Genomic DNA, 57,671 nt, shown 5'->3' on the forward strand with positions numbered 1-57,671 from the left:
TGGAACTATAAAAGATGGTAGCCAAATGAATGGGAAAAGTAAAACGCCTCTATTGGGATTATTAAAAGACATCGTTTGAAAAGGCCCTTCAACAGATAAAATAGCCATGACTACTACATTAAGTAATAAAAACAAGCACAGAACATTCCATAGGAGGAGTCTGTTCCTATCAATTATAGGTTTTCTTATACCGTAAAATATGATTAATGGAGCAGTTAATCCTGCAATGATATCATAATTACGCCCTTCAAAGGTCATAGCCTCCGGAATTTGCGAAGCAACAAAGAGCATCCATAAAACTATTTCTACCGGAATTCTAACTGTATGAATCCAGTAAAGTGACTCTGGATCTAGTTCATCTAAAAAGTTCTTACCCTTGGCAGAAAGGAATATGAAGGCCATTAAAATAAGTGCGGGAATAAGTGCTAAACCAAACCTTGGAGGTAAGGAGGTGGTATCTTGATAGAAACCGGAACTTGCCAAATAGCCTTGTAAGCCCAGCCATGCATATAAAATGACTAACATAGTTTGACTTGGTTTAAACGCACGTTTAAAAAGCCAAATGGTAACAAGTGTAGTCAAAATAAAGAGGATACTAACGTATTCAGGTACTTCTGGATTCATATTTCTCTGTTTTGCCTAAAGATAGTGCTCAATTTTTATCATTCTTAATGTTCAACTCTATATCGTCATAAAATCCAATTTGTTGGTCTTTTTCTCGTAATAATTGATATGTACCTAGAGATAAGTCAGACGTTTTACTACTAACTATATTATGTAAATGCCAGTAAGTATTTAACTTTATATGATAGATGCTTTTAGCTAGTTCAAGTTACTTTCCACTAGAATGATGGCTTTTGCCTTGTCTATCATTTTCGGGATATTGTTAGATTTTGGATGCTACCCATAGGTCTCGAGACTTTCTTGTTCTTAGAAAATTTTGGTCTATTCGTAAGGAAACCGTTTGTGTAAAGATTCTGATTAAAACAGGGGGTCTATTTCTTGACACCAATATGTTAGGTACCTGGTGTAAATTATTTAGATTTTTTCCAAACTAATTGATATCTATGCTTGTTGCAAGATTGAATAATAGAATAGAAGTCTTGAATACATTAGATATAGATAAAATAAGGGCAGAATTTCCAATTTTAGACCAAGATATAAATGGTAAAAAATTGGTATATTTTGACAATGCGGCTACTACACAAAAGCCAAAAGTGGTAATTGACGCAGTAAGTAATTATTATGCAGGGTATAATGCTAATATTCATAGAGGAATACATCATTTGGCCGAAAAAGCTACTTCAGCCTTTGAATTGTCCAGAAAGTCTATCAAAGATTTTATCAATGCCGAAAGTACGGAAGAAGTAATTTTTACTTACGGTACCACTGATGGAATAAACTTGGTTGCTCAAACTTATGGCCGTGCTTTTTTGAAGCAAGGTGATGAAATAATCATCAGTACTATGGAGCATCATTCTAATATAGTGCCTTGGCAGATGCTTTGTGAAGAAAAAGGATGCGTTCTGAAGGTTATTCCTATCAACGATGACGGCGACATCTTGTTTGATGAATACAAGAATTTACTGTCTGAAAAGACAAAGATAGTGTCGGTAGTATATGCTTCCAATGCTTTGGGAACGGTAAACCCGATTGCTGAGATTATAGAAGAAGCACATAAAGTGGGAGCGGTTACGTTGGTAGATGCGGCTCAGGCCATGTCTCATATAGATATTGATGTGCAAGCCTTAGATATTGACTTCCTGTGTTTTTCTGCCCATAAACTTTATGGCCCTACAGGAATGGGTGCCTTATACGGTAAGAAAGACCTGCTAAATAAAATGCCGCCTTGGAGAGGTGGGGGAGAAATGATAAAAGAGGTAACGTTTGAGAAAACTACCTATAATGAGCTGCCGTATAAATTTGAAGCAGGTACACCAAATATTGCCGACGTCATTGGAATTACTGCCGCTATTGATTTTGTCAATAAACTAGGTAAAAAGAACATTGCTGATTACGAAAATGAGCTTTTGCAATACGCTACAGAGAAGCTGGAGGCTATTTCCGGTCTAAAAGTAGTAGGTAAGGCCAAAGAAAAAGTAAGTGTTCTTTCATTTGTAATGGATGGAATTCATCCTCAAGATATTGGAGTTTTATTAGACCAACAGGGCATTGCCATTAGAACTGGCCATCACTGTACGCAGCCTCTTATGCAGCGATTCGGGATTGTAGGAACTTCAAGAGCGTCTTTTGCCGTTTATAATACCAAAGAGGAGATTGACAGGTTAGCAGAAGGATTAGAGAAAGCAAAGAGGTTTTTGTTGTAACTTGCGAAAAGAAAGAGATTAAACGTATGACGATAAACGAATTACAAGAAGAGATAATAGAGGATTTTGAACTTTTCGATGATTGGGAGGGTAAATATGAGTATATCATAGACTTAGGTAAAAGTCTCCCGAAAATGGCGGATGAGTTTAAGACAGACGACAATATAATAAAGGGTTGCCAATCTATAGTCTGGTTACATCCATTTATGGATGGTGATAAAATTCATTTTCTTGCGGATAGCGAGGCCATCATTGTAAAAGGTTTGGTGAGTATGTTATTGAAGGTTTTATCAGGTCACAAGGCTGAGGAAATCTTAAATGCCGACCTTTATTTTATTGAAAAAGTAGGGCTTGCGGGGCATTTGGCTCAAACAAGGTCAAATGGGCTTGCTTCTATGGTTAAACAAATGAAAATGTATGCTTTGGCATATACAAGTCAAGAATTAAAGATATGACAGCAGTAGAAACAGAATTAGTGGAGAAGGTAAAAGCGGCTATAAAAGAAGTTTATGACCCAGAGATACCAGTAGATGTTTTTGAACTAGGATTGATTTATGAAATAAAGGTTTTTCCTGTCAATAATGTTTATATTTTAATGACACTTACTTCACCTTCTTGTCCTTCGGCGGAAGCTATTCCAGCGGAAATTGAACAAAAAGCAAGGGAAGTAGAGGGTGTAAGTGATGTAACGGTGGAGCTTACTTTTGACCCACCCTATAGCCAAGATATGATGTCTGAAGAGGCAAAATTGGAACTTGGTTTTATGTAATTTAGAGAAAGAATTAAAGAATAATTTAAACAAATATAGATATGTATCCTCCTCATTTAGTGGCACCTATGAAAGCTCAGTTAACCGATGCAGGTTTTACAGAACTTCTTTCGGCTGCAGACGTAGATAATTTCATGGAAAACCAAAAAGGTACAGCCGTGATAGTAATAAATTCAGTATGTGGTTGTGCTGCTGGAACTTGTCGTCCTGGTGTTTTAGCTTCTTTAGCTAACGCTCAAAATAAGCCAGACCAGCTAGTAACAGTTTTTGCCGGTGTAGATACGGAAGCTACGCAGCGTATGCGTGATCATATTCCAATGCCTCCATCTTCTCCATCAATTGCTCTTTACAAAGATGGTGAATTAGCACACTTTGTAGAAAGACATCATATTGAAGGTCGTTCGGCTGAAATGATTGCTCAGCATCTAGGAATGGTTTATGACGAACTTTGTGCTACTGAGGCATAAATAATAGGCGTATACCGAATCACGGTATTTTGGAGGCTATCTCGATTTGAGGTAGCCTCTTTTTTTGTGTACCTACCTGAATAAAGTCAATTTCGGTTTGTTCGTATATAGAATAGTGCAACTTGGCATAAAACTGCCTTAAAACTTATTCTAATCTTGTTCATGGCATAGAGTTTGAATTTGAATAGAAGAGTGTGGATGGTCAAATGCTTTCTTTTACATGACCTGCAATTCCCAATATCGAGCTCCTTCTTTTAATTTAAAAGAACCAATGTATGTCAGAAAGAAAAAATAAGTTTCAGCAGAGTATTGATAAAATACTTGAAGAGATATCGCACGAATTAGCGTGCGAAGCTGCATTAATACGCTCAAATCTTACTGGCTATAAAAAATGTCAAATTTTTAGTAAAGAATCTAAGAAGAAAGACTTTTTAAGTATTGATTTATTAGAATTACAGCAATTTCTATCTTCTTCGAAAAAAGGAATAAGTTTTTCAGAAATAAAAAAACAATTTCCGCCTTTCTCATTTCTTTCAAAATATGATTTTATTAAAGATGCTGAACTAATTGAAATTCTTAACGAAGAAGGAAATCAAGTAGGTCAGTTATTACTATTTTCAACAAACATTAAGTTAGAATTAAGTAGAATTAAGAGTTACCTATCGCTCTTGGCTTTGGAGTTAGAGGGATGCCATAAGACTTCAAACCTTTCGTCGTACGAAAATATTTTTAAGATATCATCTGATATGGTGGTGGTGGCTGGAATTGATGGTTTAATCAAACGAATAAATCCTGCTTTCAGAAGAACATTACTTTGGTCTGAGGAAGATTTGCTTAAACTTAGAGTTAGCGAGATAATTCACCCTACAGATTTGGCCTTAATCATCAAGAAGATTGAAGGCTTAGAAAAGAAAACACTGAATTTCGGGATTAATGCCCGGTTAAAACAAAAGAATGGCGGTTATAGAAAAATTGAATGGGTTATTTCGTTAGACCATTCTAATCAACTTGTTTACGGAATTGGTCGAGATGTCACCAAGGTAGAAGAAACTAGTTTTGAGCTTTTAAGGGCAAAGGAAATGCTTGAGAGTACTAATAAAGTGGCTCGAATTGGAGGTTGGGAGTACAAAGTAGCCAATGAGTCTCTTTACTGGACCTCTATTACTAAAGAAATACATGAAGTAACTCAAGATTATGAAGTAGATATTAGTCAGGGGCTTTCTTTTTATAAAGAAGGAGAAAGTCTAGATAAAATTTCAAAAGCCTTTAGCACAGCTTTAGAAAAAGGTTTTCCTTTTGATGTAGAAGCTGAAATTACAACAATTAAAGGAAATGATAAATGGGTTAGGGCTATTGGCAAGCCAATATTTGTTAATGGTGAGTGTGTTAAAGTAAGTGGTACATTCCAAGATATTTCAAAAGAGAAAGGCAATCGTGTGGCTCTGGAGGCTATTAATGATAGGATGACAGCAGTTCTAAATGCAAGTACCGAGACATGCATAATTGCAACTGACTTAGATGGTAGAATAACCCATTTTAATTCTGGCTCAGAAATACTACTGGGGTATACGGCTAAGGAAATTGTAGGTATTTATACACCCGTTATTTTTTATGACCCTAAAGAGTTAGAAAAGCAAGCGGAAGAAAACTCAAAAGACTTTGGGTTTAAAGTTAAACCTGGCTTAGATAGTTTAAGGCTTAAGTCAAAACTTGGTTTACCTGATAATGGGGAGTTTACTTATATCACTAGAGACAATGAGCGTGTCAATGTCAAAATATCTGTTACTCCTATCAAGGATAAAAACGAGGAAATAGTAGGTTACCTAAGTGTAGCTGATGATATCACAGAGAAAAAACTTTGGGAAAAGAAGATTCTTGAAAGTGAAAAGCGATACAGAGTATTTTTTGATAATTCTGAAGTAATCATGTATACGCATGATTTGAAAGGAAATTTTACTTCAATGAATTCTGTGGGAGCTCGTTTAGTAGGGATTTCAGAGGAAGAAATGAAGAATAAGAGCATTTTAGATATTATTCCAATTAAATCAAAAGGTAGCTTTCCTTACTATTTAAAAGAGTTGGAAGAAAAAGGGAAATCTAAGGGACTAATGCAGGTTATTAATCATTCTGGTAGAGAAGTTACATGGTTGTATAACAATGTAGTAGTAGAGTCGGCTAAAGGCTTTAAGTATGTTCTTGGTAGTGTTATGGACATTACAGACAGAATTGAGTTAGAAAGAGACTTAAATGAGTCAAAGAAATTAGCAGAGTTTAATGCTAAAATGAAGGATTTATTCTTGGCTAATATGAGCCATGAAATAAGAACCCCAATGAATGCCATAACCGGATTTACAAGGTTACTAGGAGATACTAAATTGAATTTTGAACAAGAAGATTACCTTAAATCTATCAATACGGCATCTACCAATTTATTAAATATAATTAACGATATCCTTGATTTTTCTAAGATAGAATCAGGACAAGTTAACATTGAAAATGTTGAATTTAACCTGTACGACGTAGTTTCTAGTGTAGAGCGTTTGTTAAGGCCAAATGCCGAAGCGAAAAAGCTTCGTCTGGCAATTATTATTGATGAAAATGTGCCAATGTTAATTATAGGAGATCCCACTAGGCTCGGACAGATATTGACAAATTTAATTAGTAATGCTATTAAGTTTACAGAGAATGGTTTTGTTAATCTTGAGGTGTCTTTAGTTAAGGATGATGAAGAGTCTACCGAGCTAAAGTTCAATGTAGCAGACTCTGGTATTGGCATTCCAAAAGATAAAATTCAGGTTATTTTTGAAAGGTTTACACAGGCAAATACCGATACTACAAGAAAGTATGGTGGCACAGGTTTAGGGCTGAGTATTTCAAAATCTTTGGTGGAGTTGCAGGCTGGTACATTTCATGTGGAAAGCGAGGTTGGTAAAGGTTCATGCTTTGGTTTTATGATTCCATTTAAAAAGGTTTTTGAGGTGTCAAAGGAAACTAGTATTGCCGAGAAAACTATATTAAAACATTCAGGACTCAAAGTACTCTTGGTAGAAGATAACATTCTGAATATAAAGCTAGCCATGAAGGTTTTAGAGAAGCAAGGCTTTATAGCTAAAGTGGCGGAAAACGGAAAAATAGCCGTAGACATTTTAGCAAAGGAAAGCTTTGATGTGATTTTGATGGATCTACAAATGCCTGAAATGGATGGATACCAAGCAACTCAATACATTAGAGATACTTTAGCGTTAAGCACGCCAATAATAGCCATGACAGCTCATTCTTTAGTAGGAGAGAAGGAAAAATGTTTAGCAATAGGAATGCAAGACTATTTACCAAAACCTTTTAGTCAAGAGCAGCTATATGAAAAAATAATAACACTATCAGAAAGCAATACAATGAAGGAAAACATACGTGCACCTAAACCTACCTATGATTTAAACTACCTCAGAACCATGGCTGAAGGAAATAAGGAGTTTGAAAAAGAGATTATAAATACCTCTTTAATTCATATACCCGATAATTTAAAACTGCTCCTAAATGCTATAAGACTATTGGATTTAAAGGAAATCAGTGCGGTAGCACATCGATTAAAATCTTCCTTTAATGTAATGGGGATAGATGATCAGAACCTTTTAAAAGAATTTGAACTAAGCGGTATTACTGACCTAAGTACACTTGAAAATATGTATTTCAAACTTGATGGAATTTATAATGAAACTAGAGAGTGCCTAGAGTTAGAGTTAGAAGAGTATTACGCTTAAATAAAGACCATTTATGAATATATTTTTAATAGAAGATGACGAACTGTTACTTAAAACAGTGGAGTATAAACTTAAGAAAAATGGTTTTTCTGTGGAAACGGCAAAGAATGGATATGATGCTATTGAATATCTGAAAGTAAATAAGCCAGACCTCATTGTAACGGATATTATGATGCCGTTTATTAATGGTTTAGAGATTGTGAGTCATGTAAGGAATGTTTTGAAAAGTAACACACCTATCATAGTACTAAGCTCTGCGGGTTTAGAAAAAACAGTTTTAGAGGCGTTTGAATTAGGTGCTGATGACTTTATAACTAAGCCATTTAGTCCTAATGAATTGATTATAAGGATAAATAAAAACTTAATTAGTAGAAAAATGACTGCTAATAAATAAGTAGTGCTCAGGTTCAACATCATATTGTTAAGTTTAGACTTCCATGGTATTTCTTCCTTGGAGGTACTTTATGGTATGAGTTTTTTTCTCGTGCTTTTAAGTTTGTTTTTCTTTTGGGTAGTCATGTCTAGTAGGAAATCAAAAGAAAGGTTAGCACATGAAAAGAGTATTTTGGTGGAAAGGTGTCGAGAGTTTATTTCAGAATTAGTTTTTGAAGATAGTCTTTGCAAAGAGTCTAAAAAATTGGAACATTACCTTTTCTCATCAAAATTTAGAAGTCAGATTTTACTAGAAGAACTGATTACTCTTCATAAGAGTCTTAAAGGAGAGTTAGCCTATTTTTTAGAAGGTTACTACATAAATAAGAACCTTTATAAGCTCAGTTTTTCAAAAGTTAAGAGTCAGAATAATTATGACATTATAGAAGGGTTGTACGAATTGTCTGAGCTAAACGCCAAGGTAGCTATACCAATGGTAATTAAGATTTATAAAAAACAGCAGGAGTCAGAAATGAAGAATTACTTCTTAGAGTTTTTGATAAATCAAAGTCCTAAAGAAGGTATAGAAGAGCTAATTAAAGCCTCTACATTTTTATCTGATTGGTTTCAAATTAAGGTTATTAATATACTTAAAGATAGAAACTTTATAGATGTACCGAAGTTATCAAAGTGGTTAAAAAGAGGGGGGAGTCACGCCATTTTTGGATGCAGGTTAGTAGCCTATGCAAAGAAACATTCAGAGGAAGGTGAGTTAATAGGAATTCTTTCCTCTGGCAATGACAGCTTAAAAATTGAAGCTTTAAAAACTTTGGTAGCCTTAGAAGCAAAACAAACTGATGAGCTTTTAATTGAAAACTATTTTAATCAGTCGGACTTGGTACAAAAAGAAATACTGTTGACTTTAACGCAGTTTGACACTGACCTTAATATTGGTTTTCTTAATAAATGCAAAGTAGCAAAAGAAAGGGAAACTAGGTTATTCGCTAAAAATGCCATTAGAAAGATAAACAGAGCAAAGAAATACTTTGAAGTACAGCCGCAGGCTAATTTAGCCTATAATATGACTGAGAAATTTAAAAAAGTATCATAATAAATATGGAAGCTTTTTTAGAATACCTTTCTTATTTCGCCCAAAGGATATTATTTACCTATTCGGTGGTTTTGATGTCTTCGTATATAATACTAGGTTATATCTCTATTAAAGCTTTAAAGAAATACCTTTTAGTTAATAGAAACACTGATTATAGTGAGCTTCTTCCGTCAAATCAAGTTCCAGCTATTTCGCTAATTGCACCAGCTTATAATGAAGGCTTAACTATTGTTGAAAACATTCGTTCATTGGTTTCACTGCATTATTCTAATTTTGAGGTAATTATAGTAAATGATGGAAGCAAAGATGACACGCTTCAGAAAGCTATAATTGCTTATGATATGCAGCCAATTGACTATAAGTACAAACAGCATATTGCCACAAAAAAGATTCGTCAAATATATCGTTCTAGTTTACCTGCATTCAAAAACCTGATTCTTATAGACAAGGAAAACGGTGGTAAATCTGATGCATTAAACACGGGTGTTAATATTTCTAATAGCAAATATGTAGCTTGTATTGATGTAGACTGCATTTTGGAGCAAGACTCGCTTCTAAAGCTAGTTAAGCCATTTTTAGATTCTGAAAAACGGGTGATTGCTACAGGTGGAGTAATTAGAATCATCAATTCATGTAAAATAAAAAATGGCTCTATTACTGAGGTAAAAGTTCCTGAATCGTGGATAGCTAGAATGCAAGTGCTAGAGTATTTGAGGGCTTTTCTTTTAGGAAGGATGGCCTGGGGGAAAATCACGGGCTTACTAATTATTTCTGGTGCTTTCGGCATGTTTGACAAAGAAGTAGTTATAGCCTGCGGTGGTTATATGACAACCACAGTAGGCGAAGACATGGAGTTGCTGGTTAGAATGAGGCGGTATATGGCAGAGCGTAAGATTCCATATAGTGTGAAATTTATTCCAGATCCACTTTGCTGGACAGAGGCTCCGGAAGATACTCAGATATTGGGTAGGCAAAGAAACCGGTGGACCAGAGGTACAATAGAAACTCTGTGGATTCATAGAATAATGTTTTTGAACCCAAAATATGGAGTTGTAGGCATACTTAGTTTCCCATATTGGTTCTTTTTTGAGCTACTAGCACCTATAATTGAAACTTTAGGTCTGCTTTTCTGCATTTTGGCAGGCTTTATGGGATGGATTAACTGGCAATTCTTTTTTGCCATAAGTTTAATGGTATATGCTTTTGTAGTAATGATTAGCATGTTGGCCATCTTCGCCGAAGAGTACAGTTATAGTCAGTACAAAGACCGAGAAGATATTATGAAATTAATAGGTAGTGCTTTGATAGAGCCTTTTGTCTATCACCCATTCTTAGTCTATTCTGCATTGCTAGGTTATGTTGACAAAATAAAAGGAAAACACACTTGGGGCGAAATGACAAGGAAAGGAATTAAAACGACTTAATTGAGATAGAATGGAAAGAATGATAAGCAAATACAATCTAAAATACCTTATTCAGGTAAGTTTCACTCTGAGCTTTTTATTAATTCTCAATAACACGCTTACCGGACTAATTTCTGGCTATAGTGTCTCTGGAGCTTCCAATATCATAATTGATATTATTCAAACCATTATTATAGATTTAGCTGTAGGTGGTATTTTCGCTTTAATTTTTGTTATTCCTTATGTGTTAATAAAAAAAATGAGCAGTCTGTTTGCTGAGGTTTTCCTTATCTTTTTTGGGCTGATAATATTACTTGCAAATTTAGGTCTGAATCGATATTTTGATACTACACACTTGTCTCTAGGGAGTGATTTATTTGGGTATTCTTTTTCAGATATTCTAATGGTGATTAATACTTCTACAGAGTTTAATTTGATGGGCTTAATGCCATTTTTAGTCTTTCCAATAGTTTTCGTTTTGTTAAACCATTATTTGGTTTTTATGAGTCTAAACAGAAAGGTCATAGTGTGGTCATACTTAGGAAGTATAATCTGTTTATTCACTGGAAAAGCCTTTAATGCTAAAATGGATACTAATTTAACTTACTTCATTTCTGACAGCATTAATTACAAATTAGATAATAGAGAGCTAGCCAGTCAAGACTGGGATATAGAAAAAGAAGAATATCCTTTACTTCATAAGGTGAATCTTGAAAAAGACGTCTTGGGTCAATACCTTAACTTAAAACAAAAGAAACCAAACATTGTAATGGTAGTGGTAGAGGGTTTAGGAAGCGATTTTACGGGCAACGGTGCTCAGTATCCAGGTTTCACTCCCTACTTAGATTCATTAGCTAAGAAGTCGATGTATTGGTCAAATTTTCTCAGTAACACTGGGCGTTCCTTTGGGGCTTTGCCGTCTATAATAGGTTCTGCTCCTTTTGGAGAAAAAGGCTTTTTAGAAATAGAAGACACACCAAATCATTTATCCTTAATAGCGGCTTTAAAACAAAATGGATATAAGACGTCTTATTACGAAGGTGGTAATTCTAACTTCGATAATAAACTTAAGTATTTGAATAATGAGGGTATTGATTTTGTTTTAGATGACGCCAATTTTGGACCAGGTTATGACAAATTTGCAGAAGACGAAGGTGGTTTTAGTTGGGGGTATCCTGATGGCGAAATTTATAGAAAAACCTTATCTCTCTTAAAGCCGGAAGAAAAGCCAAGACTTGACTTAATTTTAACAATATCTAATCATGAACCCTTTAATTTTCCTAATAGAGACGAATATCAAGCGAAAGCAGAAAGAATAAAAAACGCTTCGAATTTTAGTGAGTCGAGAAAAAATACCATAGATGAGCATATCAATGTTTTCTCTAGCCTTCTCTATACAGACGCTACTTTGAAAGAATTCATGGAAGCGTATAAAAGTAAGCCTGATTATGAGAATACTATTTTCATCATTACTGGCGACCATAGATTGATTCCTGTACCTCAAAAAGATGTGATGTGTAGGTATCACGTGCCTTTGATTATTTATAGCCCTATGCAGAAAATTGCTCAAGAGTTTAAAGGTATAAGCTCACACATGGATATTACACCAAGTATTATGACCATGCTTAAAAATAGCTATCAGGCCACAGTCCCAGACCAAGTTCCGTGGTTAGGTAAAAGTCTTAGTGCATCTACCACATTTATGAATGACCGCGAAATTCCATTGATGCAATACAAAGGTGGTTTTAAAGATTACATAGTAAATGACCTTTACTTGGCTGGCGACTCATTCTTTAAAATTGGAGATAATCTTAGCTTAAGTTCTATAAATAACATGGAACAAAAAACACTTTTAAAAGAGAGGTTTAATCAGCATAGAAAACTAAATGCCTATGTTACAGCCGAGAATAAGGTATTTCCAGGCGAAATGAATCTCAATAAGGCTACTAAACCAAGCTTTACCGTAGCTCAGCAGCATATAATAGATGAAAATACTAAGGGGCTAAACCTTAGCCTAGAGCAAATTTATTTTATAGCAAGAGAAATGGCATTTGATAAAAATTATGAAGATGCACATACATTGATTTCTTATATAGAATCAAATAGCCCATTACATTTTGACGCCCTAACTTTAAGAGGTAGAATTTATGGTTGGAATGGAGAATTTGAAAATGCTCAAAAACAATTACTTTTTGTAATCAATAGAGCACCTTTATATTCAGATGCTTATAGTGCTATTCTAGACTTATATTGGTGGAATGATAAGCCAACTATGGCTGCTGGAATTGCAAAAAAAATAGAGAAAAATTTTGCAGATGATGAGAAGTTTATTGCTAAAAGTAAAATTTCTATGTCAAGGTTTGATTCAGAAGAATTAAAGGCGGGTTTAACTGAAGAAGATAAACGTTTGTTAGAAAATGAGTTTCTATCTATAATGGAGGAAAGAAATGAATAAAATTATTTTACTTCTTTCTTTTCTACTTCTAAGTCAATTTTTGATGGCTCAGGAAGATAGCTTTGACCCTGACGATGAATTCGCCAAGGCAAGAGAAATGGCATTTAATGGAAAGAGAACCGAGGCCATTGAAACTTTGAAAAAAGTAGTTGCTAAATATCCTACTTATGGTGATGTTAGATTATTCTTAGCATCTGTTTATGGGTGGGAAGACAAATATAAACTAGCCCGAGAAGAATATGAGATTCTGCTAGAACAAGATAATGCTGACAGAAATTATTGGATAGGCTATATAAAAAATGAGCTTTATTCTGAGCAGGCTATGTCGGCTCTTGATTTGGCTAGGCAGGCTTTAATACTTTTACCAAACGACGTAGATTTAGTTTTATTGAAGGCAAGGGCAGAAAAAAACAATAATAATTTAAGCGAAGCCAGTGAGACAGTTAAAGAGTTTTTGAAAGTCGAGCCTCATAATGTAGCAGCTAAAGAGTTTCTTTCGGGTTTGAAAGAAGACATGGCTACTAACACCATTAGTATTAGTTTTTCAGGAAATCACTTTAGCGAAATCTATGACCCAATGCTTTATTCTAGTCTTTCTTACAGCAAAGACACTAAAATAGGTGGAATAGTAGGTCGTTTAAATATTAATAGGAAATTTAATACTTATGGTTCACAGATAGAGATAGACGCCTATCCAAGCATTACAGAAGGTCTTTATGCCTATTTAAATGTGGGTTATTCTAAATCTACCATTTTTCCAAATTTCCGATATGGTGCTCAGCTTTATAAGTCACTACCTAAGAGTTTTGAGGTATCTGTGGGTATAAGAAGTTTAAAATATACCGAGTATACGAATATTTATACAGGGTCGATTGGCAAGTACTTTGGTAACTCATTTATCACTTTTGTACCCTATTTTATACCTTCTGATGAAGGATGGAGCAAATCAGGAACTTTTACTTACAGAAACTATGGTGCCAATGGCGACCAGTTTTTAGCGGTATCAGTAGGGCTAGGTTTTTCACCCGAAATTAATAGATTTGGCTTAGACCCTTTAAATGAGCCAACTATTGACTTGAAATCTCAAAAATTAGGAATAAGCAAGAGCTTTAGAATTAAAAATAATAATAATGTGGCGGGAATAGGAATCTCTGCATCACGTCAAGAGAGTATTTTTGACCCAGGAGAATTTATTATTATTACTTCTTTAAGTCTCAGTTACTCTCTGAGCTATTAAAAGAAAAACTCAGAAGCTACATAGTCGGCTTTAAGCTTTCCGGCTTTTGTCAATCTTAAAATACCTTTTTCCTCCCTAATTAATTCTTCTTTTCTAAACCGCATTAAAGTCTCTCTAAAGTCTTTTGACGATAGTGGTAGTATCTTATTCAATTTCCCTAAATCTACACCCCATTTGGTACGCAAACCCGTCATCAAGTATTCGTTTGCTTTGTCTTTTTGGCTTAAGGTTTCAAATTCATTTGGAACAGTATTAACTGCAATAGCTTTTAGATACTTAGTATTGTTAGAGACATTCCAAAATCGTTTATTCCCATCAAAAGAGTGGGCTGACGGACCTAAACCTAAATATTGGTCACCTTGCCAGTAAGAAGTGTTATGAACAGCATAAGCAGTGTTTTTGGCAAAATTAGAAATCTCATATTGTTCAAAACTATTCTTTGACATTTCTTCCAGAAGAATATCAAATTGATTAGAAGCAAAATCGTCATCAATAGGTTTCATCACCTTTTCTTTTAGACGGTGTCCAAAAACGGTCTTTTCTTCAATAGTTAGACAGTAAGATGATATGTGGTTTACATCAAAAGAGAAAGCCTTTTTAAGGTCTAGCTTCCATATCTCATTAGATACTGATGGAATTGCGTAAATAAGGTCAATACTTAAATTATCAAAGCCAGCCTTTTGAGCATCTGAAATACACTGCATAGAATGGCTAGTAGAATGTGCTCTGTTAAGAAATTTAAGATGATTCTCATCAAAACTCTGAACACCAATACTAAGCCGGTTTATGCCCAAATTTCGCCATTCGGTCAATCTTTGAATAGTGATATCATCTGGATTACATTCAAAGGTTATTTCAGCCCTAGGCTGAATAGTGAAGTGTTGAGCAATTTTGCTAAAAATTTGCTCAATTTGAGAAATAGAAAGTAGGGAAGGGGTTCCCCCACCAAAGTAGATAGTCTCTAAGTTTTTTGTACCTAAAAAGTCTTTTTGTAATTCTATTTCCTTGCAAATAGCATTTACTATTTCTTGGCTTCTACTAGTGTTGGTAGAGAAATGAAAATCACAATAATGACAGGCTTGTTTACAAAAAGGAATATGAAGGTATAGGTGCATTATTTAGTACCCACAAAATAGAAATCTATGCACTTGTCAGGTTCTACGCAAAGAAAATGGTCATCCCAGTTAATTTCCGCAGCTAAGCCTCCCGTTACATTCATTAACTTTTCACGGTTCCTTCTGTTCATAAATTCATAAGGAATTCTGAGCATCCATGCTGGCAGTCTGTGCTGTAAGTTTAGTACATCCCATTTCATAGTTTCATTAACCGAAACTTTATTTTCTTCGTAATACTTCCATACTTTTTCATTTCCGCCCACACCCATGGTGTCAACAGTTTTGAAGTATTTGGCCATCAAATCTCTCAATTCTTTAGTTTTATACTCACGGACATGCCATGGGTTTCTACTTAAAGAGTATGTCTTATTTACTGTGGTAAGTATGATTTTACCGCCAGGTTTAAGAACTCTGTTGGCTTCTTCTAGAAATTTATGGTCGTTTTGAATATGCTCTATTACCTGAAACGTGACTACAAAGTCAAAAGTGTTATTATCAAATTCTGATAAATCTGGAAAATCAGCCGTATTAAAGTAATGCTCAGGGTATTTTTCTTGAAGTGCTTTAATCAGCCCTTCATTTTTGTCTAAACCTGTATAATGTTCGGATGCTGATATGAGCTTCTCTACGCCGCGTCCCCAGCCACAGCCTAACTCCAAAACCTTCCCGCTAATGACCTTTGCAGCCTCTTCATAAGGGAAATACAATCTTTGGTGCACCGGATTATCAGAAACTATTTCAGCACTGGTTATTTCAGTAGTAGCGTATGACATTCTTTTATCAGGAAATTTTAGTAAAAATAAAGCTTTGAAAGGGATTAATCCAAAATAATGCCATTCTATACTAGTTTTGGTTAAAGCCAAAAGAAAAACCCACATCATGCGATGCGGGTTTTAAAAATGTATTCTAAACTTTTAATTAAGCAGTTTCAGAGTTCATTACTTCAGTTTGTTTTCTAATAGACTCCATGTGAATCAATTTGAAAAGCTCTTCAACTGTTTCAGGATATAAGTTCAACGCCTTACCCCATTTAGCACGAGAATCATGAACCTGATTCCATCTGTCTAATTGAAGTACAGCAGTGTTGTTTTCTCTTTTATAATCTCCTAACTGCTCTACCACAGCCATTCTAGAAGCTAAAACTTCTAAAAGTTCTCTGTCAATATTATCTAATCTACCTCTTAGAGCTTCCAATTGGTCTTGGAAATCTGCACCGTAAGTAGCATTTCTGAACTCAATACCTTTAAGCATTTCCCCTAAAGCTGCTGGCGTTAGTTGCTGTGACGCATCAGACCATGCTTCGTCAGGATTTCTATGAGACTCTATGATTAAACCATCATAGTTAAGGTCCATAGAACGCTGTGTAATTTCAGCCAATAAGTCACGCTTACCTGCGATGTGACTTGGGTCACCTATCATAGGAATAGTAGGGAATATAGACTTAAATTCTACAGCTATTTGCCACATTGGAGAGTTTCTATACTTAGTTTCCTGAGCATTAGAAAAACCTCTGTGAATAGCACCTAATTTAGTAATACCAGCACCAGCTATACGCTCAAATGCTCCAACCCATAAAGCTAAATCTGGGTTTATTGGGTTTTTGATTAATACTGGAACATCAACTCCTTTTAAAGCATCAGCTAAAGCCTGTACATTAAATGGATTTACTGTAGTTCTGGCACCTAACCATAAAATATCTACATCATATTTAAGAGCTAATTCAATATGCTCTGGCGTAGCTACCTCAATAGCGGTTTTCATTCCAGTTTCTTTCTTGGCTTGTTGTAACCAAGGCAAAGCCGGCTCACCAACACCTTCAAAAGAACCAGGACGAGTACGTGGTTTCCATACCCCTGCTCTTAAAACGTGGGCATATCCTTCTTTAGCTATTTCTCTAGCCGTCTGAAGATACTGCTCTTCGGTTTCTGCACTACAAGGTCCAGCAATGATTAATGGTTTCCCTCCAGTGTCAATCCAACTTTCTAGAGGCTCGGTGTTTAATTTTACGTTCATTTTGTTAAAAGCTTTCGCTTATCTAGATTCCTATAACGATGCGACAGGGTTGTTTTTTCGCCACTGTCAATTTTGAGGTCGTAAAGATAGGCTATTAAAACCAAAATAAATCCTATTGCAATTCAAAAAACTATGTTCCTAGCAGGAAAAACATTTATTTTGCATCAGATTTTAAATAAAACGGTGATTTTTTTGATAATTAGCATTTAATGAAGACAGCTTTAAAATATTTTCTGTTCGCAATTTTTCTAATAATCATAGATCAGGCCATTAAATTATGGATGCATTTCGAGGTTATTCCAAATCACTTTGGAGAAATTGACCTTATTCCAGGCTTTTTCAAACTACATTATATTACCAATAAAGGCATGGCTTTTGGAATGGAGCTTGGCGGAGATTATGGAAAATTAATCCTTACTTTATTCAGGTTGGTAGCTATGGGAGTTATAGCTTGGTATTTGACAAAACTATCCAATAGAGGAGCACATCAAGGTTTATTATGGTGCTTAGCTGCCATACTTGCAGGAGCTATAGGAAATGTAATTGACAGTACTTTTTATGGTGTTTTCTTAAACAATGCACCTTTTGATTCTAGTACACCTTGGTTTCATGGTCAAGTAATTGACATGTTTTATGCCTATGGATTGGATGGCTACTGGCCAGACTGGGTTCCCGTTTTAGGTGGAACTTATAATAACACGCCCATCTTTAATTTTGCAGATGCTTGTATTTTCTGTGGTGTAGTTGCTATTTTAATTTTCCAAAAGTCTTTCATCGATGAAAGGGTAGAAGGAGGTTTAGAAGAAAGCACGGGCGAGGTAGATGACATCGATATTGATAATTCTGAAATAGTAGATTCTTTAACAGATAAGTAATGACATTAGAAAAAAGAACTAAGGTACTTAGTGCCGCCATTGTTATATTAACTTTTGTGATGGTGTTTTTACCAGCACAAATTGCATTCTTAATGATGCAAAAGATAATTATTGGAGTTACTGGCTCATTGTCTGTATTACTCCAAATCTATATGCTAACGCAAACTGTAGACAAGAAAAAAAGGCTACAAGGAATTGTCCTTCTAGCCTTTACTCTTATTACCATCGCTTTAATGGTAGTGGTTTATTCGTCTAAATAATTATTGCTTATCCTTAAACGGAATAAGTAATTTTTCTCCTCGTTCAGCAAAATTCTTTGTTTTGCCGTTGGCGGCCATTATGGCTTTAACAGTAACTCCATATTTGCCGCCCACCACTCTTAGTATGTCACCCGGACCTACGGTGTGAATGGCTAATACTGGTACAGTCAATTTAGAACCTTCTTTTAGGTTCTGAGCGGTAACATTAGGATTAGCCGCTTGAAGGGTACTAAGGGAAATGTTGAACTTATTGGCAATTGAGAATAATGTTTCCCCCTTGGCAATCTTATAAAAACCTGTTTTTCCGTCACTCGGTAAGACAGCTTTTTTTGTAGCTGGTGTAGCTTCAGTAGGAGCAGACTCGGCCACTGCCACGTCTTCAACTAAATCCTCCTCTAAAATCATGTCTTCCGCAGTTATTTCCTGAGGTTCAGTTATAATGCTTGTTTCTGGCGTAAGGTCGCTTACGTTTGAAGCATCGTCAGATATCATTTGCCAGCCTACATAAAGTAAAAGGCAAACTACACCAACTAAGGTGATTAATACAGCCATCGGGAGGTTTTTAGCTGGTTCTTCGGGTTTTTTGTTTCTGTCTTCGAATTCCATAATTTTATTGTTTAGCACGTACGTCGTGGCTCATTTTGGCCACTTTTTCTTTTAAGTTCTCTTTATAATCATCTAGCTTTTGGGCAATCTTCTCATCTGAGGTCCCTAGAATCTGAATAGCCAAAAGACCAGCATTTTGACTAGCATTTAGTGCCACGGTAGCTACAGGAACGCCATTTGGCATTTGGAGAATAGAGAGAATAGAGTCCCATCCATCAATAGAGTTACTAGATTTTACTGGAACTCCTATTACTGGCAATGAGGTGCAAGATGCCACCATGCCCGGTAAGTGGGCTGCTCCACCTGCACCAGCAATAATCACCTTAATGCCATTTGCTCTGGCATTTTCGGCGTAGTCAATCATTTTTTGCGGTGTTCGGTGAGCCGAAACCACATCAACATCACATTTTATTTGAAATTCTTCTAAAACGTCTATGGCTCCTTGCATGACCTTCAGGTCAGAACTGGAACCCATAATTATGCCTATCATATTTGGGGTTTTAGGCTTGATTTGATTTTACAATCAAGCTCTTTTTTACAAAATTCACCTTTTCTATCAATTTATCAAAATCCTTTTCAATTACCGTAACATGTCCCATTTTTCTAAATGGCTTGGTAATGGCTTTACCATATAAAAAAGGATGAACGCCGCTTTCTGAAAGCAAACTTTCCATTCCTTCATAAGAAGCAGGTCCAGTATGTCCTTCTGCTCCTAAAATATTCACCATTGCGGCTGGGGCTATTTGAGATGTGTCACCTAAGGGAAGGTTCATAATGGCCCTTAAATGTTGTTCAAATTGCGAAACCAAATTAGCTTTTATAGTGTGATGGCCACTATTATGTGGCCTTGGAGCTACTTCATTAATTAAAATGTTTCCATCTTTTGTCAAAAACATTTCTACGGCCAGTAGTCCTACTATACCAAAACACTCGGCTGTTTTTTCTGCCAAATCAAAAGCTTTCTTTGAAATTTCCTCACTGATATTAGCTGGAGAAAAAAGGTATTCTACCAAATTAGCTTCTGGATGAAAGACCATTTCAACTACAGGGAAGCATTTAACTTCACCACTTTCTGAGCGTGCTACTACCACGGCCAGTTCTTTTTCAAAGTCAATCAATTCTTCTAAAAGCGACGGCCCTTTAAATGATTTATCAATATCCGCCGAAGTTCTGATTATTTGGACGCCCTTCCCATCATAACCACCTTCTCCTAATTTATTAACGTATGGCGGCTGCCAACTTGCATTTCTAATAGCCTCTTGATTGTCGGTTAGTAAAAACTTAGCTGTAGGAAGATTATTGTCAATAAAAAACTGCTTCTGAATACGCTTGTTTTTGATTTTCCTAAGAATAGCTGGTTGAGGGAAAACCTTCTTCCCTTGTTTCTCCAAAGCTTCTAAGGCTTCCAAGTTTACGTTTTCTATTTCAATAGTGATAATGTCGCAGTCTTGACCAAATTTTAATACAGTTTCATAATCTTTAAAGTCGCCTTGCTCAAAACTGTGAGAAATGGCCTTGCAAGGTGCATTTTCATCAGGGTCAACTGTTTTTATTTTAATATCAAAATCTATAGCCGACTGTACGAGCATTCTGCCAAGCTGACCACCACCTAAAATTCCTATCTTTATTTCTGAACTGTACGCCATCCTTTTTCTATTTTGACTGCAAAAATATAAAGGATGAAAGATAATGACTTATAAACTGCATTAATGTTCTGAATTTTGAGAAAACTCAGATATTTGATTTAAGAAACCATTAGAAATATAGAAAAGGCTATATTCACAAATATTCAAAACCATATAATGACAAGTTTCCTTTCCGAATCCGCAGAATCAGTATTTAAAGCCAATAAACTAAACGAACTAAAGGATGTTTGTGTGGTTTTACCGAGTAGGAGGGCCACGTTCTTTTTTAAAAAGGAATTGGCCAATTTGTCTGAAACGCCTTTCATATCCCCAAAAGTATTTGCGATAGATGATTTTGTATGTAATCTATCAGGGCTCCAAATTTCCGACCAAGTGTCGCTAATTTTTGATTTGTTCGAGTGTTATAAATTATTTGACAAGTCCGTGAAATTTGAGGAATTCATCACTTGGGCACCTACTGTTTTAAAAGACTTTGATATTATTGATCAGTATTTGGTTCAAGATGTAGAAGGCCTCTTTGACTATATGAGCGAGGCCGAGGCTTTGAATCGTTGGCAACCAGACAGTCAAAAGCCTATTGAAACTACCGCTCAAACCCATGCTTATTTTGAACTATACGATAATCTCAAGAAAGTCTATTTTGAGTTTAGAAAACGACTTAACAAAAAGGCGTATAGAGGTATGGCTTATAGGCTAGTAGCAGAAGATTTAGAGCAAATAGTGGATGCCGATTTAGGATATCGACATTTCTATTTTATTGGCTTAAATGCCTTAAGTAAATCGGAAGAGAAAATCATAAGTACTTTGGTAGACAATAAGATGGCGACCTGTTTTTGGGATACTGATGAATGGTTTATGAACAGCAAACATCAAGCTGGCGATGTTTTAAGAAATTATAGAAAGAATAAACCCTTTGGAGAATGGAATGAACCCAAAAAGTTATTACAAACTACAGCGAAAGAGATTAATATCTTTGAGTCTCCATTTAACTCTTTACAAGCAAAAGTGGGGGCAGAGTTTTTGACAGACCAAAACACGGTTTTTGTAGTTCCTGACGAAAACCTTATTCAGCCTTTGCTCTTTTCTATGGGAAATGAGGTAGAAGAGTATAACATTACCATGGGTTTGGGTATGGGTCAATCAAAACTTTCTGCTTTAATTAATACCATATTTGAACTTCAAGGAATTGGTGCTTTTCAGTCAAATACTGGTACTAGGTTTAGTCATGCATTTATTCAACGTATTCTCACCGACCCACTTATTAAAAGATATGAAGTCAAAGTTTTTGATTCGGAAAATCCGTTTTCGGCGAAAAAGCAGGACATAATAAATAAAAACCAGGTGTACGTTTCGGAAAGAGAAATGAGCACTTTTGTAAAAGATGAGGGGCTGCTTAAAGCTCTTTTTACCTCTTGGAACAATGATGCCCAAAAGGCAATTCTTGGTCTTAAAAGTATTACAGAAAATCTTAGAGAACAGATTTTTGAAGATTTGGATAGTATGGAGAAAGAGTTCTTCATGTTGTTTTATTCGGTTTTGAATAGACTTCAAGATGAATTAGGAAAACATGCCGACCTAAGCATCCTATCTATTAAACTCTTGCTAAAAGAGCTTTCTAAGTTAGAGCGAGTTCCATTTACAGGGGAGCCCATAGCTCCTTTACAAATTATGAGTTTATTGGAGACTCGCTGTTTGGATTTTGACCATGTGGTACTTTTTTCATTTAACGAAGGAATTATTCCAGCGTCAAGCAAAAACAACTCATTGATTCCTTATGAAGCTTGTATAGCTCATGGAATGCCAGTTTTTAATGACCAAGATTCTATTATGGCTTATCACTTTTACCGTCTGCTTATGCGGGCAAAAAAAGTAGATATAATATTTACCAATGCGAAGTCAACAGGTATAGGTGGGAGTAAAGACCCAAGTAGATTTGTACTACAGTTAATGGAAAACCTAGCTAAAGAGAATCCATTAATTAAAATTGAAAAAAAGTTGGTAGAGTTTCAAAAGGCTGAAAATGAAGAAGGTATACCTTCAATAATTATTCTTAAAAATGAAACTACAAGGGATTTAATTAAAACTTATCTAGCTAAGAAAGGCCTATCGGTTTCCTCTATATCGCAGTATTACAGCTGCTCTTTGATGTTTTATTACTCTAAAATTCTAGGGCTAGAAGAGTCAGATGAAATAGAAGAAACATTTGCTGCTAATGCTTTTGGGAACTGGATACATGAAAGTATTGAGATTATTTCAGAAGAGGTGATACAATTAAAAACGCTAATACCACCTGAGCTAAAGACAAAGGTAAAAGCAGCAATTCCTTGGGTGCTCGATAAAGTTTTCAAAAAGCATTTTGAAGGATACCAGGCAGAGACAGGTATTAACCTAATATATAGGAAGATGGCAGAGAATCTGCTGCTTCAATATTACGAGAAGTGTATTTTTGATGGAAAAGACCGCTTGGTTTTATCAGTGGAAGATAAATTTGTTCATAACCTTAATCTTAATTTAGGAGATGAACTCATATCTTATTTTATAAATGGTAAAATAGATAGCATAGAATTAGAGGATAATAGTCTTATGCTTATTGACTTTAAAACTGGTGGGATAAAAGCTGGTGAATTAAATCTAAAGACAAAGAGCACACTTCTAGAAACTTTTCAGCATCCTGACAGGTCAAAATTCAGGCAATTGGTTGTATATAAATATTTGATTTATAAAGAACTAGAACGAGTTTCGTCAATCAATGGTTTTGCTATTCCGGCCAATACGGAAATTGTACCTGGGATGTATTCTTTTAGAGACTTAGGAAATTTTAAAGGTTTAAAAGAGTTTGAGAAGAATGAGATTATAGAGTCTACTGAAACCGCTTTTCAAGCGTTGGTAGCAGAGTTGTTAAATTCTGAGGTGCCTTTTGAACAAACTTCAGACCTTAAAGTCTGCGAGTATTGTTCGTTCAAAACCATTTGTCATAGGTAAGGTAAAAACTTTAAAATATATTTTATGAGTCAATATATTATTTATCAATTAGATAGATTCAAATGCTGAAATTTTTAAGAAAAAACTTCTAGAGAACACTTGACAATGTCAAATACAAAAAATACCTTTGCACCTCAATTCTGAATAACCGAAAGATTCAGAGTTAAAACAGAGAGATGGCAGAGCGGTCGAATGCGGTAGTCTTGAAAACTATTGACTGTTACAGGTCCGGGGGTTCGAATCCCTCTCTCTCTGCTTCAAAAGCCTTTTCAGGAAACTGGAAAGGCTTTTTTTTGTACTTTCGTTTCTATAAAATAAACAACAAGTATTATGTGGGAGGAGAAAGATAATAAACTTAGCAGATCATTTACTTTTAAAGACTTTAGTGAGGCTTTTGCGTTTATGACGAGGGTAGCTTTAGCTGCTGAAAAGATGGGTCATCATCCAACATGGGATAACGAATGGAATAAAGTGAATATCAGTCTTTCTACACATAGTGCAGGTAACAAAGTCACTGATAAAGACCATAATTTGGCATTGGAAATTGATAACATTTTATAAGTTAAAATGTTGATAACCAGCATACAGAAAGCGAGAGAGTGGATTAAATGTTAAAAGTCGCTTAGGAGCGACTTTTGATTTTGGGAGAAAAATCTCCTGAAATGTCGTGTTCAAGAGTGTTTTAATAGTGGCTTGTCCTAGAAAAGGCACAGTAGTCTAGCTCTAAGCTTGCTTTCCACACACTTGAGCTATTTGTAATTAGTAATTTGAAGACCTTGGCCTTGTTCTTAACTTCGTTACATAGCTCTTAGGAGCGGTAAGTCCTTGTTCTCCTTTTAACTTAGTAAGAAGTAAAATTATAAGGCCTAAAGTGGTTAGTGTTAAAATGATCATGTTATTGGCTATTATGGTTAGAAAATAACCTTAATTCAAAAACTTTGCCTAAAACATTGAAAACTATAGAATTGTATAAAAAAAGTTTAATTCACTTTCTAAAACAGGATATATGCCACTAAAAATAGTGCCGACGCCAATAGGTAATTTAGACGATATAACCCTAAGAGCCATCAAAGTGCTAGAAAGCTCCGATTTGATTTTGGCCGAAGATACCCGCAAGTCTGGTATCCTCCTGAAACACTTGGAGATCAAAAGGCCTATGCAAAGCTTCCATATCTTTAATGAGCATAAGCAGCTAGATAATGTCATTAAGAATTTAAAAGAGGGTAGCAGCATTTCTTTAATTTCGGATGCTGGTACACCAGCCATATCAGACCCTGGTTTTTTATTGGTAAGAGCTTGTATTGAAAATGAAATTATGGTGGAGTGCTTGCCGGGTGCTACAGCATTTGTTCCAGCACTTGTTAATTCAGGTTTACCATCTGATTCTTTTGTGTTTGAAGGTTTTCTTCCTCCTAAAAAAGGAAGGAAAACCAAATTAGACAGTTTAGCGGTAGAAGCTAGAACCATGATATTCTATGAATCTCCGCACAGACTAATCAAGGCTTTGAATGAATTTATTGCTCTATTTGGCTCTGAAAGAAGAGCTTGCGTTTCTCGGGAATTAACAAAAATTCATGAAGAGAATGTACGTGGAACATTATCCGAAATTCTTGCTAATTTTGCTGACCGCTCCATTAAAGGAGAGATTGTTATAATTGTAGAAGGTTTAAACAGAAAAAAATCTAAATGAGCTTATTAAAAGGTAAAGTAGCCCTAATCACTGGTGCATCAAGAGGAATTGGTAATAGCATTGCCAGAGAATTTGTAAAACAAGGTGCCGATGTGGCGTTTACTTATTTATCTAGTGTAGAAAAAGGCGAAGCTCTTGAAAAAGAATTGGCTGTAGACGGTGTAAAAGTGAAAGGCTATCGTTCTGATGCTTCTGACTTTAAAGCTGCCGACGACTTAATAGCTAGCGTAATTGCAGATTTTGGAAAAATAGATGTTCTGATTAATAATGCAGGTATCACCAGAGATAACCTACTTATGAGAATGACCGAGGAGCACTGGGATGACGTTATTAAAGTTAATTTGAAATCTATTTTTAACTTAACCAAGGCCATTACTAGACCTATGCTAAAGGCTAGAAGTGGTTCTATTATTAATATGACCTCTGTAGTTGGTCTTACGGGTAATGCTGGTCAAGTAAATTATTCTGCTTCTAAGGCAGGTATTTTAGGCTTAACTAAGTCCGTAGCTAAAGAGCTTGGCTCTAGAGGAGTAAGGTGTAATGCCATTGCCCCAGGTTTTATTGAAACAGAAATGACAGATGCTCTTGACCCAGAAAGCCTAAAGACGTGGCTTGCAGGTATTCCGCTTAAAAGAGCAGGACAAGGAAGCGATATAGCAAATGCATGTGTCTTCTTAGCATCAGATATGTCAACATACATTACCGGTCAAACCTTAGTGGTAGATGGCGGAATGGTTATGTAATAATTGCTAATTAATGAATTCAAAGCTCGTTTTTCAGAATCCTTTCTGGTTTGTTTTAATATGCTTAGCTGTAGGTATTGCTTATGCTTGGCTCTTATATTCTAAGAAAACTACTTTAAGTAAAAATGTCAATTGGGCATTATCTGCAGGGCGAGCTTTGATAGTTTCATTAATTTGCTTTCTGCTATTAAATCCGCTTTTGCGGTCAAATGCTACCAGAACACTCAAACCTATTTTAGTATTAGGGATTGACGATTCTGGCTCCATGAAAGATTTAGGAACAGAAGCTTTAGAAACCTTAAAGCAGAATTTATCAAACTTGTATGATGCATTATCAGATTCTAATTATGATACAGAAGTAAGGCTATTGAGCTCTTCTGAACCAGTGATTGCTTTTGATTCGCTAAATTTTAACGCTAAAAAAACCGACTTTGGTAGTTTCTTTAGAAGCATAAATGAAGAGTTTAGCGGGCAAAACCTTAAAAAGGTAGTATTAGTATCTGATGGAATAGCCAATGCTGGTTTATCTCCGTTGTCAAGACCGTTCCCTTTTCAGGTAGATGCTTTAGGTTTAGGGGATAGCACTGTAAAGAGAGATTTAGCTATAAAAGGTTTAAAGGCTAATAAATTGGCCTATCTCGGAAATTCATTCCCTATTGAGGTAGATATTCAGGCTAATCTTTACAGCGGCAGAAGTACCACACTTTTAATAAGAAAAGACCAAGAGATTCTAGAAAGGAAGATTGTTGCTTTTAATTCGGATGATGACTTTAAGACCATTTCGTTTAAAATAAATGCTTCTGACATAGGTAAACAACGTTATTCGCTACAACTTTTGCCTTTAGAAGGCGAAAGCAATACAAGGAACAATTACCGTGATGTAATTATTGATGTGGTGGATGGTAAAGAAAAAGTACTTTTAGTAGGACTTTCACCTCACCCTGACATTAAGGCATTTAAAGCCATTATTGAGAAAAATCCACTTTTTGAATTAACTGTGGCTTTGACTCAAACCGCAACTCCTGCAGAAATCTTAAGTAAAGAGTTTGATATTTTGATATTGCATCAAATGCCTGACACAAAAGGTTTGTCAAATGAAATAGCCACTAGGTTGCTGTCAAAAATGAAACCTACCTTCTTTATTTTAGGTGCTCAAAGTGACTTAAGCCGCTTCAATGGTATGCAAGAAGTTGTGGGCATTTCTGGGCAATCTGGTAAAACCGATAAGGTAACTGCTTTATTTAACAATTCTTTTGGAAGGTTTATTTCAGAAGAAGCTAAAAGAGAAGTCATTTCAAAACTACCTCCAGTTATTACTCCTTTTGGGGAGTATAGGACATTTCCTGGGGTGGATATTATACTTTACCAAAAAGTGGGTAGCGTCTTAACTGATAGGCCCTTATTGATGGTAAATACCAATGTTAATAGAAAAGCAGCCGTATTAGCAGCAGAAGGAATCTGGCAGTGGCGTATGGAAGAATATTTCATGAATGAGAACCATGAAGCGGTGGATGATTACATTCTTAAGACCTTACAGCTTATTTCTGTAAAAGAAGATAAAGCCAAGCTTAGAGTATATAGTTCGCAAAACGAAGTAGACATTGACGAATCAGCCGTTTTTGTAACAGAAGCTTATGATGATTTGTATGAAAAAATCTACGACGTTGCTGTTAATTTAAACATTAAAGGTCCTGGGTATTCTAAAAGTTTTAATTATCAGGTTACTGAGGCTAATTCCACCTTTGAGCTGTCAGATTTGGAGCCAGGAGTGTATAATTTTGAAGCAAACGCAGTAATCTTAGGCAAAACTAATAGTAGCAAAGGGCAGTTTGTGGTGAAAGATAAAGATTTGGAGTTTATAAATACCACTGCAGATTTTGATTTCTTACGCACATTGGCGTCAAAGAACGGCGGAAAGTTTTTTAATGCTGACCAAATTGGTGATTTATCAGCTGCTTTAATTAGTGAGAAAGCCCCAGCAAAACTCATTAATACAGAAGACATTCAAGAAATCATCAACCTCAAGTGGCTTTTGCCTCTACTATTGCTGTTAGCTAGTTTAGAGTGGGGTTTTAGAAAGTATTTCGGAACATATTAAGTTATGAGTTATCAATTGGCAGAAATTAATGTTGGACGTATAAAAGGTGTCGATATTAACGATCCTATTATGAAAGAGTTTGTTGACAACCTCGATGCTGTCAACTTATTAGCGGAAGAAAGCAATGGTTTTGTTTGGCGATTAAAAGATGAATCTAACAATGCTACCGCTTTAAATCCATTTAACGACGAGCAAGTTATTATTAATATTTCGGTTTGGGAAGATGTAGATTCTCTCATGAATTACGTTTATAAATCATTCCATACAGATTTTCTTAAAAGACGCAAAGAGTGGTTTAAGACTTACGGAAAAGTAAACACGGCCATGTGGTGGATTAAAGACGGGGAATTTCCAACAGTAGAAGAGGCTGTGGCCAAAATAAAGTACCTTCAAGAAAACGGACCTTCAGTTTTAGCTTTCGATTTTAGAAATCAATTTGCAAGGCCGAAAACAAACAAAAAATAAAATGGCAACATTTAAGATAGGAGATAGGGTAAGAATGCTTCGTTCTTCGGAAGAGGGCATTGTGGTTAAAATAAAAGGCGATTTCATTGATATAGAGACTACAGATGGTTTTGAGTTACCTACCATGGCTTCTGAATTAGTTATTGTGGCGGAAGCTGAAAAAGAGTACTTCAATGTTTCTGAGACCAAAAAGTCGGAAGAGGTAATGGAGCGTATAATTGAAAGAAATAGGGTATATAAAAAACAAGTTTCTATAGCCTTCGAACAAATTAACGACTTCTTGCTGAGGCCATATTTTATAAATGAAACCTCGAAAGAAATTTCATTTGTCCTTTCGTTGAGTAAGAATGGCGAGTTTTTAAACTTTGTTACAGGAAATTGTGCTTCAGAATCTGAAACGAGAATTTATGAAGATTTGAAGAAAGAAGATTTTGAAAACTGGTCAAAATGGAAAATGGATCTAGTTTTCTTTGAAAAAGAAAAACTAAATGAGCCATTAAGAACTATTGAGTTCAAACTAAAAGCTACCAATCTTTTCAAAAACAAGACGGATTTCCCGTTTTCAGAAAGAACCGGGTTTCTAAGAACTATCTCTTTGGCTCCGAAAGAAGACCAAGTAGAATCTCCAAAGCCAGAAAATCCTTTTTATGATGTTTATGCTTTCAATAAGACAGAGATATTTGACCTTCATGCGGAGAAATTAGAAATCCAATCTGATAACCCCGACGTAATTTTTAATAAGCAGAAAAGTTATTTTACAAAGAAAATTGATTCCGCAGTAGCAGATAGCCTAGTAGAATTAACGGTTATTCATGGTGTTGGAAACGGTCATCTTAAAAATTTTATACATAAACACTTAGCATCTCATGAACAAGTGGAATGGTTTAAAGAGGCACAAAAAGAGAAATTTGGATACGGAGCCACGTTGGTTCACTTTAAGCCATAGTTTTTTATTTATTAGCCTAGTATTATTAACGGCTTGTGGTAAAAAACATACTGCAGAAGCACCATCAGAAGCTTATAGTTCTGCTGGTTTAGATAGCCTTAGCAGCAAGGTATCTTATCTTACTGTTCCTTTAAACATCGATTTAAGGGAAGTCGAAATGCAAGTGAATCAAAATTTCAAAGGTTTAATTTATAATGATGATTCTTTTTCAGAAGATGACCTCAAATATAAAATCTGGAAGAATGATGATTTAAGGTTCAAACATCGAGCTGATGGTGTTTTTGAATTTAAAGTACCTTTAAAAATTTGGGTTGAAAAGCGTGTCAAAATATTGGGCATGACACAAACGCCAAGTACGGAGTTTGAAATAATAGCCAAATTCACGTCAAAACCTTTTATAGCGGCCGACTGGAAACTGAAATCCGTCACTAATGCGGAAGGTTTTGAATGGGTAACTCAGCCAAAATTAACCTTGGGAGGCTTTACCGTTCCTATTACAAGTATAGTTGGTGGTATTATTGATAATTATCAAGGAACCATAGCTAGACTTATTGATACCAAAATTTCAGAAGAAATTGATTTAGCGAGTCCTGTGCTAAAAGTTTGGAATGATATAAAGGAACCTGTAAACCTTTCTTCGGAGTATAACCTTTGGTTACAAGTAATTCCGCAGGACGTGCTCATGACGGCTCTTAACTTTGATAATAATAGTATCAATACTTCCGTAGCCATAAAGGCAATTGTCAATTCCAGTGTTGGTAAGGCCAATAAACCTGTCAATGTTTCTACAGAGCTACCGCCAATCAAATTTGCTAAAACTTTACCAGAAGGTTTTGGCATTCATCTTTACAATTTGGTCACGTTTAATGAGGCAGAGAAAATTGCAAAAGGAATGTTCATTGGCAAAAAAATGACCATTTCTAGTGGAAAAGAAATTGAAATTACGGGCTTAAGAATTTACGGAGGAAAAGATAATAAGGTAATTATTCAGGTCAATACCGTAGGAGACTTGAAAGGGACTATTTTTTTAACCGGCGATCCTGTCTATGATGAAAGAAAGAGGGAAATCATCTTAAAGAATATTGATTTCGATATTAAAACGAAAAGTTTACTTGTCAAAACGGCATCATGGTTAATGTCCGGCAACTTTGCCAGACAAATAGAAGACAGTTTCGGAATACCTGTGGACCCGATTTTTGATGGAGCCAAAAGCTCCATTAACGACCTCCTTAATTCTGAATTTAAGAGCGGTTTAAGTTTAAAAGGAAAACTGAAAGATATTTCGGCTGGAGCTGTCTATTTAAAATCAGAAGGTTTGATGACTACTGTCACAGCATCTGGCAATTTAGAAGTAAAATTAACTAGCTTTGCAACCAAGAAATAAGCCGTCTTATCGCTGCCTAGAATAAGGGAGAGGAAAGTCCGAACAGCATAGAGCATCATGCTACCTAACAGGTAGGGGGTAAGTGGGCAACCGCTTATTTACAGCAAGTGCAGCAGAAAGTATACCGCCAAGCCTCGGTTTGGTAAGGGTGAAAAGGGGAGGTAAGAGCTCACCGCACTGGCAGTAATGTCCGTGGCAATGTAAACCTCATGAGCTGAAAGATTAAATAAGTTCTGAATTTCTACTGACTCGGTGGAATGCCTTCGGGCTGTCAGGATGGGTAAATCGTTAGAGGTTTGAAGCGATTCAAATCCTAGATAAATGATAAGAGTTTTGAGCAATCAAGATACAGAATTCGGCTTATAGGCTTATTTCTTTTTTATGTTTTTATTATTCACTTAAAATTTTTTAGTGAATTTATTATTATAGAATAATAATTTGTACTTTTGCAGTCCAAAAAATAACCGAGGGACGGGCTCCCTCACAAACATTTAAATATGGCTGTTAAAATCAGATTAGCTAGACACGGACGTAAGAAAAGAGCAATTTACGATATCGTAGTAGCGGATGCAAGAGCACCACGTGATGGTAAGTTCATTGAGAAATTGGGTCAATATAACCCAAATGTTACTCCAGCAGGATTAGTATTAGACAACGAAAGAGCTTTACATTGGTTAATGGTAGGTGCTTTACCTACAGATACCACAAGAAAGATTCTTTCTGTTGAAGGATTGATGTACCAAAAACACCTTCAAGTAGGCGTTGAGAAAGGTGCTATATCTCAAGAAGATGCTGACGCAAAGCATACTGCATGGGTTGAAGCAAAATCTAAGTCAAGAGAAGAAAGAATAGCTAAACTTGCAACAGGTAAGGCTGATGTTAAGAAAGCTGCTCTAGCTGCAGAGACTAAGAAGAAAGAAGGTATTTTAGCAAAAAGAGCTGAAGCCGAGCAAGCACTTATAGCTGCTGCTGAAGCTGAAGAAGCTGCTAAATTAGCTGCTGCTGCTCCTAAGGTTGAAGAAGCTGTAGAAGAAACAGCTGAAGCTGCTACAGAAGAAGCACCTGCTGCAGAGGCACCAGAAGCTGATAAAGAGTAATTCATAAAGAATTCTATTATTGAGAATCCTCGCCTTAAAAGCGAGGATTTTCTTTTTTTACAGACATTGGGTATTTATGCCTCTTTTAGTGTTAGGATGAAAAGAATAAATAATAGAAATTTACATTAGAAATCTTCCAATATAATTATGACAAAAGAAGAGTGCTATTTCCTCGGTAAAATCACCAAACCGCATGGTTTGAAGGGTGAGGTAATATTATGGATGGATGTGGACGTTCCAGAACTTTATGAAAACATGGAGTCTGTTTTCTTAGAAGAAAACGGAGAACTGGTTCCTTACTTTTTTGAAAACTTACAAATTCGTGGGAAAAAATCCATTGCCAAATTTGAGGATATGGAGACCATTGAAGAAACAGAAAGCATTATAAATTGTGAGGTTTACTTGCCTATTGAAAATTTACCGGATTTAGATGAAAAGACATTTTACTATCACGAATTACCCGGATTTAAATTAAAAGAAGAAAAGACAGGTGAGGTTATTGGTACAGTAACTAAGGTCTATGAAGGTGCCGGTCAAGATTTAATTGCCTTTGAAATTCAAGGTACTGAAGTCTTGGTTCCAATATCTGACGACATTGTAAAAGAAATAGAACGAGATAATAATATCCTAAATGTCAATCTTCCAGAGGGACTAATAGAGATATACACAGATAATTAACATTCATACTCTATGAGAATTGATATAATTACCTGTTTGCCAGCCTTGTTAGAAGGTTTTTTTTCTACTTCTATAGTTAAGAGAGCTATGGATGCTGGAACTGTAAGTGTCAACATTGTGGATCTTAGAGATTTTGGCATTGGTAAAAGTCGTCAGATAGATGACTATGCCTTTGGTGGTGGTGCTGGTATGGTAATGATGATGGAACCGCTTGTAGACGCCATTGAACATCTTAAGTCGGAAAGGAAATATGACGAGGTAATCTACATGACGCCAGATGGTGAATTGCTCCAGCAGCAAATGACCAATACACTTTCCTTGTCAGAAAACTTGATGATAGTTTGCGGACATTATAAGGGAATTGATGAAAGGGTAAGAGAAAAATATATTACCAGAGAAATCTCTATAGGCGACTATGTCCTGAGTGGGGGAGAGATTCCGGCTGCAGTGCTTTCGGATGCAATAATTCGTTTAGTTCCTGGTGCTATGAATGACGAAACATCTGCACTTACAGACTCGTTTCAAGATGGCTTATTATCGCCTCCGGTTTACACTAGACCTGCTGATTTCAAGGGAGTTAAAGTACCGGAAGTGCTACTTTCTGGTAACTTTAAACTAATAGAAGACTGGCGAACGGAAAAAGCTTTGGAAAGAACCAAAGAACGACGCCCAGATTTGTATAAAAAAACATTGTAAAACAAGCCAAAAAAAGTTATTTTTGGAATTAGAAAAGAGTGAAAAATTCACTTCCAAGAATCTATTAACCTAATGTTCTTCACAAACTAATTTATGGCAGAGGAAAACGATAATCCAATTCCAGAATCAAGTCCGAAAGGAAATATAATTCCCATCAATATTGAAGACGAAATGCGAAGTGCATACATTGATTATTCAATGTCTGTTATTATTTCGCGAGCTCTTCCAGATGTAAGAGATGGTTTTAAACCAGTTCACCGACGTGTACTTTACGGTATGTCTGAACTTGGCGTTTATCATAATAGAGCTCATAAGAAATCTGCCCGTATTGTTGGGGAGGTTTTAGGAAAGTATCACCCACATGGTGACTCCTCCGTTTATGATACCATGGTACGTATGGCTCAAGAGTGGTCTTTAAGGTACCCACTGGTTGATGGACAAGGTAATTTTGGCTCGGTTGACGGTGACTCACCTGCTGCCATGCGTTACACGGAGGCCCGTTTGATGCGAATAGCCGAAGAAATGCTTGCTGATATTAACAAAGAAACCGTTGATTATCAAGGTAACTTTGATGACTCTTTAACAGAGCCATCTGTACTTCCAGCCAGAATTCCGAATTTATTATTGAACGGAACTTCTGGGATTGCAGTTGGTATGGCTACCAACATGGCACCTCATAACCTTACCGAAGTAGTAGATGGTATCAAGGCTTACATTCAAAATAAAGACATTGAGGTTGAAGGTCTTATGGAGCACATTAAAGCTCCTGATTTTCCAACAGGTGGAATTATTTATGGTTACTCTGGGGTTAAATCAGCCTTTGAAACAGGACGTGGTCGAATTGTCATTCGTTCGGTTGCTAGCTTTGAGCAAACCAAAACGGGTAAAGAGCAGATTGTTGTAACTGAAATTCCATATATGGTCAATAAGGCCAATATGATTGAGAAAACAGCGGCTCTAATTAATGACAAGAAAATCGAAGGAATTTCTGACATGCGTGACGAGTCTGATAGAGACGGTTTACGTGTGGTTTATGATCTTAAAAGAGATGCTGTTCCTAACGTAGTTCTTAATAACCTCTATAAATACACTCAATTACAGTCGTCATTCAGTATTAATAACGTGGCTTTGGTAAAAGGCAGACCTTATACGCTGAATTTGAAAGACATGATTGTGCACTATGTGACACATAGAATTGAGGTAATTACTAGAAGAACTGAATATGAACTAAGAGAAGCTGAAAAGCGTGCTCACATCTTACAGGGTTTACTTATTGCCTTAGATAATTTAGATGAGGTAATTGCTCTAATTAGAAAATCTAAAGACCCTGACGAAGCTAAAACTGGTTTGATTACTAAGTTTGAGCTTTCTGAGATTCAAGCAAAGGCTATTCTAGACATGCGTTTACAGCGTTTGACTGGCCTTGAAAGAGATAAGATCATAGCTGAGTACGAAGAAATCAAGAAATTGATGGATAGGCTTAATGAGATTCTTGCTTCGGAAGAAGTGAAAGAAGAATTAGTTATTGAAGACCTAGAAGATATCAAAGCTAAGTATGGTGATGAGCGTAGATCTAGAATTGAAATGGCGGGTGGCGATTTCAACATTGAGGATATGATTCCTGATGATGAAATGTTGGTAACTGTTTCTAATGAAGGTTATGTAAAAAGAACTGCTCTTCAAGAATATAGAACTCAAAATAGAGGGGGAGTAGGCTCTAGAGCTGTAAAAACTAAGGATACAGACTACACAGAGCACCTTTTCTCTGCCACTAATCATAATTACCTTTTATTCTTTACCGAGAAAGGTAAATTATATTGGTTAAGAGTATTTGAAGTGCCAGAAGGTAGCAAGACCGCCAAAGGTAGAGCCATTCAAAACTTGGTTAATATTGAATCGGATGATAGAGTAAGGGCGGTTTTAAATGTCAAAACTCTTGTGGACGAAGATTATATCAAGAATAACTACATCATCATGTGTACTAAGAATGGTACCGTGAAGAAAACTTTATTGGAACAATATTCTAGACCGCGTGTCAATGGTATTATTGCTATCAATATTAAAGATGATGACCAGTTATTGGATGTTTCATTGACCAATGGAAACGATTTTATAATTATTGCTGCTAGTGCAGGTAAGGCCGTTAGGTTCCATGAGACAGCAGCCAGACCAATGGGTAGGGGAGCAAGTGGAGTAAGAGGTATCAAATTAGCCGAAGGTGATAGTGCCATAGGCATGGTAACCGTAAGCCGAGAAGATACTCAGCTAATGGTGGTGTCTGAAAATGGCTATGGAAAGCGTTCTAATATAGATGAATACAGAATAACATCAAGAGGAGCTAAGGGTGTTAAAGCCTTAAACATTACAGAAAAAACAGGAAAACTAGTAGCAATCAAAGAGGTAACAGATGAGGATGACCTTATGATAATTACCGTAAAGGGAATTGCGATAAGAATGAGTGTTTCTGATCTAAGAGTAATGGGAAGGGCTACTCAGGGTGTTAGACTTATTAAGCTAAATGATAAAGATGCTATAGCATCCGTAACTCAAATAGTGAAAGAAGATGAAATAGAAGAAGAAGGTGAAGGCGGGCTAAATCCTGAAGAAGGAGAGGGCACGTTAGAGACGCCTCCTACTGAAGAATAAATTGTTAAAATGGTGTTAATTTCCGATTAACATGTAAACTATTTAAGGGTTTCCATGTCAAAAGGACAAATAAATAAAGTGATAAATTAAATAAACCTAGATGAAAAAAATAGTTTTTGCATTGTCATTCCTTGTAACTGCTCAGCTTTCTCAAGCACAGAGTGTTTTGGATTTGGCAAATGACGCACAGTGTCAAACTCAAGAGAACCTTCTTAAGCCTTTACTTAAAAGTTCAGAGCATGCTAAAAGAAGCTTAAAGCCTACTACCTGGATTAGATTGGCTGAAGGTTATGCTAACTACACCACTACATGTGGTAAAGATTCTACTTCGGCGAAAAAGGCTTGGAACGCTATTCATAAAGCACAAGAGCTGGATACAGATGGAGACAATGCTGAAGATATTAAAGCTTTAATGAATGGCGATTTAATGTATAGTGCTGTAATGAATCAAGGAGTTGCTCATTACAATGTAGGAGCCTTGGAAAAAGCGGTAGAGTTATTTCTAATAGGAATGGAAGTTCAGCCAGCTGATACATTATCAACATTTTATGCGGGTATTGTTTCTAACCAACTTGGAAATTCGGACGATGCTGTTAAGGCCTTTACGCAATACATTGACGTAGCAAAAGGTAGAGATGCAGCATCATATTATACACTGAGTGTTATTGAAAAAGAAAATGGAAATCTTAAGGAGGCCATCAACTGGTTGAAGAGAGGTGTAGAAGATACAGGCGATAAAGATATTCAAGGTGAACTCATAAATACCTATATCAATAATGATATGTTAGATGAGGCAGTAGGAGATATGGAGAGCCTAGTTGCGTCAGACCCGACTAACACAAATAACCTTTTGAACCTTGGAATTCTGTATGACAATCAAGAAGAAAATGAGAAAGCCTTAGATATATATTCAAAGGTCTTGGAAATGGATCCTGATAACTATGATTGTAATTTTAACCTTGCAGTATTCTATTTTAATGATGCAGTACAGATTAAAAAAGAAGTAGATGCAATGGATATGAAAACATATCAAAAGGAGGGTGCAGCTATTGAAGCTAAGGCTTGCCAACAATTCAGACAAGCAAAACCATACTTTGATGCTTGCGATAGAATTAAGCCAGGTACTGCGGAAATTGAAGAGAACTTGAAAAGTCTTAACAATGTGCTGACACAGTGTAAATAGTTTGGGATTATAATATTTAATAAGAAAGAGCTGCACAATAGTGTGGCTCTTTCTTTTAGATACCTATTTAACATAATATATATTATATAACTTTTACAGTATATTGAAAATATCAAATAAATGAATGAACTATAGGAAAAGTCAACACCACGAAAGCCATAGTACCACATTAACTATAGAATTAGTTTTAAGCAATATTGTAGACCGTCTTTATAAAGATATATAAGGTACGACTAGAATATTTAACAACTAACTACTTGAAGCAATTTAAGCAGGTTTAAACTCCTGTAAAGTTTTATCATCATAGAATACTATAATCTTATCTATAGGCTCACCAGACGAATCCTTCTGTGGTTCTCTGGCCGCCAGAGCTTCACTTAGACCAGCAGACTCATAATCAGTAAAGGATTCTCCGGTATGGCAAATTACAATCTTGACTATACTTTTTTTAGGAGTGTTGTCAGTTAGCACAGAGGATAGATCACCTTGCTTTGCTATTTTATTTAGCAACTCCTTATCAAGATTATTCCCATCAAAAGTCCAGTCTATTCCCAAGTCTGGAAACTTAATAAGTATCCTTTGTATAATATCCAAGCTTGCCTTGTTTCTACTAGCAAAAAGGTGGCTCATTACGGGCCTGCTAATGCCAGTATGATCAGCAAAGCGTGAACTTGTATAACCTAAGTGTTCTGCTATTTGCTTTATTTTTTCATTTAATTCGATACTCTTCTGTTCCATTTTTCTCTTGTCTATTAACAATTATTGACTTCATAAGTCCCAATACGTTTACAAATGTAATCTACATAATTAACAAATCCAAACAGCTGGTTTACTGTTGTAAATTATGGCGTAACAGGCCATTCACAATTGTTTACAAAAATGTAAATCGTATCTAGAATCGAGTGAATTCCTTATATTAAGCTCCTATTCAAGAGGTTATAATTAAATATTTTTCAGAAATAGTTAAGATAAGCGTGACTTAAGAGAGAGAAATTCTGGGGTAGTTTGATGACTATTTTTAAGAAAACTTAAACTTATTTGTAATACATGTTTGGAAGTAAGTATAAAATTTACATATCTTTGTATCACAAACCGCAAGTCTTTTGGGATTCCAATGACTTACAGTGCTTTCCTATAAATATAATAATTAAAGAGCTGGAGCTTTTTAATTCAGAGAAATAGAAAAACCCCGCTTATTACAGCGAGGTTTTTCTATTTAATGCCCCTATAGGGCTAGTAAAATACAGACCTTTTAACTTAAACCGCTATGTCGTTTTCTCTTAAAGCATCATTTAATGACGTTTTAAGATCTGTACTTGCCTTACGTTTTCCTATTATTAAGGCACATGGTACTTGATATTCACCTGCAGGAAATGATTTAGGGATTGTTCCAGGTATCACTACAGAGTCATCAGGTACGAAGCCTTTATATACAACAGGCTCACTTCCTGTAACATCAATTATCTTAGAGCTCTTGGTAATAGTTACACCAGCACCTAAAACAGCTCTTTTTCCTATATGTACCCCTTCAACCACAATACATCTAGAACCGATGAAAGCTCCATCTTCTATTATAACAGGAGATGCTTGAGCCGGCTCTAGTACACCACCAATTCCAACACCGCCACTTAAATGTACATTTTTCCCGATCTGAGCACAACTACCTACAGTAGCCCAAGTATCGACCATTGTTCCAGCATCTACATAAGCACCAATATTTACATAAGAAGGCATAAGTATAGTTCCTGGAGCTAAATATGCACCATAGCGAGCTACAGCTGGAGGCACAACTCGAACACCTTGCTCAGCGTAATTAGTTTTCAAATCCATTTTATCATGGAACTCGAAAATGCCAACCTCTTGAGGGACCATTTTTCTTAGAGGGAAATACAAAATAATGGCTTTTTTAACCCATTCATTAGTAACCCAAGCTCCGTCTACGGGCTCAGCCACCCTTAATCTACCTTTATCTACTTCTTCCACCACCCAGTTGATGGCCTCTTTTACTTCTTCTTTCTTAAGTAACTCTCTGTCATCCCAAGCACTTAAAATCAATTCTTTTTTTTCTGTCATTCTAATAGTTTCTATAATATTTCCTAATAAAGTAAAACTTAAACAATGAAATCTCAAAAAACTGTTTACTAGTCTTTTATAATCCGTGAAACTGAGCGAAAGTAACTTTTCTTTTTCGACATATTTTTCACCAAAGAATATTTGGATTTCCTTAAAAACAAAACTAATAAGAAATTTGATAAATGAGACAGAATATGGCAGAGATATGCTGTACGCAAGGCAAGGACATGAGCTACTCCCCTAGCCCGTTTTAACAATCTATAAACTCCATAATGAATGCTATTTATATTAGCAAACTTAAAAGGTAGGTAATCAAGTCCAATAAATTGTATTATTTCACTAACTACTTGACACTTTTGGGGAACGCTATTCTTATAGATTTAAAGTGCTATTTTTGTATATCATTTACCATAAAATTACGATAAGAAATGAATGACATTAAAGTTGCTATTAATGGTTTTGGAAGAATCGGAAGATTAGTCTATCGCCAGATTTATGACATGAAAGGGATTGACATCGTTGCAATAAACGATTTGACAGATCCTGCAAGTTTAGCACATTTGCTTAAGTATGACACAGCTCAGGGACGTTTTGGACAAGAGGTTACTGCTACAGATAAAAGTATCATCGTTAATGGTGACGAAATAAACATATATTCTCAAAGAGACCCGTCTCAAATTCCATGGGCTAACCATGATGTAGACGTTGTTTTAGAGTGTACTGGTTTCTTCGCTTCTGATGAGAAAGCTGCAGCTCACATTAAAGCAGGTGCTAAAAGAGTAGTTATTTCTGCTCCAGCCACTGGTGATGTTAAGATGATTGTTTTTGGTGTTAACCATGAAACTCTTGACGGAAGCGAGACTATTATTTCTGGTGCATCTTGTACTACTAACTGCCTTGCTCCTATGGCGAAAGCATTAAATGATGCTTTTGGAATCAAAACTGGTTTAATGACTACGATTCACGCCTATACAAATGACCAAAACACGCAGGATGGCCCTCATCCAAAAGATTTAAGAAGAGCAAGAGCTGCTGCTGAAAACATAGTTCCTAATACTACGGGAGCTGCAAAAGCAATTGGCAAGGTACTTCCTGAATTAAATGGTGTTTTAGATGGTGCTGCACAGCGTGTACCTACTATCACAGGTTCTTTAACTGAACTATTTACCGTTTTAGACAAGAAAGTAACGGCTGACGAAGTTAACGCTGTCATGAAAGCTGCTGCTGATGATAGTTATGGTTACACTGAAGACCCAATTGTAAGTTCTGATATCATCGGAATTAGCTACGGTTCTCTATTTGATGCTACTCAAACTAAGGTGCAAACTATTGGCGATACGCAATTAGTTAAAACTGTTAGCTGGTATGATAACGAAATGTCTTACGTTTCTCAATTAGTGAGAACTGTTCAATATTTCGCTGGTCTTATCCAGAAATAAGAGATAAACTCTTTAATACTAAAAGCCCCATTGTTAACTTTAACGATGGGGCTTTTCTATTAATACTAAGGTGCGGATTAAATTTTCAACCTGGCAGTTATATAATTAATAGTAAAACCTTTTTCTACCCACAGCTGTTCATAATGAGTTTGAATACCGAAATGCTCTTCTAATAATGGAGAATTGTATAGGTCATTAGTATAAGTCAATACTTCAAAATCAGGATCCTTCTTTAGCATCTCCAAGCTATATTCATAAAGAAAAGGACTGTCAGTCTTTAAACGGAATAAACCATCTTTTCTTAAATACTTTTTATAAATATTAAGGAAGTGTTGATTGGTTAAACGCTTTTTCTCTTGCTTTTCACTAGGCTGAGGATCAGGGTGTATAAGCCAAATTTCATGAACCTCTTTATCTTCAAAAAACTCATCCAAATATTGAATTCCAGTTCTCAGGAAAGAGGCATTTGTCAATCCCTTTTCTAGGGCTCTTTTACTTCCTCGGGCTATTCTATCTCCTTTTATGTCAATTCCAATAAAGTTTTTATCAGGAATATTCTCGGCCAAACCAACCGTATATTCGCCCTTTCCACATGCTAGCTCCAATACTAGAGGCTGAGCTTTTTCAAAATGTACTTCATTCCACTTCCCTTTAATGGTAGCATAAAGTGGCTTTCCTTTTTCAATGACATTTCTGGCTTCTTGATTATGCTGAAATCGATGTAGTTTTCTTCTAGACACTGCTTATAAATTTTCTATTTCGGCAACTAAATATGTGCTACCTCCTATATATATAAAATCTCCTGATTTTGCTTTTACCGCTGCTGCCTGTATGGCACGATTAACATCGCTAAAATAACTAACATTATGAATGTTAAAATAAGTAGCACTTTTAACTAATTCTTCTTTGGTTTTAGAACGTAGTGAATTAAAGATGGATAAGTAATAATTACAAGATTTCGGTAGTATACCAAGCGTTGTTTCTAAATCCTTATCTGCAGCAAATCCCAAAATAAAGTGAATATTAGTAGGATTAAGAACTGCTATATATTCCTTTAAGAACTTGAAAGCATGTCCATTATGGCCAGTATCACAAATTGTTAAAGGGTTTTCAGAAAGCTTTTGCCATCTTCCTTTTAGACTTGTATTGCCAATTACATTGCTTAGACCATTGTTAATGGACTGTTTGCTAATGTTAAAGACTGTGCTCATATTAATAACATGCACAGCTGCCAAGACTCCAATTAAGTTATTTTTTTGGTAAGTACCACGTAGGTCTAAATCATATTCTTCGTTTTCAAAATTACCCAAACGTTCAACTAGATATTTAGTTATTGATTCGTGGCTCTTTTCATGGTATACCTGATATAAGTCTTGAGCAAAGATAAGTTCGGAACTTCTAGTTAAAGCCACATCCTTGAAAACTGGACTTGTCTCTTGTTGTCTTTCCGAAATAACTACAGGTACATATTCTTTTATAATTCCAGCTTTTTCAAATGCAATTTTTTCTAAGGTGTCACCAAGCACATCTGTATGATCTAAACCAATGTTTGTAATAAGTGATAAAATGGGATTGATAATATTAGTAGAATCAAAGCGACCACCTAATCCGGTTTCAATAATAGCGATGTCTACCTTTTCCTTTGAAAAAAAATCAAAAGCCATAGCAACTGTTACTTCAAAAAACGAAGGCTTAAGCTTTGAAACGTATTCTTGATGTTCTTCAACAAAATCCATTACAGACTTTTGGCTAACTAAATCACCATTAATTCTGAACCGCTCTCGAAAATCTTTTAAATGGGGCGAAGTATAAAGCCCCGTTTTATAACCAGCTTCCTGAAATATTGATGCTAGCATGTGAGATGAACTCCCTTTGCCATTGGTTCCGGCCACATGAATAGCTTTGAAGTTGTTTTGGGGATTGCCTAGATAAGAACAGAAAGAAGTAATATTTGCTAAGGTTGGTTTTAAGGCTTTTGTTCCGGCATTTTGGAATGCAGGTAACTGGGCATACAAATATTGAACGGTTTCTTGGTAATTCATCTATGCGAAAAATGTTCGCAAAAATACTAAGCCTTTAACCTAATTGGTAATATTAATAGTAATTGTTCCGCTTGACCTTTTCGGCGGCGTACCTTGTGGAGAAAGAGAACGGCTTAAACTACGTTGGATATATGACTTGTAATAGTTAGTAACACTAGGGCTCACAGTAGAGCGTTTTACTTGAATGGAAATAACATCACCTCTGTCATCAACTGTTACACCAAATATGATTGTTCCTGTTTCTGAGGAAGAATCTTTTGGAGGATTTAAGGCTTTTTTATTCCAGCCACTTAATCCAGAAATAGAACTACCTGATCCACCTGAGCCTGGGTTCCCATAAAGACTTTTACCATCTGGTGTACCTCTTGGGTCTCCTTGGTCACCTACTGTTCCTGGTGCACCATCTCCATTACTGTTTCCTCCTATACCGTCTCTAGTACCTGTGGTTCCATTAGAGTTACCACCCGAACCAGACTTTTTCATCACTGACCCTGTGTCTACACTTCTTGCTGGAGCGGCTGGCTTAGCTGCTGGTGCTGGTCTTGAAGGAGCAGTACTAGCAGGTTTAGAAGAAGTTTTGGTAGGCGTCTTTTTCATTATCACAGGAGACTTCTCAGCCTCTGATGTAATAACTGGCGTTGCCTTTTGAGGTGTACTTTTAGGTGCTGGTTTAGTGGTAGGTTGCGGGTTAGCGGGCTGTGGCTGACTTACAGCCTTTTGAGCATCCGATTTATCAGCAGGTTTTACGTCGTAATTATTTCTTGAGGCATTAGCCTTATTTGTGGTTTGAATATCGCCGTAACCAGTTAGATCTAAACCATAATTTAGATCTACACCCATTGCTATAGGTTCTTCAGCTGGCTCATACAAAATTTTAAAAAAAAGTAAGGCTGCTAAACATAAAATATAAAGTCCGCCACTGATCATCAGTGCTTTCTTTTGGTGTTCTTTATTATCTATTACTAATTCCATTCTCGTCAAAATAAACGGATTTATCTCCGGTAAATTGTTCTATTCTGTTTGACATCGCTTCGGCAGCTTCTATTCCATTAACGGGAACGTACACTCTTCTCATGCCATTAACTAACTTTATTTCTGCATCGAAACCCGCATCGCCCATTCTTTTAACAAGCTTTTCAGCGTTTTCCTTTAAATCAAATAAACCAGCGGAAACTTCAAATCTTTTCAATCTAGCGTTTCCCTCCTGGTCTACTAATCCTTGCTTAATCTCCTCAACTACATCTTGAGGATTTACATTTTCATCAATTTCACCATTAGCATCAATATAAACTGAATCTGGTTTAGCCGCTACTGACTGTTCCATTTCCAAATTCTCCTCAGCTACTATTGTAGTTTTTGTCTCAAACGGTTTATAAAGAATAACGTAATAAAGGGCTCCAAAAATCAATAATAGAGGAATCAAATAGAGCAAGTACTTCAACCATTTATTGTTACTTTCCTCTTCTTCTAAATCACCCGTGTATTCTGCGTTTTCTTCTTCCTCGGTAAGTTCTTCACCCTGTACTTGAGGAAATTGATTTATCTCTTCTTTAATTTTTTGAGAAACAGAAATTGGAACCACCGGTTCTGAAAAGCTTGGTTTTGTATAAAAGCTAAGCTCAGGATTAAATTTACCTTCTAGATATCCTTGGTCTGAAACTCTAATGGCACATACATCTGCCAAAATCATTTTACCATTATCATTTAAACCATTTTTAAAACGTGTCAAGTAGTTTTTCAACTGGTCTATGACTTCACCTTTTGATATATTTTCTTTCTCTTTTATATAATTTATAAACTTATCAGTGTCATCGACATGTAAAAGTCCATTAAAGTCAAAAGACTTTTTAGGTGCTATCAATTGACCCTCATCTGTAATTTCGGCTTGTGTAAAAGACGCAATAAAAGCACCTAAGCTAGGAATTATGAAGAAGTCTTCTTCATACATTAATTCTTTTAAGTGCTTATCAAAGTTTATCATTTATAGAAAGCCTAATATTTATAAGGATACATTAATTCCTACAAGAAAGTTTAGACCTTGCTGCGGGTAATTATAGAATCGCTGATAATTTTTTCCAATTATATTATTCAGTTTTACAAAAAACGCAAATTGCTCGCTGAAAAGATAGGTAAATTCCGCATTTAAATCTGTTATAGCGGCTAGTTTAACATCTTCTACGATAATGGGGTCTTTCGCATATCTGTTACCAATATAATAAAAATCAATATTAGAGACTATTTTATCAGAAACTACGAAGGTATTCCCCCACCTTCCTTCAAAAGAAGGTCTATGGTAAGGCCTAGCTATGTCTAAGCCGTTTATGTTATCGTACGCATCCTCTATATCATAGTACCAATAATCCGCTGTTAAATTAGTCCTCCAAAATTCTTTTGGTTGGTAATTTAATTCCGCTGATATATTAACAAAGTCTGACTGGTTATTATCATAGAAAATAGCATATTTGCTTAGAGCTTCACTGGTTGAATTATTTGATGAGATATTAAAATAATATAATCCAGTAAATTTCCCGTAGGATGCTTTCAAATTATAATTCAAGCCTGAAAATAGGTCACCGCGACTTCCTATAAAGTATTCTTGATCTTTGGAAGTATTATTAATACTAACCTTTTTTTGTAACCAAGGGTTTTCATCCAACATAGTGCCAAGTGTGTTTCTTATAATATCACCATCATATCCTGCAAAGAAGTAATACAAACCTGGTGTTTTATATGTTAAGGTTACGGTAGGGAAGCCTTTAGTTCTATTAATTTCAGTGACTTGGTCATATTCATTGACTGCTTTAAAACCAAGCTTGGCATTAAATTGATTGAAGTCCAAATTAAAAGAAGGAGTTACTCTAAACAGGTTTTTCTTTTTCACTTCACTTCCGCCTAGCTCACCTGTCCTATTTATTAAATAGGCTTCTCCTTCTATCATTGCGGTTACTGTGTTTTGGATTACGGGGAAAGTTGCATTAAACTGTGTTCCCCATTCCAGTTCAGATTCCCCATAATTACCATCTAAATTTCTAAGGTTAGTTTTTATGGCATAATCAATAATAGGGTTGGCCTTTGTGTTTTGAAGAGTCACACCAAAATTTAGAATATTTAAGGTTTGCTTGATTTGCTCTTTAAAATCATCTGGTCTAAAGTTGATAGTGGTATCATATCCAAAGAAATAGTACTTTCTAAACTCATAGCCCAAATTACCTTTTAGCTCAAATCCATTTGAGTTATACTTTCCATCAGCCGCAATTTTGCTTAAACTATTTCCGGAGTTTTGACCGTCTATCGGTCCTCTTTTTGCTGAGTTATGTAAACCATGAACACCAAAGACTAAGTTTTGACTTTGGTCAGAGTTAATAAAAGTCTCAGCATAGAATCTTCCAAAATTTCCTGCTCCAATTTTAAAGTAATTTGGATAGCCAGAGCTTTGGGTTCTACCTCTTTTATTGTCATCAACTGGAGAAACTATGTTCGGTGTAAACTCTACTTCTTCTATGCCAACAGGCTTTTTCTCGAAGAAAGTATAAGCCATTTTCCTTTTGGTGGGAGTCTTTTCCTCCGTCGGAATCTTTTCAAACACCCTATTTGCTTTTTGTAACTCAACGCTTCTTTCTTTGGTAATAGTGATTTCTTCATCACCTATTCCTTTGTTTTGAGACCAAGCAGGTATACTCAAAAGCATTAAAAGCACGATTTTATACGAATTAAACTTCATCTTTTTGCTTAAATTCTAATTATTTAGGAACGTTTTTAAGTTTGGCTTTAGCTATGTCTACTGTTTCAGGATTACCTGAGTTTTCTACAATAGAGTTCAGTGTAGCTTTTGCCATGAAATAATCCTTTTGGCCTACATAAGAGTCGGCTATTAACAAGAAGGCTTTCTCATACCAAGTCACGTAATCACCGAAGTCTTGAGCCAAAGATTGCATCTCTTTGATGGCATCTTCATATTTACCTGACTCATATAATATTTCACCAAGTAAGTATTTGGCCTCTGCCCCATTTATATCTTTATCCATGGCTATTACTTTCTCAAACTGTGCTTTAGCTGATGTAAAATCACGACGTTTTAAATGGCATTTACCTATATAAAGTTCTGCTTTATTTTTAATTCCTATAACTACTCCTCCTCCATCTGAAATGGCATCACGACAGTACTTAATAGAATTCTCATAGTCTCCTAAATAATAGTAAGATTGGAACAAGCCTTCCCATGCCGCCACTTGGTCTCTTTTACTATCGCTTGAGCTTAATACATTTTGGAAGTCACTTACGGCATTTCTATAGTCACCAGCATCAAACTGAATGTTGGCTGCTCTAACTGCGGCTTTGGCTGCCCACTGAGACTGACCATCTTCTGCCACATCTTTAAAATAAGGTAAGGCACTTTTTTCATCATCAGAAAAATAGTATGACTCTGCTATTAAGTACCTTGCTTCCTTAACATTGGCGTTTGTAGGATTGTTTTGAATAAAACGCTTTAAAGCTGGAATCGCTGCAGAATACTTTTCAGTATAATAAAGGTTTTTAGCGGCATCATATTGAAGTGCCACTGCAGAAGAGCTACCAGGGTTATTCTTTTGATATTCATCAGCTATATCTGCAAAGTCTTCACTTCGGCCAGTAAGGTTCATGATATCCCTAAGTCCTATCAAAGCTTCATTAGCAGTTTCATGGTTACCAAATCTGTTAATTAAGATTTTATAATCAGAAACGGCTTTATCATAATTTTCCACATTACCGTAAGCCAATGCTCTCTTTAACAAAGCAAATGGTACCAAAACAGACCTTGGTCGTTTTCTTAACATTTCAGAAAGTGTAGTGATGGCAGATAAATAGTCGTTCTTTTCTAGTTCCAGATTTCCTCTTTCAAAAAGAGCATCATCAAAAAGTCTTGAGTTTTCATGAATTCTAGCAAACTGGTCAAAAGTGCTTTGAGCTTCACTTTTTCTTCCCATAAAACTTAGGGTTATTCCTTTTTGGAATAAAGCGTAGTCTTTGTCTGCTCTGTTTTTCTCTAAAGCTTCATTATAGCTATTTAAGGCATTTCTAAAATCTTTACGGATTAAGTAACAGTCGGCTACTCTTAACTGTGCATCTTCCCTACTCTGTTGTGATTCGGCAGAGCTTGAAGAAGATAAAAAGTCTTTGAAATAGTTTAGGGCCTGCCCGTATTGTTCATTATTATAGTAAATGTATCCTAAACTGTAGAGGCTCTTGTTTTTTTGCTCTCTAGTACCACTAGAAGTAATTTCTTTATACAGAGACTCTACATTTGGTTTATCCGCAGCATAGGCTGATTCTGCCTTCCAAAACTTAGCATTTTGAACCAAGGTTCTATCCACAGGTTTGCTTATTGCTTTTTCAAAGTAAGTGATTGCCTTTTCAAAATTCTCTCCATTATAATCAATCACCGCCTGAGCGTAACACAGTTTCTGGTAAGCCTCATCAATTTTTGGAGTTGTTCTTTTTAGGTTTTCAATGTAACCAATAGCCTTTTCATAATCATTCGTCTCAAAAAGAACTTCACTCATGAGTTCATTTGCCTCATCAATGTATTTGCCGTTTGGATAAGCCGTCACATAATCTCTTAGCGAGGTAATGGCAGTCTCGTTATTATTCTGCTCTATTTGAACTTTGATATAATTGTAAGTAGCTTCCTCTTTTATTTCTAAGTCAAAATCTGTTTTTCTTGCGAAATCAAATGCGGCCATGGCTGAATTTAAATCGCCAGTGCTTAATGCTGAAATTCCTAAATAATACGCAGCCTGCTGACCAAGTTCATCTTCTCTATCAGCAATAAGTTTAAAAACCTGGATGGCTTTCTCATGTTGTTCTGTTTTGTAAAGACTGTAACCATGGCGGAAAGTTAATTGTGGGTCTACCGTTCCTCTTCTTAAAACCTTAAAACGGTCATAATACTGTGCGGCCTTCTCAAATTCGTCTTTGAAAAACAAAACTTCTGCAGCCACCATACAAATCTCATCGGTTTTTCTTCCGTTCGGGCTAGCGATTATTGGTTCGGCGTATGCCAACAGTTCATCATACTTTTCTTGTCTGTAAAGAATCTGACCAATCCAGTTGGGAACCTCAATTTTATAAGGATTTACATTTTCAACCCTATGAAGGTCAACTAGTGCATCGTCAAAGTTCTCATTTTGAAAATTTATAACTGCCGCATAGTATGCAGCATTAATGGCATTTTCGGCCACAGTTCTTTTGACATAGTTGAACTCTGTCAAAGCCTTATTGTAGTCTTTCATTTGATAATAAGCTACGCCAAGCTTAAATCTAAGCTCATAAATAGCAATGTTATCTTGCCTAAACTCAATAGCCTTTGACAAATATTCTACCGCTTTGGCATAATCACCTTTTTCGTAGAAATTTTCGCCTAAGTCGCTAAAAATGATTTTTGCCTTTGGATGCTCACTATGATTAAGCACAAACCTGTGCACCTCAATATCGGCATCAAGCGAATTAGTGTACAAAGCCGAAACAGCTGAGTAATACTCGGCATTGGCGATGTTGAATTTATTTGGATTAATAGAACCTGAAGACAGGTCTACGTAATTCTTGAACTCTTTTCTAGCTGCCGAATAGGCCTTTTTCTCAAATAACTCAACCCCGGCATTATAATGGGCTTCAGTTTCTGTATAACTTAAAGTGTTTTGAGAAAAAACTAGAGGGGTGTATAGAATACAAGAAAAAGCAATCAAAAAGATTTTTTTCATTGAAAAGCGAATTCTGTGATAGTGTTAAAAACCAAATTTAGGAAAGATGTCTCTCAATATGCAGCTTTTTTTGGTTTTAAGTTTTCTTACTGATATTACGGTTTTAACGTCAGCTTTTGCTTAAAATTGTAATCTTAATATTTCAACAATTAAAAATCAATTATATAATACTTATGATAGGAAGAAAAAGAGCCTTTAGTGTGCTGATTGCGATGGTATTATCTGCGGTTAGTTTCATTTCAAATGCACAAGATACTAAGTCCATTTCTTATGAATTAAGAATGCCTGAGCCTGAGACTCACTTTTTTGAGGTGGGTATGACGATAAACAATGTTTTAACCAATCCGAAGATTATTGACAAAAGACGTCTTTTAATAAAGATGCCGGTTTGGACTCCAGGTTCGTATTTGGTTAGAGAGTATGCAGGAAATGTTGAAAATTTTCAAGCAACGGATGGTCAAAACAAACCTTTAAATTTTAGAAAAGTTAACAAAAACACTTGGGAGATTGATATAGACCAAATAGAAGATGTAAAAATAAGTTATAAGGTTTATGCCTTTGATTTGACCGTTAGAACTTCCTTTATTGACGCTAGTCATGGTTATTTAAATGGAGCTAGCATTTTCATGTTTGTTCCGGAATTAATGAAAAGTCAGGCAGAGCTGAAGGTTTATCCTTATGAGAAATGGTCTACTATTTCTACAGCTCTTCCAGAAACGTCGAAAAATACTTTCCTAGTAAAAGATTTTGATACTTTAGTTGATAGCCCAATTGAAATTGGGAATCATGAAGTTTTAGAATTTGAGGCTCTTGGTATTCCATATAAAATAGCTATGTATAGCTCTTCACCTTTAAGCTATGACAAAGAAAAGCTTTTAAAAGATTATAAAAGCCTAGTAGAGGCTGCAGCTACCGTAGTGGGTGAAACGCCATTAGACAATTACCTATTTATAGTGCATCATCAGCCAGGAATAGGTGGTGGTTTAGAGCATTTGCATTCTACTACTTGTCAGACTTCGCCGTTTGCGTATAGTTCAGAAAGGGCGTATATCGGACTATTTGGCCTGTTGGCTCATGAATATTTCCATTTATGGAATGTGAAAAGAATTAGACCGGTGGCTTTAGGACCGTTTGATTATGAAAATGAAAACTACACACACATGCTGTGGGTGGCAGAGGGTTTTACTAGTTTTTATGAAGAAATTATTCTAAAAAGAGCTGGTCTTATAAAAGATGAGGCTGTGGTAAAAGCTGTGGCAGGTGCATTATCAAGTGCAGAAAGTACGCCAGGAAATAAAGTGCAAGCGGTTACGGATGCTTCATGGGATGCTTGGATTAAGTATTACAGACCAAATGAGAACTCAAACAACACAAGAATTTCATATTATGGAAAAGGTGGTGTTTTAGCAGCTCTTTTAAATGCTAAAATCATAGCCAACACGAAAGCTGAAAAGTCTTTAGATGATGTTATGAAATTACTTTATAACAAATATTACAAAGCCTTAGACCGTGGCTATACTGATGCAGAGTTTCAAATGGCTGTGGAAGAAATTCATGGTGGTAGCTTAGATTATTTCTTTAAAAACTATGTTTCAGGAACTGAAAGACCAGATTATGAGCAAATTTATAAAGGAGTAGGTCTTAAGGTGATTGACAATAATGAGGATAGAGAAAAGCCATATTTAGGTATTACGGAACGCAGAGGCCTGATTTACAGAATGAGTAGCGAAGGAAGTGCTTACCACTCTGGATTAAGTGTAAATGACCAGGTAGTAAGTATTGATGGTAATAAAGATATCAACTTTGCCAACGCTCTTCTATCTAAAAATGTGGGAGAGAAAATGGTAGTAATAGTAAACAGACATGGGGTAGAAATGGAATTCACGATTGACCTTCAACAAGATGAAAGAAAGTCTTACTCTTTAGAGAAGGTGGCTAAACCAAGCAAAGAGCAAGAAAAAGCGTATCAGAAATTTGTAGGAAATTAATCCCCTGCAAATTCAATCTTTGAAAGGCTCGTGAATTAAGTTTCACGGGCCTTTTTTAGTATTCTTCTATAAGTTTACCAAAGTCCTCTGCCATATCTTTAAAACGCTGAATAACTTTTGCATAAAAGGCATCAGTCATCATTCCTAAGACTTCTTCATCTCCACTAACATCCATTTCTGAAACTTTATAAACCTGTTCTAAAAGACCCGCTTCAAACTTTATGATATATTTGTTGTTAAACATATATAAGGATGTTTTACAGTAAGCATTAGGAATATCTTTGACAAATCTCATAAGTATGAATATTATTAAAATAGGCCTAAAAGTGGCTTCTTTTATGATTTTAGGGGCAATTGTTTTTGCCTGTGGCAACAAAAATAAGACAGAAGCAGCGGAGTTTTTTGAACGAGGCAATTTTCATTTCAAAAAAAATGAAACTGAAAGGGCCATGGAGCTTTTTACGGAGGCTATAGAAAAAGTCCCAGACTTTGCCGATGCTTATAATAACAGAGGTTTATGTTTTGAAAAAATGGGTAACATTGACAAAGCAAGAAATGATTACAGAGAAGCTGTGGAATTGGACGACAGTTTCGGTCAGGCAAAGTTAAACTTAGCTCATGCCTCACTCCTGCTTGGCGAAAATAAGACCTGCGAAAACTTATTAAACCAATTAGCTCCAGCTTATACAGATTCTTCTCAATTTCTAGATTTACGCGGTAAGTTTTACCTTCAAACTTTTAATCCAAGTAATGCCGTTGCTGATTTTGAAAGGTCTTTAAATATTACTCCAAACAATTTAGAGACTAGGACTAATTTAGGTTATGCCTTTTATCTTCAGAAGGATTTTCAAGAAGCAAAAAAAACGTTCTTAAATGTTATTTCTGAGAAACCAAACTTTGCTTTTGCTTTAAATAATTTAAGTGCCACGTATGCTCAGCTAGGAGAATGGAAAGAAGCTTTGATACACTCTAAAAAAGCTATTAAAGAACAGCCAAATGAAATTACTTTTATCAATACCCATGCCCTTAACCTTTTAGAAAACGGAGAGATTAAGAATGCCTCAGAATATATTGAACAGGCTTTAAAGCTGTTTCCTGAAAATCCGTATGCTTTACGGAATTTAGGTTTATTGAAATTAAAAACCGAAAGTTCAAAGAACTCGCTTACCATCTTAGAGCAAGTGGAAGCTATCAATCCAGAAGTAGAATTTATCTACTATTACATAGGAATGGCTCAGCAAGCAGCAGGAAATATTTCCGCTGCGTGTAAAGCATTTAAACGAGGTTCGTTATTAGGCGACGCTCGTAGTGAAATGGAATCAGAAAACTGCTAATTACTGAGCTCAAGGGCTTCTTCTTTTTCCAAGGTTTTTCTTAACCAGATACATAGTCCTACAGAAACCAAGCCGAGAATAGAAATTAGAATAAAGTTTGCTTTATATCCATAAAGAGCAATAAAATCTAAACCTAGTTTTGGACTCACAATATGGGCTAAAGCAAAGGCCATGGAATACAATGCCATGTAACGTCCTTCGTTTCCTGACTTTGCTCTTTTCATAGCAAAAGCATTAGTGTATGGAAAGCCTACCATCTCAGCTAAAGTTATGAGAACCATACTAATGATTAATATGCCTACCCATGCTTGATACACAAGAACAACAAAACCCAACATCATTAGAATAGAGCTAAAATATATAAGTTTAATCTCTGGTATTTTCTTTTTCTCAATCCAGTTTACCATCGGCATTTCAAAAACGATAATGATTAAACCATTTAGGAAAAATAACAGGCCTGTCTGGAATTCGGTTAGCCCAAACTGCTCATGATGATAAATGGGTAGCGTGGTGAAAATTTGAAAGAAAACCACCCCTATCAAAAAACTAATTGCCAAGAATATCCAATATGCCTTATCCTTAAATACGGCTGCACCAGCTTTAAGCAGCTTGAGTTCTTCTTTAGTCTTGTTCGGAGCTTTACGCTCTTTTACTAATAAGGTAAATAAAAGAATGGAAACTATACAGGTTAAGCCGTCTATCCAGAATAACAAACTGTAACCTTGTGCAATGATAATTAGGCCTGCAACAGACGGCCCAATAACAAAGCCCAGGTTTATGGCAAGCCTTATTAATGTAAGTGACCTTGTTCTGTTTTCAGGTTTACTATAAGTGTTTAAGGAAACAAACATGGCAGGCCTGAACATATCAGCCAAAGTCATGGCTAAGAAAATCACGAAACACAAGCCCCAAAAACTTTGGACGTATTGTATCAAAACGAAAACCACACCAGCGGATAAAAAGCTCCAAATCATTACTTTATAAAAGCCTATTTTATCTGTCAATTTGCCGCCTAACCAAGCTCCTATAAAGGAACCCAGCCCAAAAAAGACCATAATCCACCCCACCTCACCGTATGTGAAGTGAAGGTCTTCCTTCAAATATTTTGAAAGAAAGGGTAAAACCATAGTTCCTGCCCTATTTATGAAAGTAACTAAAGCTAGCCACCAAACCTCTTTTGACAGTCCTCTAAAAGCTTCTAAGTATAAGTCTACCGATTTCTTTAACATGGTCTAAAAACTAAGAAATCCAGCTGATGGGCTGGATTAAATAAAAACTTTAACAATATTTTTATATCATCCCCTCACAGACCTTACCCACATATTCTTTTTAGAATATCGCATAAAAACCGCCGTAAAGGATGATTTATTTTTCATAGCCCAAAACTAGAGGAATTTAACAAACTATATTAGAGGTTGACAATAAAATATTTAAATCTTATTTGGGTTTATAACCACGTATTTAATAGACTTTCTATCGTTTGGCAAATGGTGTGAATATGTAATGTGCAATAGGCCATCAGGGGTTTGTATCAAACTCGGATATGAAAACCCTCCCATATTAGGCTCCACATTTTCAAGAGGTGTTTTCCATTTCCATGTCTTGCCTTCATCGTCAGACAAATAAAGCATAAGGCGATTTCTTCCACCTGGCATATCGTTACCAATAAATGCCCAACGACCATCAGTAAGACCTAGGATTTCCACACTAGCCGTATTAGGAATATCAGTTTTCACACTTACTGACCAAGATTGACCAAGGTCAGCTGACTCGCTGTAATGTACTCTAGGCGGGTAATCACCACTATCGCGTAAAAATGCCGCCAAGTTTTTATTTTTTTTCTGTACCAAGGCAGGCTGAATGGGCCCACGCCCAACTAATGGAAGGCTAGGTCGCCATGTACTGCCTTTATCTTCAGAGATAGCCATAAGCGACATATTAAAGCCGTCAGAATATAATGGTAACACTATTCTTCCATTATCCATTACTAGCGGTTTTATTCTCGTCATCCAGCCAATACTCCTTTTGGAGATATCCTCACTGGCTTTTATGATAAGTTCGTCATAGGTAGGAGCATATTCAGACCAACCCTTCCCTCTATCTGGTCTTTCCTTAAACTTTTCGGCTACTTCTTTGGCAAAGCCCTCGTCAGGTTTGAGTAAAATATTGTCTTGCCATGTCCAGTTAGGAGAACCTAACTTAAGATAGTCTGTGCTAGTTTTATATCTTAAAATGCTTTGCTCCCATTTGTTAGCCTGAACCGCAATCCATACTAAGAATAACTTCTTATCCTGATTAAGAAAAAGCACTGGATTACAATCTGGAATATTAGGCGTGTCAGCCATCTGGAAAGGCTCACTCCACTTGGTCTCACCTTTTCTAAGCCTTGCTCCCATCAGTAATACATCATCAGACTTCCGCTCACCGCTGCCATAAAACCATACCGCTAAAAAATCACCATTCGGCAGATTAACTACACTACTGCTATGTACATGTTTTTCTTGCGTAGCAAAAATGAGACTTGAGCTAACCAAAGCACCTTCGTGGCTGTCAATTTCTTGCGAAAACGAATTCAACGAATTCAAAAATAGTAGGAATAAAATGTACTTTTTATAATTCTTCATTTCACAAGGTCTAACATATCTAGTTATAATTTAATACTTCATTTTTTAAATTTGGTACTATTCATAGGGCATAAAATAATGGCCTACCTAAACTATAAGAGAGAACAAACCAAAAAATGAACAGGTCTATCTCCCCATATCTGAAAGCTTGTTATCTGTTTCATTCCTCCTTAAAAAATTAAGGAAACAACTCCAGTATTACCCTAATGTTAATAAACTGGCTCTGATTACTAACTTAAAGTTAAAGTATTAGGTGTTTGCGTAAAATGAAGAATTTAATACGCAATATGCGATTGCAAATCGTCAAAAATGACGCAAATTTATTACAGAATTTATCGAAAGAGGATGTCAAAACTTAGAAACTGCTTACAATTCTAACATCAATCATATAGTTTTTTTAGTCTTATAAATTGATTAGGAAATGTAAAATGCAAACTATTTAATAGTAATATTCTTTGATTTTTTTCTATAATTTCTATACATATCTTCATTATAATCTTTAGCGAACCATGGAAACAATAAATACAGTAATTCAGAAAGTTGCAGAAGGCAATACTAAAGCATTTTCACAATTATATGATCATTATAGAGAACCAGGGCTTCGGTTTGTCACCTCTATTGTAAAAGACAATGAGGAGGCGGAAAACATGCTGCAAGAGGTATTTATTAAGATATGGTCTCGTAGAGATCAAATTAATCCAGAACTAAACTTCAACGCCTACCTCTATACTTGCTTAAAAAATATGGCTTTTGACCATTTGAAAAAAATGGATAAAAACCAACAAATGCTTAATCAGTATTTGATAAAAGCTAAAGAAAGTAACAGTACTGATACCGATATTGAGGAAGAAAAAATTGACATTTTACTTTCTGCCATGTCTACGCTTCCAAAAAAACGCAAAAGGATTTTAGAACTAATTTTGGAAGACGGAAAGTCTTATCAGGAAATTGCCGAAATAATGCGGATATCGAAAAACACTGTTAAGAATCAACTTGTGAAAGCAAAGCAATATTTAAGGTTAAGTGTTGACATGTCATCGGCTTACTAAAGCATCTACAAAAGCCGTTAATTATTGAGATTTATCTCAATAAAAAGACTCTAACCAATTACTATTATTCTGTATTACATAGTCTGCTTTTGGCTTTCTTCAGGCTAGAGATTTACAGAAAGACTTCTGTTTTTTTGACTTATCAAAAAAAGGTTAACAACCACTTACTCCCTCATTATAAATGCACTGTATCTTCTACCCTATTTATGGTTAGCATTTGTCCGTGTCCTATATTAACAAAATGTAAACTCTAGTTTTTTTTATTTTATAGAATAGCCTTTTTATTTTCAATGATAGTATTAACAGTATAATCAATTCTAAACAAAACAATATGGAACTACGCTCTACTTATCATCGTACGTTACGGCGTTTATTTATTACGACCGTAATAGTTGGATTTTGTTTTTCAGCTGTTTGGGCACAGGCCCAAACCGTTACCGGTACCATCACAGCAGAAGAAGATGGCTCTGTTATTCCGGGTGTTAACGTGGTATTGAAAGGTACTTTTAAAGGAACTACATCAAATGCAAACGGGAAGTATTCGATTGACGTCGAAGACGCAAACTCCGTTCTGATTTTTTCTTTCGTGGGTTACAATCCTATAGAGGTTACCGTCGGAAGTCGAAGTGTAATTAACGTTCCACTCTCTCTGAATGCTTCTACCTTAAATGAAGTAGTTGTAACCGCTCTTGGTATAAAAAGAGAAGAAAAGTCGCTGGGTTATTCTGTTGCCAAGGTTGATGGTGAAGATATGAACCGAGTAACGACTGAAAACGTGCTAAACGGTATGTCTGGTAAAGTAGCTGGGGTTAGTATTAACTCTACTGGTGGTACAGGCTCATCGGTAAGTATGGTAATTCGTGGTGCCAAATCACTTTCGAGTGACAACCAGCCTTTATTTGTGATTGATGGTGTACCGATAATTAATACGCTTAATAATGTGAGCCAAATTGGTGGCGACAATAGAGTAGATTATGGTAATGCTATTTCAGATTTAAACCCTGACAATATCGAAAGTATTTCTGTACTAAAAGGCCCTAGTGCTGCGGCACTATATGGTTCAAGGGCTGGAAATGGTGTGGTGATTATTACCACAAAAAATGGTTCTAAAAACAACAAAATGACCGTTAGTTTAACTACAAATACGGTTTTTGACAAGCCTTATAGGTATTTAAATATGCATTCTCAGTTTGCCACGGGTATTTTACCTTTTACGGAAGACAATAACCCTTACCCTGGCGGAGTATTATATATTGATGAAGGTTCTGCTGGTGGTGTAGGTCCTGAACTAGACCTTGGTCAGAATGCTATCCAATGGAACAGCCCTTTAGATGCCGATGGCAATCCTATCCCTACACCTCTG

48 protein-coding genes, 1 tRNA gene and 1 other RNA gene (2 of these 50 running past the window's edge) are annotated in these 57,671 nt (G+C 35.9%); 32 read left to right on the forward strand and 18 right to left on the reverse strand.

All coding sequences use genetic code 11. The features are described from left to right. Positions 1 to 624, reverse strand: partial view of a hypothetical protein gene (locus AADJ06_RS03835; protein ID WP_341225082.1) — the 5' portion only. It extends 51 nt beyond the left edge of the window; only the first 624 of its 675 coding nucleotides appear in the window; it begins with the start codon at positions 622 to 624; its stop codon lies beyond the left edge, outside the window. Between the two features lie 443 nt (positions 625 to 1,067). Between AADJ06_RS03835 and AADJ06_RS03840 the strand changes: the two genes are divergently transcribed. From AADJ06_RS03840 to AADJ06_RS03885, 10 genes are all read left to right on the forward strand, one after another. Further along, positions 1,068 to 2,327 carry a cysteine desulfurase gene (locus AADJ06_RS03840; protein WP_341225083.1) on the forward strand — a complete coding sequence of 420 codons (1,260 nt, stop codon included), beginning with the start codon at positions 1,068 to 1,070 and terminating at the stop codon, positions 2,325 to 2,327. A gap of 26 nt (positions 2,328 to 2,353) precedes the next feature. Further along, positions 2,354 to 2,782, forward strand: coding sequence for a SufE family protein (locus AADJ06_RS03845; protein WP_341225084.1), 429 nt, complete (start codon positions 2,354 to 2,356; stop codon positions 2,780 to 2,782). Beyond that, positions 2,779 to 3,096: an iron-sulfur cluster assembly protein gene (locus AADJ06_RS03850; protein ID WP_341225085.1), complete on the forward strand. Its 318-nt coding sequence runs from the start codon at positions 2,779 to 2,781 to the stop codon at positions 3,094 to 3,096. The genes AADJ06_RS03845 and AADJ06_RS03850 overlap by 4 nt, the downstream gene beginning before the upstream one ends. 41 nt (positions 3,097 to 3,137) lie before the next feature. Continuing rightward, positions 3,138 to 3,563 (forward strand): BrxA/BrxB family bacilliredoxin, encoded by a 426-nt coding sequence (locus tag AADJ06_RS03855; protein ID WP_341225086.1) that lies wholly within the window; start codon positions 3,138 to 3,140, stop codon positions 3,561 to 3,563. A gap of 275 nt (positions 3,564 to 3,838) precedes the next feature. Next, on the forward strand, positions 3,839 to 7,321 hold the full coding sequence (locus tag AADJ06_RS03860) for a PAS domain S-box protein (protein WP_341225087.1): 3,483 nt from the start codon (positions 3,839 to 3,841) through the stop codon (positions 7,319 to 7,321). Positions 7,322 to 7,334: 13 nt separating this feature from the next. Further along, positions 7,335 to 7,715 (forward strand): response regulator transcription factor, encoded by a 381-nt coding sequence (locus AADJ06_RS03865; RefSeq protein ID WP_341225088.1) that lies wholly within the window; start codon positions 7,335 to 7,337, stop codon positions 7,713 to 7,715. 75 nt (positions 7,716 to 7,790) lie between these two features. Beyond that, positions 7,791 to 8,804 (forward strand): hypothetical protein, encoded by a 1,014-nt coding sequence (locus AADJ06_RS03870; RefSeq protein ID WP_341225089.1) that lies wholly within the window; start codon positions 7,791 to 7,793, stop codon positions 8,802 to 8,804. A 5-nt stretch (positions 8,805 to 8,809) separates the two neighbouring features. Next, a complete protein-coding gene (locus AADJ06_RS03875) occupies positions 8,810 to 10,228 on the forward strand; it encodes a glycosyltransferase (protein ID WP_341225090.1) in 1,419 nt (472 codons plus the stop codon). Positions 10,229 to 10,238: 10 nt separating this feature from the next. Then, the gene (locus AADJ06_RS03880; protein WP_341225091.1) at positions 10,239 to 12,662 is read left to right on the forward strand and encodes a sulfatase-like hydrolase/transferase; all 2,424 of its coding nucleotides are present in this window, start codon (positions 10,239 to 10,241) and stop codon (positions 12,660 to 12,662) included. Further along, a complete protein-coding gene (locus AADJ06_RS03885) occupies positions 12,655 to 13,899 on the forward strand; it encodes a YaiO family outer membrane beta-barrel protein (RefSeq protein ID WP_341225092.1) in 1,245 nt (414 codons plus the stop codon). Before AADJ06_RS03880 ends, AADJ06_RS03885 begins: the two co-directional genes overlap by 8 nt. Here the strand turns inward: AADJ06_RS03885 and hemW are convergent. The 3 genes from hemW to AADJ06_RS03900 form a co-directional block, all read right to left on the reverse strand. After that, positions 13,896 to 15,014, reverse strand: coding sequence for a radical SAM family heme chaperone HemW (gene hemW / locus AADJ06_RS03890; RefSeq protein WP_341225093.1), 1,119 nt, complete (start codon positions 15,012 to 15,014; stop codon positions 13,896 to 13,898). The two genes, AADJ06_RS03885 and hemW, sit on opposite strands and share 4 nt — an antisense overlap. Beyond that, the gene (locus AADJ06_RS03895) at positions 15,014 to 15,787 is read right to left on the reverse strand and encodes a class I SAM-dependent methyltransferase (protein WP_341225650.1); all 774 of its coding nucleotides are present in this window, start codon (positions 15,785 to 15,787) and stop codon (positions 15,014 to 15,016) included. The genes hemW and AADJ06_RS03895 overlap by 1 nt, the downstream gene beginning before the upstream one ends. Positions 15,788 to 15,932: 145 nt before the next feature. Next, positions 15,933 to 17,027 (reverse strand): chorismate mutase, encoded by a 1,095-nt coding sequence (locus tag AADJ06_RS03900; RefSeq protein ID WP_341225094.1) that lies wholly within the window; start codon positions 17,025 to 17,027, stop codon positions 15,933 to 15,935. Between the two features lie 209 nt (positions 17,028 to 17,236). Between AADJ06_RS03900 and AADJ06_RS03905 the strand changes: the two genes are divergently transcribed. Together AADJ06_RS03905 and AADJ06_RS03910 are read left to right on the forward strand one after the other, a co-directional pair. Next, entirely contained in the window at positions 17,237 to 17,902 is a 666-nt protein-coding gene (locus AADJ06_RS03905; RefSeq protein WP_341225095.1) for a lipoprotein signal peptidase, read from the forward strand. Continuing rightward, the gene (locus AADJ06_RS03910) at positions 17,902 to 18,162 is read left to right on the forward strand and encodes a hypothetical protein (protein ID WP_341225096.1); all 261 of its coding nucleotides are present in this window, start codon (positions 17,902 to 17,904) and stop codon (positions 18,160 to 18,162) included. The genes AADJ06_RS03905 and AADJ06_RS03910 overlap by 1 nt, the downstream gene beginning before the upstream one ends. On the opposite strand, the gene AADJ06_RS03915 is transcribed toward AADJ06_RS03910, so the two are convergent. The 3 genes from AADJ06_RS03915 to AADJ06_RS03925 are packed head-to-tail and all read right to left on the reverse strand — an operon-like array spanning position 18,163 to position 20,414. Then, positions 18,163 to 18,768 carry a LysM peptidoglycan-binding domain-containing protein gene (locus AADJ06_RS03915; protein ID WP_341225097.1) on the reverse strand — a complete coding sequence of 202 codons (606 nt, stop codon included), beginning with the start codon at positions 18,766 to 18,768 and terminating at the stop codon, positions 18,163 to 18,165. A gap of 4 nt (positions 18,769 to 18,772) precedes the next feature. Further along, positions 18,773 to 19,258: a 5-(carboxyamino)imidazole ribonucleotide mutase gene (gene purE / locus AADJ06_RS03920; RefSeq protein WP_341225098.1), complete on the reverse strand. Its 486-nt coding sequence runs from the start codon at positions 19,256 to 19,258 to the stop codon at positions 18,773 to 18,775. Between the two features lie 10 nt (positions 19,259 to 19,268). Next, complete coding sequence (locus AADJ06_RS03925) at positions 19,269 to 20,414, reverse strand: 5-(carboxyamino)imidazole ribonucleotide synthase (RefSeq protein ID WP_341225099.1); 1,146 nt, start codon at positions 20,412 to 20,414, stop codon at positions 19,269 to 19,271. A gap of 156 nt (positions 20,415 to 20,570) precedes the next feature. Between AADJ06_RS03925 and AADJ06_RS03930 the strand changes: the two genes are divergently transcribed. The 15 genes from AADJ06_RS03930 (at position 20,571) to AADJ06_RS04000 (ending at position 37,022) form a co-directional block, all read left to right on the forward strand. Beyond that, the gene (locus AADJ06_RS03930; RefSeq protein ID WP_341225100.1) at positions 20,571 to 23,396 is read left to right on the forward strand and encodes a PD-(D/E)XK nuclease family protein; all 2,826 of its coding nucleotides are present in this window, start codon (positions 20,571 to 20,573) and stop codon (positions 23,394 to 23,396) included. A 170-nt stretch (positions 23,397 to 23,566) separates the two neighbouring features. Further along, a tRNA-Ser gene (locus AADJ06_RS03935) sits at positions 23,567 to 23,651 on the forward strand. Between the two features lie 75 nt (positions 23,652 to 23,726). Continuing rightward, positions 23,727 to 23,957 (forward strand): 4a-hydroxytetrahydrobiopterin dehydratase, encoded by a 231-nt coding sequence (locus tag AADJ06_RS03940; RefSeq protein ID WP_341225101.1) that lies wholly within the window; start codon positions 23,727 to 23,729, stop codon positions 23,955 to 23,957. 445 nt (positions 23,958 to 24,402) lie between these two features. Then, positions 24,403 to 25,086, forward strand: coding sequence for a 16S rRNA (cytidine(1402)-2'-O)-methyltransferase (gene rsmI, locus AADJ06_RS03945; protein WP_341225102.1), 684 nt, complete (start codon positions 24,403 to 24,405; stop codon positions 25,084 to 25,086). After that, positions 25,083 to 25,829 (forward strand): 3-oxoacyl-[acyl-carrier-protein] reductase, encoded by a 747-nt coding sequence (gene fabG / locus AADJ06_RS03950; protein WP_341225103.1) that lies wholly within the window; start codon positions 25,083 to 25,085, stop codon positions 25,827 to 25,829. The genes rsmI and fabG overlap by 4 nt, the downstream gene beginning before the upstream one ends. A 13-nt stretch (positions 25,830 to 25,842) precedes the next feature. Further along, positions 25,843 to 27,927 (forward strand): VWA domain-containing protein, encoded by a 2,085-nt coding sequence (locus tag AADJ06_RS03955; protein ID WP_341225104.1) that lies wholly within the window; start codon positions 25,843 to 25,845, stop codon positions 27,925 to 27,927. A gap of 3 nt (positions 27,928 to 27,930) precedes the next feature. Next, complete coding sequence (locus AADJ06_RS03960) at positions 27,931 to 28,392, forward strand: DUF3291 domain-containing protein (RefSeq protein ID WP_341225105.1); 462 nt, start codon at positions 27,931 to 27,933, stop codon at positions 28,390 to 28,392. A 1-nt stretch (position 28,393) separates the two neighbouring features. Then, the gene (locus AADJ06_RS03965; protein WP_341225106.1) at positions 28,394 to 29,338 is read left to right on the forward strand and encodes a Smr/MutS family protein; all 945 of its coding nucleotides are present in this window, start codon (positions 28,394 to 28,396) and stop codon (positions 29,336 to 29,338) included. Continuing rightward, a complete protein-coding gene (locus tag AADJ06_RS03970) occupies positions 29,259 to 30,722 on the forward strand; it encodes a DUF4403 family protein (protein ID WP_341225107.1) in 1,464 nt (487 codons plus the stop codon). The genes AADJ06_RS03965 and AADJ06_RS03970 overlap by 80 nt, the downstream gene beginning before the upstream one ends. Then, positions 30,716 to 31,101, forward strand: an RNA gene (rnpB, locus tag AADJ06_RS03975) — RNase P RNA component class A. Before AADJ06_RS03970 ends, rnpB begins: the two co-directional genes overlap by 7 nt. A 118-nt stretch (positions 31,102 to 31,219) precedes the next feature. Then, complete coding sequence (locus AADJ06_RS03980) at positions 31,220 to 31,819, forward strand: 30S ribosomal protein S16 (protein WP_341225108.1); 600 nt, start codon at positions 31,220 to 31,222, stop codon at positions 31,817 to 31,819. 147 nt (positions 31,820 to 31,966) lie between these two features. Beyond that, positions 31,967 to 32,497, forward strand: coding sequence for a ribosome maturation factor RimM (rimM, locus tag AADJ06_RS03985; RefSeq protein WP_341225109.1), 531 nt, complete (start codon positions 31,967 to 31,969; stop codon positions 32,495 to 32,497). Between the two features lie 12 nt (positions 32,498 to 32,509). Then, complete coding sequence (trmD, locus tag AADJ06_RS03990; protein ID WP_341225110.1) at positions 32,510 to 33,193, forward strand: tRNA (guanosine(37)-N1)-methyltransferase TrmD; 684 nt, start codon at positions 32,510 to 32,512, stop codon at positions 33,191 to 33,193. A gap of 93 nt (positions 33,194 to 33,286) precedes the next feature. Then, positions 33,287 to 35,839 carry a DNA gyrase subunit A gene (gene gyrA, locus AADJ06_RS03995; RefSeq protein ID WP_341225111.1) on the forward strand — a complete coding sequence of 851 codons (2,553 nt, stop codon included), beginning with the start codon at positions 33,287 to 33,289 and terminating at the stop codon, positions 35,837 to 35,839. A gap of 100 nt (positions 35,840 to 35,939) precedes the next feature. Further along, positions 35,940 to 37,022 carry a tetratricopeptide repeat protein gene (locus AADJ06_RS04000; RefSeq protein WP_341225112.1) on the forward strand — a complete coding sequence of 361 codons (1,083 nt, stop codon included), beginning with the start codon at positions 35,940 to 35,942 and terminating at the stop codon, positions 37,020 to 37,022. A gap of 267 nt (positions 37,023 to 37,289) precedes the next feature. On the opposite strand, the gene AADJ06_RS04005 is transcribed toward AADJ06_RS04000, so the two are convergent. Both AADJ06_RS04005 and AADJ06_RS04010 read right to left on the reverse strand, forming a co-directional pair. Then, a complete protein-coding gene (locus AADJ06_RS04005; protein WP_341225113.1) occupies positions 37,290 to 37,760 on the reverse strand; it encodes a helix-turn-helix transcriptional regulator in 471 nt (156 codons plus the stop codon). A gap of 519 nt (positions 37,761 to 38,279) precedes the next feature. Beyond that, positions 38,280 to 39,095, reverse strand: a complete 816-nt coding sequence (locus AADJ06_RS04010; RefSeq protein ID WP_341225114.1) for a 2,3,4,5-tetrahydropyridine-2,6-dicarboxylate N-succinyltransferase — start codon at positions 39,093 to 39,095, stop codon at positions 38,280 to 38,282. 428 nt (positions 39,096 to 39,523) lie between these two features. Here AADJ06_RS04010 and gap point away from each other — a divergent pair, with 428 nt between their 5' ends. Continuing rightward, complete coding sequence (gene gap / locus AADJ06_RS04015; RefSeq protein ID WP_341225115.1) at positions 39,524 to 40,534, forward strand: type I glyceraldehyde-3-phosphate dehydrogenase; 1,011 nt, start codon at positions 39,524 to 39,526, stop codon at positions 40,532 to 40,534. 77 nt (positions 40,535 to 40,611) lie between these two features. Here the strand turns inward: gap and trmB are convergent, their stop codons facing one another. From trmB to AADJ06_RS04045, 6 genes are read right to left on the reverse strand one after another with little or no spacing between them, the layout of a single operon-like run. Next, entirely contained in the window at positions 40,612 to 41,274 is a 663-nt protein-coding gene (gene trmB, locus AADJ06_RS04020; RefSeq protein WP_341225116.1) for a tRNA (guanosine(46)-N7)-methyltransferase TrmB, read from the reverse strand. A 3-nt stretch (positions 41,275 to 41,277) separates the two neighbouring features. Continuing rightward, complete coding sequence (locus AADJ06_RS04025; protein WP_341225117.1) at positions 41,278 to 42,576, reverse strand: folylpolyglutamate synthase/dihydrofolate synthase family protein; 1,299 nt, start codon at positions 42,574 to 42,576, stop codon at positions 41,278 to 41,280. Positions 42,577 to 42,615: 39 nt separating this feature from the next. Beyond that, complete coding sequence (locus tag AADJ06_RS04030) at positions 42,616 to 43,548, reverse strand: hypothetical protein (RefSeq protein WP_341225118.1); 933 nt, start codon at positions 43,546 to 43,548, stop codon at positions 42,616 to 42,618. Then, positions 43,529 to 44,557: a hypothetical protein gene (locus tag AADJ06_RS04035; protein ID WP_341225119.1), complete on the reverse strand. Its 1,029-nt coding sequence runs from the start codon at positions 44,555 to 44,557 to the stop codon at positions 43,529 to 43,531. Before AADJ06_RS04035 ends, AADJ06_RS04030 begins: the two co-directional genes overlap by 20 nt. An 18-nt stretch (positions 44,558 to 44,575) precedes the next feature. After that, positions 44,576 to 46,297, reverse strand: coding sequence for a hypothetical protein (locus AADJ06_RS04040; RefSeq protein ID WP_341225120.1), 1,722 nt, complete (start codon positions 46,295 to 46,297; stop codon positions 44,576 to 44,578). 19 nt (positions 46,298 to 46,316) lie between these two features. Continuing rightward, a complete protein-coding gene (locus tag AADJ06_RS04045; RefSeq protein WP_341225121.1) occupies positions 46,317 to 49,313 on the reverse strand; it encodes a tetratricopeptide repeat protein in 2,997 nt (998 codons plus the stop codon). 173 nt (positions 49,314 to 49,486) lie between these two features. On the opposite strand from AADJ06_RS04045, the gene AADJ06_RS04050 reads away from it, so the two are divergent. Next, a complete protein-coding gene (locus AADJ06_RS04050; protein WP_341225122.1) occupies positions 49,487 to 51,301 on the forward strand; it encodes a peptidase M61 in 1,815 nt (604 codons plus the stop codon). A gap of 55 nt (positions 51,302 to 51,356) precedes the next feature. On the opposite strand, the gene AADJ06_RS04055 is transcribed toward AADJ06_RS04050, so the two are convergent. Beyond that, the gene (locus tag AADJ06_RS04055; RefSeq protein ID WP_341225123.1) at positions 51,357 to 51,545 is read right to left on the reverse strand and encodes a hypothetical protein; all 189 of its coding nucleotides are present in this window, start codon (positions 51,543 to 51,545) and stop codon (positions 51,357 to 51,359) included. A 55-nt stretch (positions 51,546 to 51,600) separates the two neighbouring features. On the opposite strand from AADJ06_RS04055, the gene AADJ06_RS04060 reads away from it, so the two are divergent. Continuing rightward, positions 51,601 to 52,635, forward strand: coding sequence for a tetratricopeptide repeat protein (locus tag AADJ06_RS04060; RefSeq protein WP_341225124.1), 1,035 nt, complete (start codon positions 51,601 to 51,603; stop codon positions 52,633 to 52,635). Here AADJ06_RS04060 and AADJ06_RS04065 read toward each other — a convergent pair. Both AADJ06_RS04065 and AADJ06_RS04070 read right to left on the reverse strand, forming a co-directional pair. Beyond that, on the reverse strand, positions 52,632 to 53,864 hold the full coding sequence (locus AADJ06_RS04065) for an MFS transporter (RefSeq protein WP_341225125.1): 1,233 nt from the start codon (positions 53,862 to 53,864) through the stop codon (positions 52,632 to 52,634). The genes AADJ06_RS04060 and AADJ06_RS04065 overlap by 4 nt on opposite strands. 201 nt (positions 53,865 to 54,065) lie before the next feature. Beyond that, positions 54,066 to 55,259 (reverse strand): exo-alpha-sialidase, encoded by a 1,194-nt coding sequence (locus tag AADJ06_RS04070; RefSeq protein ID WP_341225126.1) that lies wholly within the window; start codon positions 55,257 to 55,259, stop codon positions 54,066 to 54,068. Between the two features lie 509 nt (positions 55,260 to 55,768). On the opposite strand from AADJ06_RS04070, the gene AADJ06_RS04075 reads away from it, so the two are divergent. Together AADJ06_RS04075 and AADJ06_RS04080 are read left to right on the forward strand one after the other, a co-directional pair. After that, entirely contained in the window at positions 55,769 to 56,308 is a 540-nt protein-coding gene (locus AADJ06_RS04075) for an RNA polymerase sigma-70 factor (RefSeq protein WP_341225127.1), read from the forward strand. A 331-nt stretch (positions 56,309 to 56,639) separates the two neighbouring features. Next, positions 56,640 to 57,671, forward strand: partial view of a SusC/RagA family TonB-linked outer membrane protein gene (locus AADJ06_RS04080; protein ID WP_341225128.1) — the start only. 2,364 nt of this gene lie beyond the right edge of the window; 1,032 of the gene's 3,396 nt are visible here — the first part of the coding sequence; it begins with the start codon at positions 56,640 to 56,642; its stop codon lies beyond the right edge, outside the window.

This window comes from uncultured Arcticibacterium sp., assembly GCF_964021845.1.
Classification (GTDB): Bacteria; Bacteroidota; Bacteroidia; order Cytophagales; family Spirosomataceae; genus Arcticibacterium.

Bases quoted from the DNA above. Each gene is read 5' to 3' on its own strand.
- AADJ06_RS03840 (WP_341225083.1), top strand. From the start codon at position 1,068: ATGCTTGTTGCAAGATTGAATAATAGAATAGAAGTCTTGAATACATTA.
- AADJ06_RS03845 (WP_341225084.1), top strand. From the start codon at position 2,354: ATGACGATAAACGAATTACAAGAAGAGATAATAGAGGATTTTGAACTT.
- AADJ06_RS03850 (WP_341225085.1), top strand. From the start codon at position 2,779: ATGACAGCAGTAGAAACAGAATTAGTGGAGAAGGTAAAAGCGGCTATA.
- AADJ06_RS03855 (WP_341225086.1), top strand. From the start codon at position 3,138: ATGTATCCTCCTCATTTAGTGGCACCTATGAAAGCTCAGTTAACCGAT.
- AADJ06_RS03860 (WP_341225087.1), top strand. From the start codon at position 3,839: ATGTCAGAAAGAAAAAATAAGTTTCAGCAGAGTATTGATAAAATACTT.
- AADJ06_RS03865 (WP_341225088.1), top strand. From the start codon at position 7,335: ATGAATATATTTTTAATAGAAGATGACGAACTGTTACTTAAAACAGTG.
- AADJ06_RS03870 (WP_341225089.1), top strand. From the start codon at position 7,791: ATGAGTTTTTTTCTCGTGCTTTTAAGTTTGTTTTTCTTTTGGGTAGTC.
- AADJ06_RS03875 (WP_341225090.1), top strand. From the start codon at position 8,810: ATGGAAGCTTTTTTAGAATACCTTTCTTATTTCGCCCAAAGGATATTA.
- AADJ06_RS03880 (WP_341225091.1), top strand. From the start codon at position 10,239: ATGGAAAGAATGATAAGCAAATACAATCTAAAATACCTTATTCAGGTA.
- AADJ06_RS03885 (WP_341225092.1), top strand. From the start codon at position 12,655: ATGAATAAAATTATTTTACTTCTTTCTTTTCTACTTCTAAGTCAATTT.
- hemW (WP_341225093.1), bottom strand. From the start codon at position 15,014: ATGCACCTATACCTTCATATTCCTTTTTGTAAACAAGCCTGTCATTAT.
- AADJ06_RS03895 (WP_341225650.1), bottom strand. From the start codon at position 15,787: ATGTCATACGCTACTACTGAAATAACCAGTGCTGAAATAGTTTCTGAT.
- AADJ06_RS03900 (WP_341225094.1), bottom strand. From the start codon at position 17,027: ATGAACGTAAAATTAAACACCGAGCCTCTAGAAAGTTGGATTGACACT.
- AADJ06_RS03905 (WP_341225095.1), top strand. From the start codon at position 17,237: ATGAAGACAGCTTTAAAATATTTTCTGTTCGCAATTTTTCTAATAATC.
- AADJ06_RS03910 (WP_341225096.1), top strand. From the start codon at position 17,902: ATGACATTAGAAAAAAGAACTAAGGTACTTAGTGCCGCCATTGTTATA.
- AADJ06_RS03915 (WP_341225097.1), bottom strand. From the start codon at position 18,768: ATGGAATTCGAAGACAGAAACAAAAAACCCGAAGAACCAGCTAAAAAC.
- purE (WP_341225098.1), bottom strand. From the start codon at position 19,258: ATGATAGGCATAATTATGGGTTCCAGTTCTGACCTGAAGGTCATGCAA.
- AADJ06_RS03925 (WP_341225099.1), bottom strand. From the start codon at position 20,414: ATGGCGTACAGTTCAGAAATAAAGATAGGAATTTTAGGTGGTGGTCAG.
- AADJ06_RS03930 (WP_341225100.1), top strand. From the start codon at position 20,571: ATGACAAGTTTCCTTTCCGAATCCGCAGAATCAGTATTTAAAGCCAAT.
- AADJ06_RS03940 (WP_341225101.1), top strand. From the start codon at position 23,727: ATGTGGGAGGAGAAAGATAATAAACTTAGCAGATCATTTACTTTTAAA.
- rsmI (WP_341225102.1), top strand. From the start codon at position 24,403: ATGCCACTAAAAATAGTGCCGACGCCAATAGGTAATTTAGACGATATA.
- fabG (WP_341225103.1), top strand. From the start codon at position 25,083: ATGAGCTTATTAAAAGGTAAAGTAGCCCTAATCACTGGTGCATCAAGA.
- AADJ06_RS03955 (WP_341225104.1), top strand. From the start codon at position 25,843: ATGAATTCAAAGCTCGTTTTTCAGAATCCTTTCTGGTTTGTTTTAATA.
- AADJ06_RS03960 (WP_341225105.1), top strand. From the start codon at position 27,931: ATGAGTTATCAATTGGCAGAAATTAATGTTGGACGTATAAAAGGTGTC.
- AADJ06_RS03965 (WP_341225106.1), top strand. From the start codon at position 28,394: ATGGCAACATTTAAGATAGGAGATAGGGTAAGAATGCTTCGTTCTTCG.
- AADJ06_RS03970 (WP_341225107.1), top strand. From the start codon at position 29,259: ATGAACAAGTGGAATGGTTTAAAGAGGCACAAAAAGAGAAATTTGGAT.
- AADJ06_RS03980 (WP_341225108.1), top strand. From the start codon at position 31,220: ATGGCTGTTAAAATCAGATTAGCTAGACACGGACGTAAGAAAAGAGCA.
- rimM (WP_341225109.1), top strand. From the start codon at position 31,967: ATGACAAAAGAAGAGTGCTATTTCCTCGGTAAAATCACCAAACCGCAT.
- trmD (WP_341225110.1), top strand. From the start codon at position 32,510: ATGAGAATTGATATAATTACCTGTTTGCCAGCCTTGTTAGAAGGTTTT.
- gyrA (WP_341225111.1), top strand. From the start codon at position 33,287: ATGGCAGAGGAAAACGATAATCCAATTCCAGAATCAAGTCCGAAAGGA.
- AADJ06_RS04000 (WP_341225112.1), top strand. From the start codon at position 35,940: ATGAAAAAAATAGTTTTTGCATTGTCATTCCTTGTAACTGCTCAGCTT.
- AADJ06_RS04005 (WP_341225113.1), bottom strand. From the start codon at position 37,760: ATGGAACAGAAGAGTATCGAATTAAATGAAAAAATAAAGCAAATAGCA.
- AADJ06_RS04010 (WP_341225114.1), bottom strand. From the start codon at position 39,095: ATGACAGAAAAAAAAGAATTGATTTTAAGTGCTTGGGATGACAGAGAG.
- gap (WP_341225115.1), top strand. From the start codon at position 39,524: ATGAATGACATTAAAGTTGCTATTAATGGTTTTGGAAGAATCGGAAGA.
- AADJ06_RS04025 (WP_341225117.1), bottom strand. From the start codon at position 42,576: ATGAATTACCAAGAAACCGTTCAATATTTGTATGCCCAGTTACCTGCA.
- AADJ06_RS04030 (WP_341225118.1), bottom strand. From the start codon at position 43,548: ATGGAATTAGTAATAGATAATAAAGAACACCAAAAGAAAGCACTGATG.
- AADJ06_RS04035 (WP_341225119.1), bottom strand. From the start codon at position 44,557: ATGATAAACTTTGATAAGCACTTAAAAGAATTAATGTATGAAGAAGAC.
- AADJ06_RS04040 (WP_341225120.1), bottom strand. From the start codon at position 46,297: ATGAAGTTTAATTCGTATAAAATCGTGCTTTTAATGCTTTTGAGTATA.
- AADJ06_RS04045 (WP_341225121.1), bottom strand. From the start codon at position 49,313: ATGAAAAAAATCTTTTTGATTGCTTTTTCTTGTATTCTATACACCCCT.
- AADJ06_RS04050 (WP_341225122.1), top strand. From the start codon at position 49,487: ATGATAGGAAGAAAAAGAGCCTTTAGTGTGCTGATTGCGATGGTATTA.
- AADJ06_RS04055 (WP_341225123.1), bottom strand. From the start codon at position 51,545: ATGTTTAACAACAAATATATCATAAAGTTTGAAGCGGGTCTTTTAGAA.
- AADJ06_RS04060 (WP_341225124.1), top strand. From the start codon at position 51,601: ATGAATATTATTAAAATAGGCCTAAAAGTGGCTTCTTTTATGATTTTA.
- AADJ06_RS04065 (WP_341225125.1), bottom strand. From the start codon at position 53,864: ATGTTAAAGAAATCGGTAGACTTATACTTAGAAGCTTTTAGAGGACTG.
- AADJ06_RS04070 (WP_341225126.1), bottom strand. From the start codon at position 55,259: ATGAAGAATTATAAAAAGTACATTTTATTCCTACTATTTTTGAATTCG.
- AADJ06_RS04075 (WP_341225127.1), top strand. From the start codon at position 55,769: ATGGAAACAATAAATACAGTAATTCAGAAAGTTGCAGAAGGCAATACT.